Raw genomic sequence first — 57,671 nt, forward strand, 5'->3', positions numbered from 1 at the left:
CAGGCGGAGCTCAGCACCGCGCCGCCGGTGACGGTGCCGAGCCGGCGCCGAGCGTCCCCACCGGCGTCGATCTCGGCGACGGCGTGCGACAGGCCGGGTGCGATGACCGCCAGGCAGATCCCGCACGCCACCACCCACAGCACCAGCGAGCCCAGCAGCCAGGAGTCGCTGAACGACCGCACGCTGCCGAACGACCCCTGGTGCACCATCCCCGCGCCGGTCACCGCGATGAGCAGCGAGGCCAGCCCGAACCCACGCACCAGTCGGGCGGCGAGCCGCAGCATCGGCAGGGCGCTCGGCCCGGCCCGCAGCAGCCGGGGGACCGCCGCGCAGACCAGGGTCAGCGGTCCGATGACGAAGATCGCGAGAAGGACGTGCAGGGTGAGGAGGAGCCCGAAGCTGCCCGGATGCGGCATGCGCAGACGGTACCGACTGACTCCTCCCGCTTGTACACCGACCGCTTGTACACCGCCTTTGGGCCGACTGTGCTGGTCCTGTGCCCCGTGTGCCCCGTGTGCCCCATGTGCCCCATGCACCTCGCCGGGGCTCGCGGGGCTCGCGCCTCAGAGCGGGTAGGACTGGTAGTAGAGCAGTTTCACCGCCTCGCCGAAGTGCGTCCCGTACAGGCGGTCGGTGGATCCGGCGTAGGCGTAGCTGACCACCCCGTCGATCCAGCCGTGGCCGGGCCCGAGCCGGCCGAACCCGGTGATGAACGGGCCGCCGCTCGCGCCCGCCGTCATCCGGCAGTGAACTCCGATCGCCGGGCCCCCGTACGGGTCGGCCGACCCGGGCCCGGCGCAGTAGATGAGCTGGTTGCCGTCGTACGGCAACAGGCGTGGATAGCCGAAGCTGTACTGCGGGTAGGTGTTCGGCAGGCCGAACGCGATGCCCTGCCCCCCGACCACGTCCTCGATGTGCCGGCCGCCGTGGGTGTTGAACAGTGCGAAGCCGGCGTCGACGTCGAAGCTCGAGCCGCTCGCCCAACCCGGTGTCACGGTCAGCCGGCGGGCGGTCCAGATGCCGTACGGCATGGTCCCGTCGACGTAGCCCGGGACGAAGGCGACCTGCTGGGCGAACTGCGCGCCGGTGCCGCCGTGCAGGCAGTGCCCCGCGGTCACGACGAGGTCGCGGACCGGGCTGGTCACCACGCTCGCCGAACACGCGAAATCGGCGCCGCCGATCGTGGTGAACAGCCGGCCGGTGGTCGCCGTGACCAGACCGCCCCGGGTGTACGGCGTGCCGTCGCTGGGCGGCGGCGGCGTGCTCGACAGTCCGGGGCTCGGGTCGTCGGCGAACGGCGTGCCCGCCGCCGCCGCGCCGGCGTTGGCATCGGCGCGGTCGGTGGTGTGGGAGCCGAAGGCCCGGTCGCGACGTTCGGTCGTCCAGTACCGTTCGACCGCGCGCTGCTCGGCGGCGGTCACCGCCCCGGGCGCCGACAGCGGCGCCGGCCGACCTTGGGTGATCTCGGCGGCGGGGTCGGCCGGCCGGACCGGCCCGGCGTCGGGACCAGCGATCGGCGGGCCGCCGGCCGCCGGCCGCACATCCGCGCCCGGTAGGCCGCCCAGTGCGTCTGGGCCGGGCAGGCCGTCCGCGAGGATCGCGCCGCCCGGCGCGGCCTGGGCGGGGTTGGCCGGCATGGCCGTGGGGGCGAGCCCCACGCCCGCGGCCAGCAGCACGGCGGCGACCAGCCGCGAACGGGCCGGTGGCCGGGGCCGCTGCTCGCGCTGCCGCAGGCTCGCCCGGTGCCTCGCGCCCGTCGCGCCCTCCCCTGCCCTCCGTGACTTCACGATCGCGCAGAGTAGCAGAATTCGAGATCTGGATGGTCGGGGCGCGACGGCCGCCTGCCGGGTGCCGGTCAGATCCCCCGCGGCGGGTGAGGGTCACGGGCCCCGGCCGGCCCGGGCGGTCGGCGGCGGGCCTTTCGGGTGCTGTGGGTGCGGCCGACCGTGACCCCGGCGGAGCGTGGCCGGTTGTGGGCCCTGTGGGTGTGGTCAGTCGGCGGGCGCGGCGAGGTGCTCGTGGGCCTGTGCCCAGGTGGGGGCGCCGGCGCCGGCCGGCGGGTGCCAGAAGACGAACCGGGACTGGGCCATGGCGGGTCCGAGGCGGCGCATCGCCTCCCGGTGGTGGGGGTCGCCGACGAACGCGTCCAGCGCGGCCCGGTCCGTCCACGCGGACAGGGTCAGGTATTCACGCCGCAGCGGCCGGGCGACGAGCGAGACGCCGAGGGCGCCGGGCGCGGCGAGCAGGGCTCGCCGGACGGCGAGTGCCGAGCGCAGCATCGTGACCGAGTGTCGGGCCGAGGTGAGGACGAAGCGCGAGGCCATGACCTCGATGGCACCGTCTTCGATGGCACCGTCTTCGATGGCGCCGACCTCGATGGCGCCGACCTCGATGGCGCCGACCTCGATGGCGCCGACCTCGGCGCCGGTGCCCGCGGGCTCGGCCGCGCCGGCCTTGCGGCCGGGCGGGGTGGTCCAGGAAATCGTCGGCACGGTGACCCACCTCCACAATAGTCTGACTCGGACCGTTGCTGGGGTCAGGATAGTCTCAAAGAGACGGTATGAGTCAAGCCGTATGATGGAGACCATGGCGGAGATCGTGCTGACACCGGTGTCGTATCTGGTCCTCGGGGAGGTGGCCCGCCGCGGCAGTGCCACGCCCTACGACCTCAAGGTGTCGGTCGCCGAATCGGTCGGGAACTACTGGTCGTTCCCGCACGCGCAGCTCTACAAGGAGCCGCCGCGCCTCGCCGAGGCCGGGCTGCTGGCCGAGGAACGGGAGGCCGGGGGGCGCCGCCGGCGCATCTTCCGGATCACCGACGCCGGTCGGCGCAGTCTGCAGGACTGGCTCTCCTCGGCCGATTCCGGGCGCACCGAACTGCGCGACCTCGGCCTGCTCAAACTCGCGTTCGCCGACCTCGGCCGTCCCGGCGACGTCGCCCGGCTCGCCCGTGCCCAGGCTGCCGCGCACCGGGCGCACCTGGAGGTCTACCGCACGCTGGCCGCGCTGCCGCCGGACGCCATGGTCTGGACGTTGCGGCGCACGCTGGACCTCGGGCTCGCCTACGAGCGGCTCGTGGCGGAGTTCTGGGAGCGGCTCGCCGCCGACCCCGTCGTCACTCGTATCCCCCCGCCCCCCGCCGAGCCCGCGCGGCCGGCGGGGGACACCCCGGGCGGGTCAGCGGGCGACGCGGTGGCGTCCCCGGGAACGCAGGTAGTCCCGGATGACGTAGCTGCCGAGGGCGGTGGGGTCGGGTGACAGGACCCGCCCGCCGTTGCGGCGGGCCATCTCCTCGACGAACTGCACGAGCCGCGGCTCGTCGTCGAGCATGAACACGTTGATGGTCACCCCGCGGCGGGTCAGCCGGTCCACCTCGGCCAGGGTCAGCTCCAGGGTCTCGGGCATCGGCGGCCAGGAGAACGACGGAGTGCCGTCGCGCAGCAGGTGCGCGGTGGGCTCCCCGTCGGTGACGACCATGACGACCGGCTCGGCCTGCGGGTACCGGCTGAGCAGCCGGCCGGCGATGAGCAGGGCGTGCTGCAGGTTGGTGCCCTGGACCATCTCGGAGTCCAGGCCGGCGAGCTCCACCGGCCGCAGTTCGCGGGCGTAGTCCGAGAAGCCGATGATGTGGATCTTGTCCTGTGGGAACGACGTGCTGACGAGGGTGTGCAGCGCCAACGCCGTCGACTTCGCGATCCCCCACGTCCCGCGCAGGGCCATCGAGTAGGACAGGTCGACGAGCAGACAGACCGCGGCGGTGGTGCGCCGCTCGGTCTCGGCGACCTCGAAGTCGCCGACCTCCAGCCGCACCGGCCGGCCCTTGCCGGTCGGCCCGGCGCGCAGCACGGCGTTACGCACCGTGCGGACGACGTCGATCGGTTGGGTGTCGCCGAACTGCCAGGCCCGCGAGGTGCCGAGCAGGTCGCCGGCGGAGCCGGCGTCGGTGAGGTTGTGGTCGCCGCGGCCGCGGGCGGAGACCTGGCGAAAGATCCGGGCCAGCGCCGCCTGCCCGATCCGGCGGACCGCGCGGGGGGTGAGCTCCAGGCTGCCGGCCCGGCGGGTGATGAACCCCTGCTGCTCCAGCTCCCGCTCGATCTGCTGCAGGCTGCGCAGGTCGTCGACGGCGGAACGGCCCAGCGCCCGAGCGACCGCATCCGGGTCGATGTCCTCCAGCGAGGCCCCGGCGTAGTCCTGCCCGAGCGCGGCGGCGAGCTCGTCGAGTTCCGCGAGTTCCTCCAGCGCCGAGGTGGCGTCGCCGAGGCCCAGCGGCTCGTCTCCGGTGAGGCCCTCGCCGAGCCGGCCGCCGCGCCCACGGGCCCGGCCGCCCCAGTTCAGGTCCGGGCGGGAGGCGCGCAGCGCCTGGGCGAGCCGGGACATCTCGGCGGCCAGGCCCAGGTCCTCCATGGCGGTGGACATCAGATCGGCGAGCTCGGAGCGCTGCTGCGGGGTGAGCCCGGCGAGCAGCCGGGCGGCCGCCGCCGCACGGCGCGCCAGCGCGTCGACCAGCTCCTCGAGCGACTGCGGGTTCTCCGGGAAGAAGTCGCCGTACTGGGACATGAACTCGGCGAACGCGGCGTCGGTGTCCTCGCCGCGGGCGTCGGCCTCCAGCAGGGTGTTCAGCGACCCGATCATGTCCCGGATGCGGGCGAAATCCTCCGGCGTCGCCCCTTCCAGGGCCTGCTTCATGCCCCTGAACTGGCTGTCGAGGACCTCTCGGCGCAGCAGCTCGGAGATCTTCTCGTAGGTCTCGCGGGCCTGCGGGGAACGCCAGTCGTACTCGGCCAGCGACCGCACCGCGCGCGCCGGGTCGGCGGGCAGCGCGTCGAGCTCGGCCTCCCGCAGGCGGGCCTCATCCGACGGGTCGGGGAACAGCGCCGCCCGCTCCTGCCCGACGGCCGTGTCGAGCAGTCGGCGGACCTCCTCCAGGGTGCCGTCCATCCGGCCGCGGGACCGGGCCTCGCGCCGGCGCCGCTCGATGGCGCGGCGCATGTCGTCCAGCCCGCGACGGCCCGGCATGCCGCGGCGCAGCAGAGCCTCCAGCGCCTCCCGGGGGGTGCGCCCCTCCAGGATCTGGCGGGACATCTCGTCGAGCGCGCCGGCCGCGGTGAAGGGGGAGGCGAGCGGGTCGGGCCCCCCGTCCCAGGGGCCGTAACGGAATGCGCCGGAGCTCACCGGGGTCCTCCCACGGGGGTCATGTCAGGAGCCGTAGACCGTCCGGCCCGGCAGCTCTTCCTTCGCCAGCCGGCGGTTGAGGTGCAGTCCCTCCATCGCCAGCTCCAGCGCCGCCGCGGCGAGGCCGGGCGACTCCGCGCCATCCACGCCGAGTCGGTTCAGGATCGCCGCGAGACCGGGCACCGGACCGACCCGGCGCAGCAGCTCGGCGGCGGGCACCATGTCGCCCGTCTCGACCGGGCCGTCGGCGTCGAACCGGTTCTGCAGCCCGGTGAGGTCGGCCCCGGCGAGGCGGGCCCGGAACGTCTCGGCGATCGCGCGGCGCAGCAGCAGCGCGAGCACCTCGTCCTCGCGCCCCTCCTCGAGCTGGTCGAACTCGACCTTGCCGCGCACCGCCGGCACGATCGCGGCGAGGTCGACCACCCGGGCGGTGGGCGTCTCCTCCCCGGTCAGCGCCGCGCGGCGGACCGCGGAGGCGGCCACCGTCTCGGCCGCGGCCACCGCCAGCCGGGCCGACACCCCCGAACGCTGGTCGACCTGTGGGGCGTCGCGGACGAGCCGGGTGAACCGGGCCACGATCTCCAGCAGGTGATCGGCGAGCTCGGGAGTGCCCAGCGGCGAGCCCGCCCAGGAGATCACGGACTCCTGGCGGATCAGCGCGAGCTCGTCGGCGAGCTGCAGCGGGTAGTGGGTGCGCACCTCGGCGCCGAAGCGGTCCTTGAGCGGGGTGATGATCCGGCCGCGGTTGGTGTAGTCCTCGGGGTTCGCCGAGGCCACCAGCAGCAGGTCGAGCGGCAGGCGCAGCAGGTAGCCGCGGACCTGGATGTCGCGCTCCTCCAGCACGTTGAGCAGCGACACCTGGATGCGCTCGGCGAGGTCGGGCAGCTCGTTGACGCTGAAGATGCCGCGGTTCGTGCGCGGCACCAGGCCGTAATGCACCGTCTCCGGGTCGCCGAGGGTGCGGCCCTCGGCGACCTTCACCGGGTCGACGTCGCCGATCAGGTCGCCCACGCTGGTGTCCGGCGTGGCGAGCTTCTCGCCGAACCGGTCGGAGCGGTGGCGCCAGCCGATCGGAAGCTCGTCGCCGAGCTGGGCCGCCAGCGCCCGGCAGCGGCCGCAGACCGGCGCGTACGGGTGGTCGTTGATCTCGCAGCCGGCGACGGCGGGCGACCACTCGTCGAGCAGGCTCACCAGGGTGCGGATGAGCCGGGTCTTGCCCTGGCCCCGCTCGCCCAGGAAGACGATGTCGTGACCGGCCAGGATGGCGCGCTCGACCTGCGGCAGGACGGTCTCGTCGAACCCGACGATGCCCGGGAAGCGGGGCGTGTCGCCCTTCATCAGGGCGACGAGGTTGTCGCGCAGCTCCGTGCGGACGGTTCGGTGAACGTGCCCGCTGCGGCGAAGCTCACCCACCGTGGCATAGGGCGGAGCGGTATCCGCCGGCGCGGTGGCCGGGGATGTCGCGGTCGGTGGCATGGAATGACGGGGCGGTGCCGGCAGATCCTCCACGCGTCGACGGTACGTCGACACCGCCCGCGACGCAGCCAAGTCGGCTGCCGTCCGCTGCAGGCGTAGTCGGGGGTACGCCGCCCGCCCCCGCCCGAAGGAGCCCGCCCCCGCCCGAAGGAGCCCGCCCCCGCCCGAAGGAGCCCTCTTCCCGCCGACCGGCCCAGCCGGGCGGGCCGGCTCCTAGGTGCCGGCGCGCCAGCCACGATGGGTGACCCCCGGTCCGGCCGAAGTGGCATGGCCGAACCAGGCTCCGGTGCCGTCAGGAGCCGTAAGGTGCGACCGAGACGATCTCGACCTTCGCGGAGCGGCCGTTGGGAAGCGTGTAGCTGACGGTCTCGCCTGCCTTGTGGCCGTTCACGGCACCGCCGAGCGGGGAGGCGGGGGAGAACACGTCGATGGGAGTGCTGTGGTCCTCGCGGGAGCCGATGAGGAACTTCTCGGTCGCCTGCTCGCCGGGGAAGCGCACCTCGACGACCGTGCCCGGACCGGCCTCACCGGTGGTGTTGGGCGCCTCGCCCACCTGCGCGTCGCGCAGCAGGTCGGCGAGCTGGCGGATCCGGGCCTCCTGCTTGCCCTGCTCCTCCTTGGCGGCGTGGTAGCCACCGTTTTCCTTGAGGTCGCCCTCCTCACGGGCCGCCTCGATCTTGGTCGCGATCTCCGTGCGCCAGGGGCCGGTGAGGTAGTCGAGCTCGGAGCGGAGCCGGTCGTATGCCTCCTGAGTGAGCCAAGTCTGCTGCGTCACGCGGGTCACGCTCCTCGGTGAACATCAAAAGGGTCACGATATCAAGGTGAATCAAGGAATCCAGGGTCGAGCCCGCTGACTCCTCACGGCGGCTGCTCCACCACCGGGAGACCCCAGACCAGCGGTTCTACCCTCCTGGGTGAACCGTCAGTCCGTGGTTTCGACCATGACCGCACGCCTGGCGGAGCGGGAGCGTGGCGAACGGGTGCCGCACTCCATCGGTCCCCCGGGGCCGGACCGACACCGATGTCGGTACGCCGGCCGGCGACGTCGCACCCGTCACTGCATGCGCGGACGGTGCATTGTGCCACGTCGTTGGGTGACTTTTCCAGATCAAACGTGGAGGCGGGCTCCATGGTTCCGCACAGTGGTGTAGCACGGCGGTCACGTCACGGCCACCCGGGTCGATGGCCGCGGTCTGGCCCGGCCGTCAGCGACAATGGTGGCATGCCTTCGGTCGACGAGCGGCATGGCCTGCGTCTCATGGCCATCCATGCCCACCCCGATGACGAGTCCAGCAAGGGCGCGGCCACGATGGCGCGTTACGCGAGCGAAGGCGTGGACGTGCTGGTCGTGACGTGTACCGGTGGTGAGGAGGGCAGCATCCTCAACCCGGCGATGGACTCACCCGGCGTCGCCGAGCGCATCACCGAGATNCGCCGTGAGGAGATGGAGAACGCCCGGCGCATCCTCGGCGTGCGCCAGGAGTGGCTCGGCTTCGTCGACTCCGGCCTGCCCGAGGGCGACCCGCTGCCGCCCGTGCCACCGGGGCGCTTCGCCACCACGCCACTGACCGCGGCGGCCCAGCCCCTGGTCAGGCTGATCCGCACCTTCCGGCCGCAGGTCATCACGACCTACGACGAGTCCGGCGGTTACCCGCACCCCGACCACATCATGACGCACAAGATCAGCATCGAGGCGTTCGAGGCGGCCGGCGACCCCGAGCGCTATCCCGAGGTGGGGGTGGAAGCCGGGTTCGCCCCCTGGCAGCCGCTCAAGCTGTACTACCACCTCACCTTCCACAAGGAGCGCATCCTGGCGCTGCACGAGGCGCTGCTGGCCCGCGGACTGGAGTCCCCCTACACGGAACGCCTGGACGAGTGGGCCGACCGGGCGGCGGACGCGGGCCGGCTCACCACCCGGGTGCCGTGCGCGGACTGGTTCTCGACCCGCGATCGAGCCCTGATCGCGCATGCCACCCAGGTCGACCCCACCGGATGGTGGTTCCGGGTTCCGCTCGACGTGCAGCGGGAGGCCTGGCCCACCGAGGACTACCAGCTCGCCCGCTCGCTGATCGAGGTCGGCACGCTGCCCGAGGACGACCTGTTCAACGGCGTGTGATCGTGCGCACGGCGGGTGGCCGGCCGGCCGGCGGGGGCCGATCGGCGCCCACCTCGGGCGGTCCAGCGCGGCGTAATGTCGGGGGTGGGTACCGCCGGGAGCCCACGGCGCACCGCCCGCTGGGGCGGAGCCGGCCGCGCGCTCGCGCGGCGCAGCGGCGGGCTGACCGCAGAGTTTGGACCCGGGTGTGAGGACGTCACCGTGAACGAGATCTTCGCCGGTTCGGTGCTGGCCGAGCAGGAGCACAGCGCGGGCGGTCTTGGGTTGCTCATCGTCGTGGGGCTGATCGTGGTCTCCACCGGGCTGTTCTTCATGCTCTCGAGGAGCCTGCGCCGAATGCGCGCGAACGTGGCGAACGGTGATTTCCTCGGGGTCGAGTCCGACCGGCTCAGCGGCCCGGTCGATCCCCGCCAGGCGATCCGCCGCCGGTCGGTGCTGGCCGGCCGGCGGGGCCCGGTGATCGACGGCGAGGTCGGCGGCGATGCCGCGGCCACGGGTGGCGCGGGCGAGCATCTTGACCTGCCCGTCCAGCCCGGCCCCCCGTCCTCCGGCGGCTGAGCCGGGAGCCCCACCACACCATCGCTGCTTCCCTGCCCTTCCAGAGGGTTCTGTGCCCGATTGATCCCTCTGGAAGGGCAGGGTAAGGCCGGAGCGGTCAGCCCAGGGCGATGTTGACGATGCGGCCGGGGACGATGATGACCTTCTTGATGGAGCGGCCCTCGGTCTGGCGCGCGTAGTCGGGGTGCGCGGTGAGCAGCTCGCGGATCACGGGCTCCGCGGCACCGTCGGGCACCTGGAGGGTGAACCGCACCTTCCCGTTCACCTGGACCGGGATGGTCCGCTCGGACTCGGCGGCCAGCGCCGGGTCGCCCACGGGGAAGGCCGCGCGGCTCACCGACTCGCTGTGCCCGAGCCGGGTCCACAGCTCCTCCGCGATGTGCGGAGCCAGCGGCGCGGCCATCAGCACCAGCGGCTCGGCCAGCGCCCGGGGGGTCGCGGACTGGCCGTACCGCTTCGAGACGAAGTTCGTCAGCTCGATGAGCCGGGCGACGGCCGTGTTGAACCGCAGGCCCGCGTACTCCGCCGCCAACGTGATGATCGTCCGATGCAGGACGCGGGTGGCCTCGGCGTCCAGTTGCTCGTCGGAGACGGCGACCGTCCCGCTGCCCTCGTCGACGACCGCGCGCCACAGGCGCTGCAGGAACCGGTGCGAGCCGACGATGTCGTCGGTGTGCCAGGGCCGGTCGGCGTCGAGCGGACCCATCGCCATCTCGTAGACCCGCAGGGTGTCGGCGCCGAACCGGTCGTACATCTCGTCCGGGCTGACGCTGTTCTTCAGGCTCTTGCCCATTTTCCCGGAGCGGCGGTCGACCGGCGCCCCCTGGTGGGTGAACCGGCCGTCGCCGCTCGCCTCCACCTCGGCCGCCGGGACGTACATCCCGCGGGCGTCGGTGAACGCATCGGCCTGGATGTAGCCCTGGTTGAACAGCCGCTTGAACGGCTCCTTGGACGAGACGTGCCCCAGGTCGTAGAGGACCTTCTGCCAGAACCGGGCGTAGAGCAGGTGCAGCACCGCGTGCTCGACGCCGCCGACGTAGAGGTCGACGCCGCCGTCGCCGGCCGCCGCGCCCGGCTTGGCCATCCAGTACCGCTCGACGGTCTCGTCGACGAACCGCTCGGTGTTGGTCGGGTCCAGGTAGCGCAGGTGGTACCAGCAGGACCCGGCCCACTGCGGCATCGTGTTCGTCTCGCGCCGGTAGCGCTTCGGGCCGTCACCGAGGTCGAGGGTGACGCTCGCCCAGTCGGCCACGCGGGCCAGCGGCGGTACCGGATCGCTCTCGTCGTCCTCGGCCATCGCCGTCGGCCGGAAATCGGTCATCTCGGGCAGCTCGACGGGCAGCAGCTCGTCCGGGACGGCATGCGGCAGGCCGTCGTCGTCGAAGACGATCGGGAACGGCTCGCCCCAGTAGCGCTGCCGGGAGAACAGCCAGTCCCGCAGCCGGTAGGACCGGGCCGACCGGCCCGCGCCGAGCTCCTCCAGCCAGGCGACGGTCGTCTTGATCGCGTCGGTCTTGCCCAGGCCGGTGAGCACCGGGGCTCCCGCCGGGCCGGGCAGGTAGGCGCCCTCGCCGCTGAACGCGTCCGGCCACGCCGACGGCGGCGCGCCGGGTGTCACGTCGCGCTCGGCGTACCACGGCTCGTCGGGCGCCAGCACCGCCGGGATCGGCAGGTCGAAGGCGCGCGCGAAGCTGAAGTCCCGGCTGTCGTGCGCCGGCACGGCCATGATCGCGCCGGTGCCGTAGCCGACGAGGACGTAGTCGGCGAGGAAGACCGGGATCTCCGCGCCGCCCACCGGGTTGCGGACATAGGCGCCGGTGAACACGCCGGTACGGTCGATCTCCTCGCCGCGTTGGCGGTCGCTGCGCTGCGCCGCGAAGGCCCGGTAGGCCTCGACCGCGGCGCGCGGCGTCCAGGTCGGGTCGGCGGCAGCGGTCTCAGTAGCGGTCTCAGTAGCGGCCTCGGGGGCGCCGTGGCCGGCCGGGAAGCGCCAGCCGGCCGGGGTGCCCGCCGGCCAGGCGTCGGCGACCAGCGCGTCGACCTGCGGATGCTCGGGCGCCAGCACCAGGAAGGTCGCCCCGGCGAGGGTGTCCGGGCGGGTGGTGTAGACCTCGATGCGCGGCGCGGGGGAGGACCCGGCGGTGCCGGTGACCGCGTCCGTCGTGCCGGCTGGGCGGGTCGTGCCGCCTGCGCCGGTAGCACCGGGGGTGACGAGGGCGAATTCGACGCTCGCGCCGTCGCTCGGGCTGATCCAGTTGCGCTGCATCTGCTTGATCGAATCCGACCAGTCGACCAGGTCCAGGTCGGCGACCAGCCGTTCGGCGTAGGCGGTGATCCGCAGCACCCACTGCCGCAGCGGCCGGCGGAACACCGGGTAGTTCCCGATGTCGCTGCGGCCCTCGGCGGTGACCTCCTCGTTCGCCAGCACGGTGCCGAGCCCGGGGCACCAGTTGACGAGCTGTTCGGAGATGTAGGCCAGGCGGTGGGCGTCGACGACCCGGCGGCGGGCGACCCGGTCCAGCTCGGCCCAGGGCAGGCCCGCCGGGTTCGCGGCGCGCACGGCGTCGACCGACACGGCGGTGGTGCCGGCGGCGGGGCCGGCCACCGGCGAGCGGGTGCCGGCCTCGAACTCGGCGATCAGCTCCGCGATCGGCCGCGCCCGGCCGGCCTGCGGGTCGTACCAGGCGTCGAAGATCTGCTCGAAGATCCACTGCGTCCAGCGGTAGTACCCGACGTCGGTCGTGGCGATCTCGCGGCGGGTGTCGTGGCCGAGCCCCAGTCGGGAGAGCTGCCGACGCATGTTGGCGATGTTGGCGTCGGTGGTCGTGCGCGGGTGCTGGCCGGTGTTGATGGCGTACTGCTCGGCGGGCAGGCCGAAGGCGTCGTAGCCGAACGGGTGCAGCACATGGCGGCCGGACATCCGCAGGTAGCGGGCGAACACGTCGGTGCCGATGTACCCGAGCGGATGCCCGACGTGCAGGCCGGTGCCGCTGGGGTAGGGGAACATGTCCATGATGTAGAACGGCTCGCGCCCGGCGACCTCGTCGAAGCCCGCGGCCAGCGGCCCGACCGGGTTCGGCGAGTTGAACGTCCCCTCGTCGGCCCACCGACGCTGCCAGCGGCGCTCGATGTCCGCGGCGAGCCGGGCGTCGTAGCGGAACCCCGGCTCGTCGCCGGTCCTGGCGGTGGGCGTGGCGCCGGATGAAGATGCGGCGCCGGACGGGGCTGCCGTGGCGTTCGCGGCGCCGGCGTCGGTGCCGTGCTCGGCCGTCTCACTCATTCGCTCGTGCCACCCCAACTCGTTGGTACTCCGACCCTGCGACAACCCTTCCGAGCGCCCGCGACGACCCTTCGACCGCTCTCGCGGCGCAACGGCGGCCTGGCGGACGGCGATCGAGCGAGTGGACGGCGGACGGGCGAGCGAGCGGAGGAGCCGGGATCGTGCCTTTCTCCGAGCGTATCCGGTCCCGTGCACCCCGGTTCCGACCGCACGCCACCACGAGCGGACCGGGCCGGTCGACCCGCCCCGGTTGCGGCGGTGGTCTGGCCTGAGCTCGGTTGGGTACCGAGAGTGCACCAGCCGACACGCCAGAAGCTGGCCGGGCAGGGTCCGGTCGGGGGTGCCGATGGCCACAGTCGGCGCGCCGGGGCACGGGTGGGGGCATAGCCGCTCGCCGCTTTGGTTGCATAGCCAGTGACCCGGGGTTCCACAGACCCGGGCGACGCCAGACCCTGAGGAGTTGCCCGGTGCCGAACAAGCTGGCGGAGCAGACGTCTCCGTACCTGCTCCAGCATGCGGACAACCCCGTCGACTGGTGGCCGTGGTGCCCGGAGGCGTTCGCGGAGGCGGCCCGCCGCGGGGTGCCCGTGCTGCTCTCGGTGGGCTATGCCTCCTGCCACTGGTGCCACGTCATGGCGCACGAGTCGTTCGAGGACGTGGTCACCGCCGCCTACATGAACGACCACTTCGTCAACATCAAGGTGGACCGGGAGGAGCGGCCGGACGTCGATTCCGTCTACATGGACGTCACGGTCGCCCTGACCGGTCACGGGGGTTGGCCGATGACGGTCTTCCTCACCCCGACCGCCGAGCCGTTCTTCGCCGGCACCTACTTCCCGCCCCGACCCCGGCCGGGCATGGGGTCGTTCCGCCAGGTCATGGAGGCCGTGGTCGCCGCCTGGCAGACCAGGCGGGCGGAGATCGAGGAGTCGGGCGCCGACATCGCCCGCCGGCTGGCGGAGGCGGCGGCGCGCGGCCCGGTGGCCGGGCTCGCCGCGAGCCCGACGTCCGGCGTCGCCGACGAGCTGAGCCCGCCGCTGCTGGACACGGCCGTCGCGGGCCTGTCCGCCCGGTTCGACGCTCGGCACGGCGGATTCGGCGGGGCGCCGAAGTTCCCGCCGTCCATGGTCGCGGAGATGCTGTTGCGCCACGCCGCCCGCACCGGCGACGAGCACAGCCTGGAGATGGTGGCGCTCACCTGCGAGCGGATGGCCCGCGGCGGCATGTACGACCAGCTCGCCGGCGGCTTCGCCCGCTACAGCGTCGACGCGACGTGGACCGTCCCGCACTTCGAGAAGATGCTCTACGACAACGCCCAGCTGCTGCGGGTGTACCTGCACCTGTGGCGGGCCACCGGCTCGCCGCTGGCCCGGCGGGTGGTCCGGGAGACCGCGGCGTTCCTGCTCGCCGACCTGCGCACCCCGCAGGGCGGGTTCGCCTCGGCGCTCGACGCGGACGCGGTGCCGGCGGGCGTCCCGGCGGCCCACGCGCAGCCCGAGGAGGGCGCGAGCTACTCGTGGACACCCGCCGGCCTGCGCGCCGCCCTCGGCGCGGACGACGGCGCCTGGGCGGCGGAGATCTTCGGTGTCACCCCGGAGGGCACGTTCGAGCACGGGACGTCCGTGTTGCAGTTGCCGGCGGACCCGCCCGACGCGGCGCGCTTCGCGGCGGTGCGCGCGACCCTCGCCGCCGCCCGGGCCGGCCGTCCGCAGCCCGCCCGGGACGACAAGGTGGTCGCCGCCTGGAACGGGCTGGCGATCGCCGCCCTCGCCGAGGCCGGCGTGCTGCTCGATGAGCCGGCCTGGATCCGCGCCGCCGAGGACGCGGCCGTGCTGCTGCGCGACGTCCATCTCGTGGCGGGCCGGTTGCGGCGCACCAGCCGGGACGGCCGGGTCGGGACGAACGCCGGTGTGCTGGAGGACTACGGCGACGTCGCCGAGGGGCTGCTGACCCTGCACCAGGTCACCGGGGATCCGGAGTGGCTGACCCTGGCCGGCGAGCTGCTCGACGTGGTCCGGGCCCGGTTCGCCGCACCGGACGGCGGCTTCTTCGACACCGCGGACGACGCGGAGGCACTGCTGCGCCGCCCCCGCGACGACTCGGACTCGGCGACCCCGTCGGGCCAGGCGGCGGTGGCGGGTGCCCTGCTCACCTACGCGGCCCTGACCGGCTCGGCCGAGCACCGGCGCACCGCCGAGGCGACCGTCGCCCGGTTCGCGCCGCTGCTGTCCCGCGACGCCCGGTTCGCCGGCTGGGCCGGGGCGGTCGCCGAGGCGCTGCTCGCCGGGCCGGCCGAGGTTGCCGTCGTGGACAGTCCGGCCCTGGAACGGCTCGCCCGGCTGGGCACCGCGCCGGGGGCCGTCGTGGTGACCAGCGGGCCGTTGGTCGCCGGGCGGGGGGCCCCAGGGGTGTACGTCTGCCGGGACTTCGTCTGCGAGCTACCCGTGCATACCGCGGAGGAGGTCCGCAGTCAGCTCGGCGTGAAGGTCGCCACCTGAGGCCCCAGGCACTTTCACTCGTGACCCGGTAAGCGTGTAATCGTCGGCGGGGTGTGTCGGCGCGCACCCCGGCGGGGCCACGGCTCCGGACCAGTTCGGCAGGCCGGGCCCGTCCGCGGGCCCGGCCCGGGGGACCTGAGGAGACTCGTCATGTCCGGTCCGCGTGGGCGCGGTTATGGCAGGCCGGGGGACCGGGCGGAGTCGGTGCCGGCGCAGGACGCGCCGGACTGGTTCGCGGCCCACATCCCCGCCGGGTGGTTCACCGGCCCGCCGGCCGTGGTCGTCGACCGGGACGAGATCACCGTCGTCGGGGAGCTCCCCGTCGAGGAACCCCTCCTTCACTCCGGAGGGGTGGAGCTGCCGGCTGGGCGTGATCCGGAGGCCGCCGCCCTGATCCGCCGCTTCCGCGAGCGCACCCGGGACGAGCGGATCGCCATCGCCGCCGAGGCCGAGCGGCGCTACGGGCGCAAGGTCGCGTGGGGGGCGACCGCCGGCACGGCCAGCGAGCTGTTCACCGTGCTGTCCGTGCCGGTGATGACGCGGCTGCGCCAGCCGGAGCGTCAGGTGCTGGACACGCTCGTCGAATCCGGCGTGGCACGCAGCCGCAGCGAGGCGCTGGCCTGGTGCGTCCGGCTGGTCGGGGACAACTCCGACACCTGGCTGCGCCAGCTTCGCGAGGCCCTCGAACAGGTCGAGAAGATCCGCTCCGAGGGCCCCGGCCGCTGACCTCTCCTCCTGCGCTCCTCCTGCGCCGCCGTGTGTCGGGCGGGTTGGGCGGGTCGGGCGGGTTGGGCAGCGGGTCGGGCGGGTCAGTAGATCGCGAACATCAGGGCGATGTAGTGGCAGGCCGCGGCGACGAGGGTGAAGGCGTGGAACACCTCGTGGTAGCCGAAGGTCGCCGGGGCCGGGTCCGGTCGCCGCGCGGCGTAGACGACGGCACCAAGGCTGTAGCAGACGCCGCCGACCAGCAACAGGACCATCGAGGCGATCCCGGCCCGGTGGGCGAGCTCCGGGATGACGAAGATGGCGACCCAGCCGAGGGCGATGTACAGCGGCACGGTCAGGTACCGCGGGGAGTGCAGCCACAGCATCCGGATGGTCACGCCGAGTGCCGCTCCGCCCCACACCACGGCCAGGACCACGCGAGCCGTGCTCGCCGGCATCGCAAGGAGGGCAAAAGGGGTATAAGTCCCGGCGATGAAAATAAAGATCATTGAATGGTCGAGGCGTTTCATGCGCGCTCGAGCACGTGACGTCGACCACATCGTGCGATGGTAGAGCGCGCTCGTTCCGAACAGCGCCGCAATACTCAGTGCGTATATCGCGATCCCCAGTCGGGCACGGAGCGTGGTGGCCAGCGCCACGGCAAGGAGACCCAGTGCAAGGCTTACGGGGAATGCCCCGGCATGTAGCCATCCCCGCATACGTGGTCGCACCAGGTCACGGGGGTGGGCGGGGCCGTCCGCCTGCGGAGGCCCGGCGGGCTGCTGCGTGAGGGAAGCCACGCCGAGNACGATAACCCGAGGCTTCCGCCAGCCACGAGACGGAGTCACCCGGCGGCGGTCCGTCCGTACCGGTGCGTGATGGATCCGACGCTTCTGTCCACTCGCTATCGCGCGACTGCGGGGGGAACGCGCGGTACAGTCTAATGATCCTGAACGCGGCCTCGAACTGCCCCTGTACCGCGGGTTTTGTCAGCGCGTGAACGAATACGTTCGAGTACTGAAGTCGGCACCTGCGCACGGGGCAAGAACGCGGCGGGTTCGACTCGACCGGAGGTGTGAGCTGTGACGACCGCGGCACAGATTCCGGGGCTGGAAGCGGCCCCGACGAAGCACGCCAGGCTGGTCGCCTGGGTGCGTGAGATCGCCGAACTCACCCAGCCGGAACGGGTTGAGTGGTGCGACGGATCGGAGGCCGAGTTCGACCGGTTGACCAGTCTCCTGATCGAGAAGGGGACCCTGGTCCGGCTGGACGACGAAAAGCGTCCCAACAGCTTTTACGCCGCCTCGGACCCCAGCGACGTGGCCCGGGTCGAGGATCGCACCTACATCTGCTCCGAGAAGGCCGAGGACGCCGGCCCCACGAACAACTGGATGGACCCGGCGGAGATGCGGGTCAAGCTCCAGGGCCTGTTCGAGGGCTCCATGCGCGGTCGCACGATGTATGTCGTGCCATTCTGCATGGGTCCGCTCGGATCGCATATCTCGGCCCTCGGGGTCGAAATCACCGACTCGCCTTACGTTGTCATTTCAATGCGCACCATGACCCGTATGGGAGCGCCCGCACTCGAACAGCTCGGTGAAGACGGCTTCTTTGTGCCGGCGGTGCATTCGCTTGGCGCTCCGTTGGAGTCCGGTGCGGCCGACGTCGCTTGGCCGTGCAACACGACGAAGTACATCACCCATTTCCCGGAGACCCGCGAGATCTGGTCTTATGGATCGGGTTACGGCGGTAACGCACTGCTCGGCAAGAAATGCTACGCACTGCGCATCGCGTCCGTCATGGCGCGCGACGAGGGCTGGCTCGCCGAGCACATGCTCATCCTCAAGCTGACGTCGCCCGCGGGCAAGGTTCACTACATTGCCGCGGCTTTCCCGTCGGCCTGCGGAAAGACCAACCTCGCGATGCTCATTCCCACCCTTCCCGGGTGGAAGGCGGAGACTGTCGGTGACGACATCGCATGGATGCGGTTCGGTGAGGACGGCCGGCTCTACGCTGTCAACCCCGAGGCCGGCTTCTTCGGTGTCGCCCCCGGCACGGGTGAGCAGACCAACCCGAACGCGATCAAGACGCTGTGGGGCAACACGGTCTTCACGAACGTGGCCCGCACCGACGACGGCGACGTCTGGTGGGAGGGGCTGACCAAGCAGGCCCCGGGGCACCTCACCGACTGGAAGGGCCACGACTGGACCCCCGAGTCCACCGAGCCCGCCGCGCACCCCAACGCCCGCTTCACCGTCCCCGCCGGGCAGTGCCCGACCATCGCCTCCGAGTGGGAGGACCCGAAGGGCGTGCCGATCTCGGCGATCCTGTTCGGTGGGCGCCGGGCGACCGCGGTTCCGCTGGTCACCGAGGCGCNCGACTGGCGGCGCGGGGTCTTCTTCGGCTCGATCGTCGCCTCCGAGACGACCGCGGCCCAGGCCGGCGCGATCGGCAAGCTGCGCCGCGACCCGTTCGCGATGCTCCCGTTCTGCGGCTACAACATGGCCGACTACTTCGCCCACTGGCTCGAGGTCGGCCAGAAGGCCGACCAGGCGAAGCTGCCCCGGATCTACTACGTGAACTGGTTCCGCAAGAGCCCGGAGGGCAAGTTCCTCTGGCCCGGCTTCGGCGAGAACAGCCGCGTCCTGGCCTGGATCGTCGGCCGCCTCGAGGGCCAAGCCGACGGTGTGGAGACCCCGCTCGGTGTCCTGCCGACCAGGGACGCCCTGCCGACCGAAGGCCTCCAGATCGACGAAGCCGACCTGGACGCCCTGCTCACAGTCGACATCGACGTCTGGAAGCAGGAGGCCGACCTGATCCCCGAGCACTACCAGACGTTCGGCGACCGGCTCCCCGCCGCTCTCTGGGCCGAGCACGAGGCCCTGGTCAGCCGTCTCGACGGCTGACCCGCGACACCAGCGTCACCCCGGCCCGCGCCGGGCGGTTCCCCCGCCCGCGCGGGCCGTCGCATGTCCGCCCCCAGCCGGTTCCCGCCGGATGCCCGCCCCGACCGGCTTCCCCGACTGGTTGCGCTCTGTCACGATTCCCGTGTACAGCGCACGCACTTGTGTGCCCGCTATGCCGTGGCCGGCGGCCCCGCATTCACCGGAAAACGGGCCCGCTCTCCGCTCCCTGGGCCCGGCGGCCCGCATGTTCCACGGGCACCTGCGCGTGTCGTCGCGGGGATTTCCTGCAACGTCCGTGACTGATCGGCGGATTTCCGTCAAGGGGGCGTGAGGGTCGGTCGGCAGGAGAATCGGACCCCGCCGGGCCGCCCGCTCCTCGGAAATTGTGGTCCGTCCAGCCCCGTGCCGCCCGATCCATCCGGCCCGAGTCGTTCCATCCACATTTCCCGGTGTTGCCGGGCCACCTCGCCATGTTTCCGAAAGACTTCCGGCCACCCCGTACGCGCCCGGAAGGGCACTCGCGTTACCTGGGTCCCAGGCCGGAGCCGCCCGATTCCTTGCTCCTGGTCCGGAGCTGATCCCGGCGGCCGGCAGATTCCCGATCACCGTCCCGTGGCACCCGCCCCGAGGATCCGGGTCGGTTAGGTACTCCTAACCTTTCCTGGTCTTCTCGGGACCATGGCATCCTCGACCCCACCGGCAGACCGCACCGCCCGCCCTTGTCGCCCTGGCGTGTTCTCCGCTTCGCCGCATCCGGTACCCTCCGCTCCCTTTCCGTGATTTCCTCACCTCTCCGTGACGCCTTTCCGCCTTCGCGGCCGGGAGGACGCGCCCCCTGCTTCCGGCTGCCCGCTCCGCCCGCCGGCCCCCGTGGCCCTGCCGTGCGGGTCTCCATCCCCTGCCGGGCCCCGACCCCACCGGTCCTACGCCGCGCAGCCGAAGATCACAGTGTTCCGCGGAACCGCGCCCGGCTGCCTGACCTCGACGGGAACGATGAGCCCCACCTCCACACCTCGACAATCTGGAGGGGAGCGGAACTGCTGGAGGTTGATGGCGGGCCGAGGGCCTGGGGTGGTGATCAACCTCCAGCGATTGCTGCCGTGCGGGGAGGTTGATCACTTCTGATGGGTTCCGGGGGATGGTGCTCCGGGCTTGGGGCGGGGATCGACCGCGTGACGGGGTTGTTGCTCGGGTGCGACTCTATTGATCTTGTGGTCTGGATGTGGTGCGGCTTGCGGGAAGGTCGGTGAGTGCTGGCCGGCGCCCTGGGGAGGAGGGCTGCTGCGGGGCGTCACGATCGGGGCGCTATGTCACCGAAAGGGACACAGTAGGCACCCGAGGAGGCAAAACGTTTCCCGTTCTTAACGCAACGTGTTGCTCGAAGTGGGTCGCCATCCTGGGAGGTGGCAGCTACCGTGAGAGCCCTAGCGTCTCAAGCCGTGGTCCGGCGTGGTGCCGGACCTCTCGGGAGGCCCCTCGGTGCCGCAAGCGCGACTACACCAGGAGGCCGGTGCCCGGCTCCTGGAGGGGTCGGTCCCGGACTACCTCCGAGTAAGCGGGTGGGCGTGTGCCACGAACGCATGTCGTCGACACAAGCGTGCTGCTTTCTGATCCTGGCGCGCTGCTGCGGTTCGCGGAGCACAATGTCGTGCTCCCCCTCGTCGTCATAGGGGAGCTGGAGGGCAAGAGGAACCACCCGGAGCTGGGCTGGTTCGCCCGGGAGGCCCTGCGCCTGCTGGACGACCTGCGCATTCGGCACGGTCGCCTCGACCAGCCCATCCCGCTGGCGGGTGGGGGAACGCTTCGGGTGGAACTTAATCACACCGACGCGGCGGTGCTTCCACCGGGGTTCCGGGTGGACACGAACGACTCGCGGATCCTGTGTGTCGCGATGAACCTCGCCCGCGAGGGCGCGGACGTCGTGCTGGTCACCAAGGACCTTCCGCTGCGGGTCAAGGCCTCGGTGCTGGGGCTGCCGGCGGAGGAGTACCAGGCGTTGTCGCCGGTGGACACCGGCTTCTCCGGCATGGCGGAGCTCACCGTCGCCCAGGAGGACCTCGACCGGCTCTACTCCCGTGAGTACACGGAGATCCTGGAGGCCGCCGATCTGCCCTGCCACACGGGTCTGGTGCTCACCACGGCAGGCGGCAGCGCCTCGGCGCTCGGCCGGGTCACGGCGGACAAGCAGGTCCGGCTGGTGCGCGGGGACCGGGACGCGTTCGGGCTGCACGGGCGGTCCGCGGAGCAGCGGGTGGCGCTCGACCTACTGCTCGACCCGGACGTCGGCATCGTCTCGCTCGGCGGTCGGGCCGGCACCGGCAAGTCGGCGCTGGCCCTGTGCGCGGGTCTGGAGGCGGTGATGGAGCGCCGGGCCCACCGGCGGGTCGTCGTCTTCCGGCCGCTCTACGCCGTCGGCGGTCAGGAGCTCGGTTACCTGCCGGGCAGCGAGAACGAGAAGATGGCGCCCTGGGCGCAGGCCGTGTTCGACACCCTCGGTGCCCTGGTCTCCCAGGAGGTGATCGAGGAAGTCGTCGACCGGGGGATGCTGGAGGTGCTCCCGCTCACCCACATCCGCGGGCGGTCCCTGCACGACGCCTTCGTGATCGTCGACGAGGCGCAGTCGCTGGAGCGTGGAGTCCTGCTCACCGTGCTGTCCCGGCTGGGGCAGGGCTCTCGGGTGGTGCTCACGCACGACGTGGCGCAGCGCGACAACCTGCGGGTCGGTCGGCATGACGGGGTCGCGTCGGTCATCGAGACGCTCAAGGGTCACCCGCTGTTCGCGCACGTCACGCTCACCCGCTCGGAGCGTTCGCCGATCGCGGCGCTCGTGACCACGATGCTGGAGGACCTGGTTCTCTGACGCGCCGCACCCGGACCGGGCCCGCGTGGTGGCCCGGTCCGGGGTCCAGTCCGCGGATCCGGCCGGGCGCCGGCGGGCCGCGGGAACGCCCGGCCGCCCTGGATGGTTGTCAGAGGAGACACTCACCGGAGGTGGCACAGATGTTCTTCGGTCGCCATAAGACCACGCTGCCCACGCCCGAGGAGGCGCTCCCCGGCCGGGATCGCCCGGTTTTCGTGGGCGACTCCCGGCACACCGTCCTCGGCACCTCGTTCACCGGGCCGTTCCCGGACGGGCTGGACACGGCCGTGTTCGGCCTTGGCTGCTTCTGGGGCGCGGAGCGCGCGTTCTGGCAGGTGCCCGGCGTGTACACGACCGCGGTCGGCTACGCCGGCGGATCCACCCCCAACCCGACGTACGAAGAGGTGTGTTCCGGGCAGACCGGGCACACCGAGGCCGTGCTGGTCGTGTTCGACCCGGCGAAGGTCTCCTACGCCGAGTTGCTGAAGGTGTTCTGGGAGGGGCACGACCCGACCCAGGGCATGCGCCAGGGCAACGACGTGGGCACCCAGTACCGCTCGGCGATCTACACGACGTCCGAGGCGCAGGCGGTGGCGGCCGGCGCGAGCCGGGACGGGTTCGAGAAGGTCCTGCAGGGCGCGGGCTTCGGCCCGATCACCACCGAGATCGCCCCGGCGGGCCCGTTCTACCTTGCGGAGGAGTACCACCAGCAGTACCTGTCGGACGCCAAGAATCCCTACGGCTACTGCGGCCTCGGCGGCACCGGGCTGTCCTGCCCGGTGGGCGTCGCAACCGCGGACGGCTGACCGCGGACGGCTGACAGCGGCCGGTGGTCTGGGCCACCGGCCGGTCATCGCCTTCGCCGAGCGCGGCGGATCAGCCTGAGGCCGTGGGATCAGCTCTGGGTGGCGTGGCGTGGTTCCGCGTCGTCGGGGGCGGCTGCCGGGGCCGGGCGGCGGGCCGGCGCGGTGGGCGCCCCGTCGATGGTGTGGACGTCCCGCCCGACCGGGATCCGGGCGATGCTGTCCACGACCGCGGTCGGGCGGTAGGGGAACCGCTCGATGTCGGCGTGCGTCGTGATGCCGGAGAGCACGAGCACGGTGTCCATCCCGGCCTCCAGGCCGGCGACCACGTCGGTGTCCATCCGGTCGCCGATCACCACCGTCGTCTCGCTGTGCGCGGACAGGGTGTTCAGGGCGCTGCGCATCATCAACGGGTTCGGCTTGCCGACGAAGTACGGGGTGACCCCGGTCGCCTTGGTGATCATGGCGGCGACGGCGCCGGTCGCCGGAAGGAGCCCCTCGACCGACGGTCCGGTCGGATCGGGGTTCGTCGCGATGAAGCGGGCGCCGTCGCGCACCAGCCGGATCGCCCGCGTGATCGCCTCGAAGCTGTAGGTCCGGGTTTCCCCGAGCACCACATAATCCGGCGAGCTGTCGCTGAGCACATATCCGATGTCGTGCAGCGCCGTGGTGAGCCCCGCCTCGCCGACGACATACGCCGAGCCGCCCGGCCGCTGCGTGTGCAGGAACAGCGCGGTGGCGAGCGCGGAGGTCCAGATTCGCTCAGGCGGGATCTCCAGGCCCGAGCGGGACAGTCGCGCCGACAGATCGCGGGCCGTGTAGATCGAGTTGTTCGTCAGTACCAGAAAGCCGAGGCCCGAGGCGATGACGCCGGCGATAAACGCGTCCGCCCCGGCAATCGGGTGTTCCTCGTGGACGAGAACGCCGTCCATGTCGATGAGATAGTTCTCGATGATCCGTTCCGACATGGCCACTGATTCTGCCCGCCGGCCGGCCCGACGGCGGGCAGGGGCGGTTACTGGGAGGGGCGTCTCACAGCACCGCGACGCCGGCGGCCTGCTGGCTGGCCGGCAGCGTCAGACACAGGGCGGGGACGACGAGCCACTCCCGCAATCCCTCGTCGTGCGCGTACTTGTGCGCGTAGCCCGGGCTGCGGAACGGGCCGACCACCCCGCGCACCCGCCCGCCCGGGCCCCCGAGCACGACCACGGCCCAGGCGGCGGCGTCGTCGTCGTCCGCCGCCCGGTCCGGCAAGGATGTGGATTCCCACCAGTACGGCCCACCCTCGACCATTCACGCCCCCTTATGCATGTTTTCCAGCGGCCACCCGTGATGGCGACACATGGTTCGGCAGGTCATCGCGCCGGGCGCGCACATTCGCGTCGCTGGATGTCGTTGCCGAAATGATCGTCGCCTGGTCCCTCCGGCCGGGCCGGCGATGCGCCACGATGCACGCCGACGCCGTGGATGGCCCCTCCGATATCGTGCGCCTTCCCGTCGTCTTGTCCATCGAAACAGCCGAATTTTTTCTCGGCGGTGTCCGACGGACAGCCCACGGAACGCGCATCTGCATTGGCTGGTGCACGGCCGTTCTCACTCGGCATACGTTCGCGGCGGTCCGGGCACGGCCGAATCGAAAATGTGACAAACATCGTCGAGTGCTCCGGCGACCCACCGCGGGGTGGCGCGAGGGTGGCGCCCGGCGTGGGCTCGGCGGGGTGCGATCGCGGTCCGGCGGGGATGCGATCGCGGTCCGGCGAGGGGTGGATCTGGCCGGGAGCGGCGGGGCGGTCGGAGAGGTCTCGGGGCCGGCCGGCGGCGACCCGGGCGCAACGTCCGGGTTGATTCGGGCGTCTGTTCTGTCGGTTACTTCTCGCGATGTGGGGGATCCGTGCGCCGGCGCCGTAACGATTACCGCAACTGGGAGGAACTGTCCCGCCAGGAGCGCCGCCGGGGCCTCGCGATCCTGGGCGTGGCCGGCGCCGGTGCGGTGACCGCGGTGTACCTGATCGTCGGCGGCGGCGGAACACAGGCCGAGGCCGGCGCGGTGGTCCCGCCGACCATCGACGTGAAGACCCAGCTCGCCACCTGGTACGCCACCACTGCCGGGATCCGCGACGAGATCGTGGCGTCCGTCAACGTGGTGCGCACGGACATCCAGGCGTCCGACGGCACGGCGCTGAGGCCGGCGTGCGTCCAGCTCGGCCAGGCCGTGGACCGGATCGGTGCGCTCGGCGTGCCGCCCGTCGCCACCGCCAGCCAGACCTGGACCGACGGCGCCACCGCCTACGCCCAGGCCGTCACCGCCTGCGGGAACCTCTTCGACGGCACCGCCCTGCCCCCGCCGGTCCTGCTCCAGCGCACGACCGATGCCCTGAACACCGCCGACGGCCACTGGACGAGGCTGGCCGCCCAGATCGGCGCGCCGGCGCAGATCGTTGCGACGAACTAGCACGTCGCCCGTGGGCGTCTGCCCTGCCAGACTCGGGCAGGTGGACCATCTCGCGCTCATCGAGGCCGAGGGCGTCGCGTTGCTGGCGACGACCAGCGAGCATCTCGACAGTCCCGTGCCGACCTGCCCGGGTTGGAGTTCGCGCCGCCTTCTGCGGCACGTCGGACGCCTGCTGCACAGCGTCAGCGCCGTCGTGGCGCGGGGCACGACCGAGCCGCCGCCGCCGAATCCGCCCGCGCCCACCGACGACGAGGGACTGATCGCCTACTACCGGCGCTCCCTCGACGACCTGCTGCGCGTGCTGCGCGAGACCGATCCCGCCCGGCCGGCGTGGAACCACACCGGGGTGGCGCCGCCGGTCGCCGGGTTCTGGCACCGCCGCCTCGCCCAGGAGCTCACCGTGCATCGCTGGGACGCCGACAACGCCGTCGGCGCCGCTCGCCCACCCGCGGCGGAGGTGGCCGCGGACGGCGTGGACGAGCTGCTGACCATCCTGCTGCCCGGCGAGCGCGCCCGCGCGACGACCACCGGACTGGCTCACGGTGGCGTGCACGTCCACCTCACCGACGTCGAGGGGGAGTGGCTGGTCGCGCTGGCCGGCAACGACGTCACCGTGACCCGGGAGCATGCCAAGGGGGACGCCGCCCTACGTGGCCCCGCCGCCGCCGTGCTGCTCGCCCTGTGGGGCCGGCTGCCGTTCGACGATCCCGATCTCGCCGCCTTCGGTGACGTCGCTCTGCTCCCGGCGCTGCATCCCGGCGTCTGACCCGCCCGGGCACACCCGAGCGGCGGCCCCCGAGCGGCCGGGGCAGCACCACGGTGGTGCCACCCGGGTGTGCCGCCGGACGGCGCTACCGGGGGTGGCGGCCCGCCACCGGGATGGCATCGCGGTGCCGGCACTCACGTGCGGCCCGCGGGTGTCAGGAACCACCCTGGCGGGCGTCAGGAACCACCCTGCGGGCGTCAGGAACCACCCTGCGGGCGTCAGGAACCACCCTGCGGGCGTCAGGAACCACCCTGCGGGCGCCGGAACAGGGTCGCGGTGGGCGCGGCCTGGCTCAGGGTCGCCTTCGCCGGGGTGAACAGGAACGACTGCTGCGGCACGCCGTCCGGCCCGAGCAGGAACGCCCGCTCGATCGAGTCGACCGTGATGCGGGCCCCGCGGTCGATGCCCGCCCCGACGACGCGGGTGGCCTCGATCGTCGAGATGTCCTCGGCGACCGTGCCGGGGGGAAGCTCGACGGCGGTCGCGGCGGGGGTGTCCTGTTCGATCGCCCAGAGGGGATAGATCTTGTTCGACCGGTAGGTCTCGCCGTTGCCGGACAACCGCACGCCGACCGACAGACCGACCCAGTTGTTCTCCGTGTTCGGCGTCCCCACCGTGTTCTTACGGATGATCAGATAGAGGTAGTTGCGCGGGTCGCTGATCTTCGTGGTGGAGTTCGGCGCCTTGTTCTCGTCGACCTTGCCCTCGCGGGCGACCTCCTGCGCCATCACCCAGTAGGTCCACGGGTTGCGGTCCATCTGCCGCTCGCGGGCGTCGGCGTTCGGGTCGAGGGTGTCGGCGGCGGACAGGGCGAACCGCATCGGGCCGTCCGGGTTCTGGCACATGCCGTTGTTCAGCGTGCACGTCCCGAGCAGCGGGTGACCGCCCTCGGAGCGGCCGGTGAAGGGCTGCGTCGTGTGGTCGGGGCCCTGGATGACCGCGCTGCCGGGGATCGCGTTGCCGGCGGCGTCGATCTCCACCTGGTAGGTCCACTCGATGTCGGTGGTGCGGCCCCACTGCGCCATCAGCGCCGGGGCGGACGTGCCGCCGTCCTCGTTGCTCCAGACCATCGAGTAGGTCAGCAGCCGGTGTCCCGAGATCGCCGTCGGCGCCTCGGAGTGGAAGGCCAGCAGCGGCGTGTCCGTGATCGCGTTCTGGAACGGTCCGCCGGCCAGCGGGTCCGCCGCGGTCGCCGACGACGGCGCGCCCGCGTCGGGAGAACCGGCGGTGGGCAGCGGCACCGTCCGGCCGTACACCACCGGGGCGTGCGCCAATGCCTGGTAGCCGTTGTCCTGGGGCGTGACCGTCCGGAAGGTGAAGCCGGTCAGCCGGGCCGACGCGGCCGCCTGCGGCGAGCGGTCGGCGGCGAACTGCGCCCGCAGGGTGTGGTCCCCGGCGGCGAGGTGGCCCAGCGCCAGGCTCCGCTTGATCGGGAACGAGGCGGGGATGACGACGTCGGTGGCGTAGGTGTTGTCGACGAACAGGGACACCACGGCCGACTCGCTGCCCGGCGAACCCCACGACACGCCGGGCGCGGCGGTGGTGACGTCGAGCAGGACCTCGCCCTCGGCGCCGGTCCGGAACGGCATCGAGGTGTCCTGCCCCCGGTTCAGCACGACCTCCGCCGGCGGTGCCGGCGCCTTGTCACCGGAGCCGCACGCCCCGAGCCCGACCGTCAGTGCGGCTGCGGCCAGAGCCGCACCCACCGCCCGCCGCAGTCCCCTCGACACCCGCGTTCCTCCCCGAAATCGGGGAGGTCGCCACCCGCGCGGCCGTTCCCCACGTCCCCGATTCCCGTACACATCCTGCTCTGTAGTGAATTGTCGTCCTGCACCGGTACGGCCGGCGCCGAGCGGGTGGCCACGCGTCCGGTGGCGGCGATGATGGGCTGATGGCAATCCCGAGGCGGGCGAGTTGCTCGTGTCGGGCGAGTTGCTCAGGGCAGGGAGAGTGGGGACATGGCGCAGGGACGACACGGCGGGCCGGCGGGGGACGGGGCCGGCGAGGGCGGCGGGGTCACGGCCGGCACCGGTGGGTCGCCGCAGGCCGCCGGACCCGCCGGACCCGCGGGGATCGCCGCGGCCGATCCCTCGACCGCGGCGGCCCTCGCGGTGGGAATCACTCCGTGCCGGGTCTCCAGGAAGGAGTATGAGAGGGAACTCGACCGCCTGCAGACCGAGCTGGTTCGGATGCAGGAATGGATCCGGCATACCGGATTCCGGCTGGTGGTGGTCTTCGAGGGGCGGGACACCGCGGGCAAGGGCGGCACCGTCAAACGCATCCTCGAGCGGCTCAACCCCCGCCAGTGCCGGGTCGTCGCGCTGGGCACGCCGACCGAGCGGGAACGCACCCAGTGGTACTTCCAGCGCTACCTGGCGCACCTGCCCGCCGCCGGCGAGATCGTGCTGTTCGACCGGAGCTGGTACAACCGGGCGGGGGTCGAGCGGGTGATGGGATTCTGCACCGACGACGAGTACGACGACTTCCTGCGCACCTGCCCGCAGCTCGAGCGGGCGCTGGTCCGCTCCGGGATTGTCCTGGTGAAATACTGGCTGTCGCTCAGCGACGAGGAGCAGGAGCGTCGCTTCCAGGAACGCATCGACAATCCCGGCAAGCGGTGGAAGCTGTCGGCGATGGACCTGCAGGCACGGGCCCGTTGGGTGGATTTCGCGGCGGCCAAGGACGAGATGTTCGCCTACACCGACATTCGTGAGGCGCCCTGGTACGTGGTGGACGCCGAAGACAAGCGCACGGCCCGGCTCAACCTGATCAGCCATCTGCTGTCGGTCGTGCCGTACGGCGACGTGCCGCATGACCGCGTCGTGCTGCCCCCGCGGCAGGAGAAGGCCTACAAGCGACCCCCGATCGACAGCCAGACCTGGGTGCCGCGCCGCTACGCGCGGGGCTGAGCGGGCCGTCCGGCGGGCCAGGCGGCCCGCCGCGGGTGGCGCGCAGGTGCCACCTGATCAGGGTGAGACGGCCCTCGCACAACCGCCCTTTCGGTGCCGGTCGAGGACCTGCGCCGGCCGTCCGTCGGGTGGCGCCACCGGGTCGACGGGCCTGCCGGCGGTGGCCGTAACCTCCCGCTGCCCGCGGTTCTTCGGCACCCACCCGCGGCCCGTCACGCCGTTGACCAGGATCTGTGTCGTTGCCCACGCCGCATTCACGCGGGTGGCTGCCGGGTCGGCCCATTCGTTCAGCGGATACGGTACCCGGCAGGGAATGAACCGGACGACGGTCCGCGGCCGACCACCTGTGCGACCTGCGATTCGAGCGGGAGAGGGATTTCGTGCGCAAGTTCGTCATCATGGGAGTACAGGGCAGTGGCAAGGGAACCCAGGCGACGATGCTGGCACGGGATTTCGACCTCGTCCACATAAGCGTCGGCGACGTCTTCCGCTGGAACGTACAGAATCACACGAAGCTGGGCGCCCAGGTGAAGCGGACGGTTGCCGCCGGCCACCTGGTCGGCGACGACCTCGTCGAATCGGTGGTGCGCACCCGGCTGGCCGACCACGACTGGAACTACGGCTTCATCATCGACGGATTTCCCCGCAACGCGCGGCAGGCGGAGTTCTTTCTGGAGAGCTACGACATCGACGGGGTCATCTATCTGGATCTCCCGGACGACGAGGTCTACCGGCGGGTGCTGGCCCGCCGACTGTGCTCCCGCTGCGGCCTGGACTACAACCTGATAGCGAGCCGGCCGGTCATGCCGGACACCTGCGACGTCTGCGGAGCACGGCTGCGCAGGCGGGCCGACGACAATCCCCAGGCACTGGCCGTGCGGCTGCGTGACTATCACGAGAAGACCCAGCCGGTGATGGAGATCTTCCAGCGCAAGGAGTTCGTGGCCGTCGTCGACGCCCGCCGGGAGCCGCGGGCCGTTCAGACGGAGATCCGCGGGTACTTCAACCTGCCGGACCTGGCCCCCGCGCCGGTGTGATGCCCCGGCGGCGCCGGCCGCCTCGTCAGTTCTTCGTGAACACGATGGCGATCGCGTTGGACTGGCCGAGGCCCGCGGCGCCGAGGCTCCCGGTGACGCCGTGCCCGGTGAAGGCCAGCGCGCGGGCGACGCCGGGAAGGCCGACGTCCGAGGTGATCCGGTAGCCGGCCGGCGGCAGCGCCGTGCGGTAGAAGGCCGCCACCCGGTCGCTGGGCACCCCCGACAGCGTCACCGTCGAGGTCTTCCCGGTGGTCGTGCCGACCTTCACCCCCGCTCCGGGCGGCAGGGGGAAGTCCGCGGGGACGTTGGTGCCGTGCAGCGCGGCCGGTCCGGTCACCGTATCGATCTTCCCCACCCCGGGGATGGACGTCGACAACGAGCTGGGAAGGGCCGTCGGCAGGGCGGTCGGCAGGGCCGTGGGCAGGCCGCTCGGCAGGGCCGTGGGCAGCGCCGTCGGCAGGCTCGCGCTGGCGCTTGGGTCCGGCAGGTCGACGCCGTCCGAGCCGCAACCGGCCGTCAGACCGACGAACCCGGTCAGGGCGAGCCCCGCCATGAGCACCGTGGCCCGACGGGCACGGCGCTCCCCTGGGCGCGTCGCGTCGAGAGCCTGACTGTCGGCCACGGTGGGGTCCTCCCGTTGGTCCCGCGGTTCCCGGGCCCAACCGTCGCATCGCTCCAGGTAGCCGGTGAGGGCGTACGTGATGGCGATGTGCCTTGGTGCCGACGGATGGCGGCCCGGTGTCGGCATTCTGCCGTTGCGTCCTCGCCGACCCTAGTCGCGGCCGGACGCCGGCTGCCCGCGGTGTCGGCTGACCGTCACGATCATCGGTGCCGGGGGTACCGCAACCGCTGCGGGGCCACCCGAACGTGCTGCCTACAGGTGCCGGTTGCCCCCGCGTTCGGCGCCCGCGTGTTCCGCCGCCCCGGGCCGCCCGTATCCGGGCTGACCTGGGGTGAGGTCGACCCTCGACTGAAGATGGAGCAAAATTTCTGATTTGCGGCACGAAGGAGGTTTAGCGATGGTAGGGGCGGGGTACCCGGCAGGCGGGNACTTGCCCTGTTTGTCCGCTTCACCCGATCTCGGGAAGGATGGATCGACGTGCGGGATGCCGTAGGGGTTGCGGCCGGCGTGCCGCGAAGCTCGACCAACTGTCACACTCCGTCGCGATGCCGGGGCGGTCTGGTGAGTTGCCCACGGGGAGGGGTGCGTCGCGCCGAACGTGGCCGAGCGTCGCGCGCATCGTCTCGCGGGCCAGCGCGACTGGACGAGGAAGTCCAGGAACATGCCGAACTGGCATTCCGATTTCTTCCGATATAGCCAGGTTTATCGACACGGTGAGTGAGGGTATGTGTGCAGTACGAACTTCGGAGTGTCCCGCCCCGGTGTTCCGTGTTGAGCACCCGACACCTGTACGTTCTCTGAGCGTGGCGGTCACCAACAACGCGGTGATCGGTGTGGCCCTCGGCTACATCGAGGCGAACCCGGACGAGATGGACCTCATGCGGTCCTTGGTCGTGCTTGCCCTGCACGGGCCTGCCATCGCAGCCCGTAGCACGACGCCGGCTCACGTCACCTGCCGCGCCGCGATCGTTTCCCCCGACTGGCAGGTTCTTGAGATCACGGACTCGGCCACGTCCACCTGGCACCTGCCGGGCGGCCACGTGGACGCGGGCGACTCGTCCCTGCTCGGCGCGGCGCTCGGGCTCGCCGCCCGCCGTGCCGGAGTGGAGACGAACATGGTCATCCCCGACGGGATCATCCCCTTCGACGTCGAGGCGAGGATTGTCGAGGCCGCGCCGACGCGCGGGGAACCCGAACACGTCCACTACGAGATGACCTACCTGTTCCACGTCGAGGACCGCAGCCTCGCCGTGCCCGACTCCGTCAGCACCCGCGTCCGCTGGGTCGAGCCCGGGCAGGTCGCCGGCCAGCTCGGCGAGAAGCTCACGAAGGCGTCCCGCCAATCCCGCCTGGTGCCCTGATCCCGGCAGGCGGGGCCGGGTGCCCCGCCTACCGGGTCGGCTCCGGCCGCGCGGCGGCCGGACCTCGCAGGTACAGCGCGAACGCCGCCGCGAAACAGCAGGCCAGGGCGAGCTCCGACGCCGCGGCCGCCCGCGGGCTGCCGGCCCACAGCTCGCGGGCGAGGAATAGACCGAGCACGCCGCCGGCGACGCCGCCGGCGATGACGGTCACGGAGACGAACCAGGCGGTTATGCCGCCCGGTGGACGTGGGGCCTGCGCGCCCACCGGGGCGACCGGGGTGACCCGGCCGGTCCGGTCGCCGGTCCGGTCGCCGCTCCGGTCGCCGCTCCGGTCGCCGGTCCGGACGAAGGCCAGTACGCCCACCGCGGCGGCCACCAGGCCGGCGCCGCCCGGCCCGGTGACGTCGCCCGCGGGGTAACCCCCCGCCGCGAGCGCGAGGCCGAGCAGGCACAACGCCGCACCGATCACCGCCCCCAGCATTCCGCCGGCGCCGCGGGGACCGATCGGCGCCGGCTCGCCGTGGTTCAGGTGGTTCGGGTGGTTCAGGTGGTTCGAGTGGCCCGGGCTGCTCGGCGTCGTGACCAGGTCCGAGTCCCCGGTCCTCGACTCCTCGATCCCCAAGCCGCCGATCCCCGAGTAGGCGATCCCGCCGCGCGGGCCACTGATCCAGTCGTCCGCGGCGCGGGTGGCCGTGGCGGGGACGGCCCGGCTGATCAGCGGGAGCGCCTGTGCGGGCCAGGGCCGGACGGCTGGCCGGGTCACCGGAACGCCCAGCTCCTGGAGCTCGGCGGCCAGCCGGGACGCGGTCGGCCGGTCCGCCGGCCTCTTCGCCAGCGCCCAGCCGACCAGGTCGGCGAGGTCGCCGGGCAGGTTCGTCAGGACTGGTGGGGAGTCCGCGACGGCGGCGTAGGCGTCGTGAGGCGTCGCAGTGGGGAACGGTGGCGTCCCGGCGGCGGCGTAGGCCACGCAGCATCCCCAGGCGAAGACGTCGCAGGCCCGGGTGACGACGCCCGTGAAGCGTTCCGGCGCCATGAACGCCGGGACGCCGATGGGCGGGCCCTGGGTGGTGAGGCTTTCGTCGTCGGCCTGGACGCGAGCCAGGCCGAAGTCGATGACCTTGATGCCGTTCGGCAGACAGATGACGTTCGCGGGGTGCAGATCGCGGTGGACGATGCCGTGCGCGTGGATGTCGGCCACCGCCTCGGCGAGCTCGGCGGCGAGGGCCAGCAGGAAGCGGTCGCGGAAGACGCCGGCCTGGGCCACGACCTGGCCCAGGTTGGCGCCCTGGACGTATTCGAGCGCCACCCAGGGCGGGCGGCCGGTCACGTCGGCGTCGAGGAAGCGGACCACCCGTTCGCTCGTCAGCGTCCGGTGGGTCGCGACCTCCGCGACGAAGCGCTCGTAGGCCTGGGGGATCGGGTGGTCGCGGCCGAGGCTGCCCGGGATCTTCAGCGCGACCCGCCGACCGACGGAGTCGCGTGCCAGGTAGACGACGCCCATGCCGCCGGCACCGATGCGTTCCAGCAGCGTGTACGGCCCGATCTGGCGGGGGTCGTCCTCGCGGAGAGGGTCGTGCTGCGCCATCGAGACCTCCGGGAGCCGCGCCGGTCCAGCCGTCGGGCCAGAAGTCTCGCAGGCGGCGCCGAACCGGCCCACCCCCCTCGCCTGTCCGGAGGCTTCGGCGTCCGATTTGTCCCGCCGGCTGGGCGGGCGTGGGGACAAGCCGGCGCACAGGATGGCGGCTACGGGGTGTCGGTGGCGAAGCGGAGGTAGCGGTCGGCGGAGCGGCGCACGGCGGCCCGGCCGTCGGCGCGGACCACGGTCTGCCAGAACGCGCCGTAGACGGCGTCGAAGTCGAACGGTTCGAGCAGGGCCAGCGCGCGGCGGACGACGCTGGGCCGTTCCGGAATGTAGTTCGGGTAGCTGTACATGAAGCTCACCCACCGGCGGTCGAGGACCACCTGCAGGATGTCGCCGGAGAACAGCGCCCCCCGCCCGCCCTCGCCCTGCGCCCAGTGCAGGACCGTGCCGCCGGCGAAGTGCACCCCGCCGTTGATCAGGGTCAGCCCGGTGCCGATCGTCAGCGCGTCGCCGGACCACAGCTCGACGGCGCCGTCCGGCCGGCCGAGCCAGTCGGCATCCGCGGCGTGGACGTAGATCGGAGCGCCCCCGAACGCCCGGCTCCAGTCGACCATCGCCCCGTAGAAGTGCGGATGGCTGACCGCGATGGCGGTGACGCCGCCGAGCGCGGCGACCCGGCCGGCGAGCTCGTCGTCGAGGAAGGGCACGCAGTCCCACAGGATGTTGCCGGCGTCCGTCTGGACGAGCAGCGCCCGCTGCCCGATGGAGATCTTCGGTTCGACGCCGACGCCGGTCACCCGCTCGCCCTCCGGACGCAGCACGCCGCGGTAGCCCCCGGCGCGCAGCCGGGCCAGCGACGTCCACCGCTGCCCCTCCCACCCGACGTACTGCCGCTCGTCCTCGCAGACCGGGCAGTCGACCCGCACGGCGCCGTACTGCACCCCGCAGGTCAGGCAGATCGGCAGGTCGAGATTGAGGTCGGGAAGACGGAACGGCGGCACGGGCACCCCCGGGGACGGGTCGGCGGCTGGGGTTCGTGGATTCGGATTCGCGGCCTGGTCAGTGGGCCACGAGCTGGCGGAACCGGCTGCGGTGGAACACCAACGGTGTCACGTTCGGGTCCGAGCCGGGCGCCTGGACGCACAGCAGCGCAATGACCGTGATGGGAAAGTTGCTGCGGCGTAGGGAGAAACGTCTGGTTACGACGTTGCGGGAATGCTCGGGCGGCAGTCCGGATGATCCGCACGCGCACGCCCGGCAGGTGCCGTGGCCTGCGTGGGAGGCCGTCTGCGAGCGGAGCGGGGCGCCGGCTGAATCCTTTAGCTTTGCTACATTTTGTGTTTTCGACCGTGCTGATGGCGCTTTGTGGGGGTTGCTGGCCCGGGTACGCGCCGACAATGGAGTGTCGGCTCCGAGTCACGAGGTACCCATGAACCCACCCAGCAGGAACGTCGAACGGGGTGCCGCGACCCGGGAGCACCTGCTCGGCGTCGCCACCCGGCTGTTCGCCGAGCGGGGCTACGAGGGCACCTCGATCGACGCCGTCCTCACCGAGACCGGGGTGAGCCGCGGTTCGCTCTACCACCACTTCAAGGGCAAGGACGCGCTGTTCGACGCGGTGCTGGAGGCGGTCGAGCTGGACGTGGGCCGCCGGCTGGTGGCCGCCGTCGGCACCGACAGCTCGCGCGACCCCGCCACGGCGCTGCGCCTGGGCTGCATGGCCTGGATCGGCATCGCGGGCGACCCCGTCGTCCAGCGCATCCTGCTCATCGACGCGCCGGGGGTCCTCGGCTGGGCACGCTGGCGGGAACTCGACGAGCGGCACGCCTTCGGCAAGATCAAGCAGACGGTCGCGGAACTCGCCCGGGACGGCGTGTTCGACGCCTCGATGGCCGACCTGTTCGCGCACGTGCTGCTCGCCTCGATGAACGAGATCGCCCTGCTCGTCGCCCGGGCCGACAACCAGCGCGCCGCGATCCGCCACGCCCGTGCCGCCGTCGACGAACTCCTGCGCCGCCTGCTGCGCCCGACCTGACCCCATCGCCCCCGCCGCGAGCCGGTGACACCATCACCGGGTGGATCCCCGTCCGCCGGCCCGGCCCGGCGCGCTGATCGGTCGGGCGGCCGTGCTGGCGAGGGCGCAGACGCTCCTGGCGGCGGGCGGGCGCGTCCTGCTCGGGATCGCCGGGCCGCCGGGCGCCGGGAAGAGCACCCTCGCCGACTGGCTCGTCACGCAGCTCGACGCCCGCCACGGCACGAGCCCGAGGCTCGTCGCGCAGGCGCCGATGGACGGCTTCCACCTGCCGAACGGCACGCTCGCCCGGCTCGGCCTCGCCGACCGCAAGGGCGCCCCCGAGACGTTCGACGCCGCCGGTTACGCGTCCCTGCTGGCCCGACTGCGCGCCGGCGGACCGCAGGAGGTGGACGCGCCGTCGTTCAGCCGCCTCCACGACGCGCCGGTCCCGGGAGCGCACCGGATTCCGCCCACCGTGCGGCTGGTGATCTGCGAGGGGAACTATCTGCTGCTGGGTACCGGAGCCTGGGCGCAGGTGCGCGCATGCTGCGACGAGACCTGGTTTCTCCAGGTCGACGAGGAGGTCGCCCGGACCCGTCTGATCGCCCGGCACACCTCCGGCGGGCGCTGCGGACCGGCCGCGCGACAATGGGTCGAACAGAACGATCTTAACAATCTGCACCTGGTGGATGCGACGGCCCCGCGCGCCGATTACCTGGTCCGGCTCCCCCCGGACGAACCGCCGCCCGATCGGATCCGCCTGGCCGCTGACCGCTGAGGACTCACCCGCAACGCGGCGCCTCGCCTCGGGTCAGCCAGGAGCGCGTGCCGAAGCTCGTCACCGACCGGGCCGCGACCCGCGACGCCGCCCCCAGCGCGTCCACCAGCGCGTCGGTGGTGAGCTCGGGCGAACCCGCGATCGACCAGGCGAACGCCCCGTGAAACACGTCGCCGGCGCCGAGCGTGTCCACCGCGTGGACAGCCGGGGGCCGGACCTCCCCGCCGGCCTGGGCGGTCGCCCACCGGACCGGACCGGGACCGCGAGTCACCGCGGCGAACGAAGGCCCGTGCGCCAGCAGGTAACGCAGCACCTCGTCCGGGTCGCCGCCGACGCCCGGCGGCCGGAAGGCGGACCCGCACAGCGCCACGTCGACGTGGGGGAGCAGCCGCTCGGTCCCCGGCTTCCAGGAACCGCCGTCCAGCACCACGGGCGGCCACCCGGCCGGGCTCGCCGTCCCGGCCGGGCTCGTCGAGGCCGTGCGGGCCACCGATGCGGGCGCGGCCGTCGCTGTCGTCGGCCGCGCCCGGCGGGCCGCCAGGACGCCGACGGCGACGTCGGGCTGATGGCCGTCGACGAGGACGACGTCCGCCCCGGTGAGCAGGGCCCGCGTGGCGTCCGCGGCGCCCGGTGCGGCGCCCGGCAGCGCGCCGTGCGCCGACACCACCGCCCGCTCCCCGGCCGCGTTGACCATGATCGCCGAAACCGGCAGGACCTGCTCTCCCGGCCGCAGGTCGTGATGCCGGATTCCGAGCGCGGCGAGATCCGCCCGCGCCGCGGCGGCCAGCGGCCCGGAGCCGACCGCGCTGACGAGCGTGGCCCGACCCCCGAGATGGGCGAAGGCCACGGCCGCGCCCGTCGCCGGGCCGCCCGCGGCGACCACCAGATCGTCGGCGACGATCTTCTCGTCGGGCCCGGGTGGGTGTCGGACCAGGTAGATCGTGTCGAGGGTGGTGAGGCCGACGAACAGCCCCGCCGGCCGTCCGGCCACCTCCCCGACCGGCCGCGCCCCGCCCCCGTCTTCCTGCCTCGCCACGCGCTCTCCCGTCATCGGCCCGGAAACCGGTCTGGTCTGGTCTGCGCCGGGCAGGAATCGGTGCCTCCGTCCGAGTATTCGGGTAACTGCGTTTCGGCGCAAAGATGTCACCCTGCCGAGCTGGGATCTAATATGGTGCTATAACGCCTTAGCGTTCATCAAGTGTGAAACATCATTGTCGCCCTGCGGGTTCTGTTTGTCGTAGCGGTAAAAGATTGATGTCGTTTTCTTCCGTACTCTTCTTAAATTGGTCCGCCTTGGTTAGACAGGCGGCGTGCTTGAACGAGTGGCGCGCCGATGGGGCGCGAGTGTGGTGTTGCTGACTGTCACCGGTGTGGCCGGTGGCGTGATGTACTGGCCGGCGGGCGAGGCGCCCGGGTCGGCGGGGCTCGGCGGTCCGCTGGCTGTCGGTGCACCCGCCGCGGTGTCCGCACCGGCGTCGGCCGCGCGGGCGGGGGGCCTCGGGATCATCAGCCCGGCGCTGGTGCGACGTCGCGTGGAGGCCGTGGGGACGGGCGGTGCGGCCGCGCCGGCGACGGACGGCGCGCTCGCGACCAGGCAGGCCGGCGGTCTCGCCACGGTCGAACCGATCGCGGCGGTGCGCGGTGCCGCGTCGAGCGGCCTGGCGGCGCGGTTCCGCGGCTACCTCGCGGGCCGGCCGGGGCACGTCAGCGTCGCCATGTACGACGCGGTTGCCGGCACCACGGCCGTCTACACCGACCCGGCGGTCGCCGGCTACGAGACGGCGAGTTCGGTCAAGCTCGACATCCTCACGGCGCTCGTGCAGCGGGCGGGCGCATCGGGGCGGCTCACGGCCCGCGAGCAGGCGCTCGCCCGGCGGATGATCTCGGTCAGCGACAACGCGGCGGCGAGCGCCCTGTGGGCCGATGTCGGCGGCGCCCCTGCGATGAACGCCTTCTTCGCCCGGCTCGGCATGCACGCGACGACGGCGGGCCCGGGCGGGAAGTGGGGACTGACCCGGACCACCGGGGCCGACCAGCTCGCGGTGCTGCGCGCGATCGCCTACCCGGGCACCTTGTCGGCCGCCGGGCGCGCCACGGTGAGCAGCCTGCTGCGGACCGTGATCCCGGCGCAGCGGTGGGGCCTGACCGGCGGCGTTGCGGCGGGGGTCGCGGTGGAGCTGAAGAACGGCTGGCTGCCCCGCACCAGCGGCTGGGTGATCACCAGCCTGGCGCATGTCCATGGCGCCGGACGCGACTACATCATGGCCGTCTACACGAAGAACGGGCCGAGCATGCAGTCGGGCATCACCACGGTGCAGGGTCTGTCCACGCTGGCCTGGAAGGCGGCGAGAAGCTCGACGTCCGCCGGGTAGGGCGGCGGCCTCGGGGCCGTCGGGCTCGGGGCGTCGTGCTCGGGCCGTCGGGCTCGGGGCGGCGGGCTCGGGGCGGCGGGCTCGGGGCGCCGGACTCGAGTCCGGCGCGGCCGTCGTCCCCCGTCGCGTGCTTTGGACCGGGAGCTGTACCTCGGCCCGCGACGGGGGTGCGTGGGTGCTGCTGATACTGCTGATGCTGGGGTCGCCGTAGCGGAGGGATCAGCCGCTGAAGCGGGCGACGGCTCGCATCTTGTTCATCGCGTCGAGCGCCGCGACCTTGTAGGACTCGGCCAGCGTCGGGTAGTTGAAGACGCTGTCGACAAGGTAGTCGATAGTGCCGTTGCACCCCATCACCGTCTGCCCGATGTGGATCAGTTCGGTGGCGCCGGTGCCGAACACGTGCACCCCGAGCAGGCTCCGGTCCTCGGGGCTGACCAGCAGTTTCAGCATCCCGTACGAGTCGCCCAGGATCGCGCCGCGGGCCAGCTCCCGGTACCGGGCGATGCCCACCTCGAACGGGATCGCGAGCTCGGTGAGCTCGTCCTCGGTCCGCCCGACGTAGGAGATCTCCGGGATCGTGTAGATCCCGATCGGCATGAGCTCCGCCCGCATCGCGTTGACGTTCTCGCCGCACGCGGCATACGCCGCCAACCGGCCCTGCTCCATCGAGGTCGCGGCGAGCGCCGGGAAACCGATGACGTCGCCGACGGCGTAGATGTGCTCGACCTCGGTGCGGAAGTCGGAGCCGACCTTGATCCGGCCGCGGTTGTCCGCGGACAGCCCCGCCGCCGGCAGGTTGAGGATGTCGGTGAGCCCCTGCCGTCCCGCCGAGTACATCACCGTGTCCGCGGGCAGCTTCTTGCCGCTCTCCAGCAGGGTGAGCGTCCCGCCGTTGTGCCGCTCGACCGACACCACCGACTCGCGGAAGCGGAACGTCACCGCCAGGTCCCGCAACTGGTACTTCAGGGCCTCGACGATCTCGACGTCGCAGAAGTCCAGCATGCGGTCCCGCCGCTCGACGACCGTCACCTTGGTGCCGAGCGCGGCGAACATCGAGGCGTACTCGATGCCGATCACTCCGGCGCCGACGACGACCATCGACCGCGGCAGCCGTTCGAGGGCCAGGATCTGGTCGCTGTCGACCACCGTCCGGCCGTCGAAGTCGACCGTGTCCGGCCGCGCGGGCCGGGTGCCGGTGGCGATGATGATTCGTTCGGCCTGGACCCGCCGGTCCTCGATGTCCCCGGCCGCCCGCACGCTCACCGTGTGCGGGTCGATGAAGCTCGCCAGGCCCGTCAGCAGCGTGACGTGGTTGCGGCTGAGCTGGTTGCGGATGACATCGATTTCGCGGCTGATCACATGCCTGGTCCGGGCGGACAGATCACCCACGGTGATGTCGTCCTTGACCCGGTAGCTCGACCCGTACAGCTCGCGCTGCGACATGCCGGTCAGATAGAGAACGGCCTCCCGAAGCGTCTTGGACGGGATCGTGCCAGTGTTGATGCTGACACCGCCGATCATCTCCCGCTTGTCCACGATCGCGACCCGCCGGCCGAGCTTGGCTGCCGCGATCGCAGCCTTCTGCCCGCCGGGTCCGGACCCGATGACGAGGACGTCATAGTCGAACACCGTCACCTCCCCGCATTCTTTCCGGCTCCCGGTGAAGCAGAGGCTATCTGGCCGGAGCGGGCGGATCGGCAAGTTGCACGGGCTTGTTACGTTTATTTCTTCTCCGCGCTTTCCCCCGGGGGTTTCAGCCACGCGATATCACGGAAAGTGTTCTCCCGTAAACCTTCTGTGATGACCGAGACGTGCCGGCGGTGGGTGGCACACCCGAGCCAAGCCGGTCCGCCGGCCGTACGCCGCTGGGGCGGATCGACCGCGCGACGGCGTCGAATGATCTTCGCGGGACCGCTCGAAATTCGTGTCGCCTTCACCCGTAACGAACGCGCCGCCGTCTCGTTAGACCTGGGGCGGGGGTCGTGGAGGCTGTCTGGGGGGTCTNCCACGNCCCCCGCCGCGCCGCCGCCGCGTCGCCGTTGTCGGGACGGACGCCCACCCGTTGGCGGGAAGGTGCGCTGGGAGCGGTGACGGGCGAGGGGAACGGCGCCGGACGCCGGCTCCGGAGCGATCCTCCGGAGCCGGCCCGTCCGGCCGCTCGTCGCCGGGTGAGCCACCGACGAGCGGATCATCGGCGGATGGACCGCCTACGGGTGGGTCATCGAGAGCACGTCGAGGGCGGCGTCGAGCTGGTCCTCGGTGAGCTTGCCGGCCTCGATGTAGCCGCGCTCGATCACCACCTCGCGGATCGTCTTCTCCTCGGCGAGGGACAGCTTCGCGACCTTGGCCGCCTCCTCGTAGCCGATGTACTTGTTCAGCGGCGTCACGATGGACGGTGAGGACTCGGCGTAGCGGCGGCAGCGCTCGACGTTGGCGACGATCCCGTCGACGCAGCGGTCCGCGAGCAGCCGGCTGATCGTGGACAGGATGTGGATCGACTCCAGCAGGTTGCGCGCGATCACCGGCAGCATCACGTTGAGCTCGAAGTTCCCGGCCGAGCCGCCGAAGGCGACCGCCGCGTCGTTCCCGACGACCTGCGCGACGACCTGGCAGACCGCCTCCGGGATGACCGGGTTCACCTTGCCGGGCATGATCGACGAGCCGGGCTGCAGGTCCGGCAGGTGGATCTCCCCGAGGCCGGCCCGCGGCCCCGACGAGGCCCAGCGCAGGTCATTGGCGATCTTGTACAGCGAGATGGCGATGACCCGCAGCACCCCGGACGCCTCGACCAGGCCGTCCCGCGACGCCTGTGCCTCGAAATGGTTGCGCGCCTCGGTCAGCGGCAGACTCGTGCTGGCCGCCAGTTCCTCGATCACCGCAGCGGAGAAGCCGGGCGGGGTGTTGATGCCGGTGCCGACGGCCGTGCCGCCCAGCGGCAGCTCGCCCACCCGCGGCAGGGCCACGGTCAGCCGCTCGACGCCGAGGCGGACCGCCGCGGCGTAGCCGCCGAACTCCTGACCGAGCGTCACCGGCGTCGCGTCCATCAGGTGCGTCCGCCCGGACTTCACCACGTCCGCGAACTCGGTCTCCTTACGGCCGAGCGAGGCGGCGAGGTGCTCCAGCGCCGGGATCAGCTCCTGCACGATCCCCTGGGTCGCGGCCACGTGGATCGACGACGGGAAGACGTCGTTCGACGACTGCGACGCGTTCACGTGGTCGTTCGGATGCACCGCCCGGCCGAGCCGCTCGGACGCCAGCGACGCCAGCACCTCGTTGGTGTTCATGTTCGACGAGGTGCCGCTGCCGGTCTGGAACACGTCCAGCGGGAACTGGTCGTCCCAGTCGCCGCGCGCGACCTCGGCCGCCGCGTCCGCGATCGCCTCGGCGATGTCGGCGTCGAGCACCCCGAGCTTGGCGTTCACCGTCGCCGCCGCCGCCTTGATCCGCGCGAGCGCCTGGATGTGCGCGCGGGAGATCCGCTGGCCGGAGACGGGAAAGTTCTCCACCGCCCGCTGCGTCTGGGCTCGCCACCGGGCCGAGGCCGGCACCCGGACGTCGCCCATGCTGTCGTGCTCGATGCGGTATTCCTGCTCGCTCATGCGCCCGTTCTCCCGATGTTCCGTCGCCGTTGACCTGCATCTGACCAGCACCACACGCCGGTGCCCACCACCCGGCGAGAGGCCGTCTGGACAGCGGCCCCATCGCCCGACCCTAGGACATGTCGGGCGACTGGTGCCCGCGCCGCACGGGCGCATGGGAGCTCTCACACCGTCCCCCGCAAAGCGCCTCCGGCGCTTTGCGGGGACCCCTGGTATTGGGCGCCGTGCGGGTTTCGGTCAGATCGCCTTCGGCGAGCTTCCCTGGATGTGGGTGTCGGCGTGATCGGGCGAGTCTGGTGCGCTCATGGTTCGGCGGGTGGCGCGCGCCAGGCCCGGCACCCGTCCGCAACATCTCGGAACGGCCGACGGGATCGCAACCAGCCTGTCCCGCCCCGGCCGCGGCGACCGCCTCGAGGGTCGCTGATCATCCCTAGAGGGATCGCAACTAGTTGCCGGGTGCCGCGCCGGCGTAGTCGCCGGGTCGCTGATCATCCCTAGAGGGATCGCAACCAACACCGCGACGAGGCACGTACGGGTCGCTGATCATCCCGAGTGCAGCCGTTCGCTAGTTCTTCTCCGGTGTTCGGTGACGGGGTGTGATGTCAGCCGACGCCCGCCTCGCCGCCGGGTGGCCCACCGGCACCGCCAGGCCGCCCCGCGAGGTAGGGGTGTGCATGGGAGCGGGGCTACCTGTTCCTTCTGGGGGGACGAATCGGGCGCCGAACCCCCCCAGAAGGAACAGGCAGGCGCTTTCCCACGCATCCGCTGCCAACGCACGAGCCGTCGCCCGGTCTGCGACCCGACTTAGCCACACCGCCTGCTGTCACGGAACGTGATAGGAGGACGGGAAGCGGGCTGCTGAGGCGCTGCACTATGTGGGGAACCCGGGGGAGTGGCAGGTCGGGCCGGCTGGCACGGACGGGGAGCGGGGCGCCAATGAGAGACGCCCACTACCCTGCCGCGTGGCGTCGGTGCCACGGGGCGGGGCAGTGGGCGTCGTTGTTTGGGTGGTGCCGCTAGGAGACGGCGGTCTCGCGCTCGCGGGCGCGGATGTCGCGGCGCAGCTCGGGCGGAAGAGCGAACAGGAGGTGCTCGTCGGCGGAGGTGACCTCCTCGACGTCGTTGAACCCACGCTCGGCGAGCCAGGCCATGACGCCGGTGACGAGCTCCTCGGGGACCGAGGCGCCGCTGGTCACGCCGACGGTCTCGACGCCGTCGAGCCAGCTCGCGTCGACTTCGGTGGAGTCGTCGACGAGGTGGGCGGCGGGGGCGCCGGCGTCGAGCGCGACCTCGACCAGGCGCACCGAGTTGGAGGAGTTCGGCGAGCCGACGACGATGACCAGGTCGACCGCGCTGGAGATCTCCTTGACGGCGACCTGACGGTTCTGCGTCGCGTAGCAGATGTCGTCGCTCGGCGGACCCTGCAGGTGCGGGAAGCGCTCGCGCAGAGCCTTGACGGTTGTCTGTGTCTCGTCGACGGAGAGGGTGGTCTGGGAGAGGAAGGCGACGTGCTCCGGGTCGCGTACCTTCACCTTGGCGGCGTCCTCGGGACCGTCCACCAGGTGAATGCGGTCGGGCGCCTGCCCGGTGGTGCCGACGACCTCCTCGTGGCCTTCGTGGCCGATGAGCAGGATGTCGTAATCCTCGCGGGCAAACCGACGCGCCTCGGAATGCACCTTGCTGACGAGCGGACAGGTTGCGTCAATGGTGCGCAGTTGACGCGACGCCGCCTCCTCGTGCACGGTCGGCGCTACGCCGTGCGCTGAGAAGACCACAGTGGCGCCTGGTGGTACCTCGTCGGTCTCGTCCACGAAGATCGCGCCCTTGGCCTCCAGCGTCCTGACGACGTGGAGGTTGTGCACGATCTGCTTGCGTACGTAGACCGGCGAGCCGTAGAGCTCCAGCGCCTTCTCCACGGTCACGACAGCTCGATCGACACCGGCGCAGTAGCCGCGCGGCTTGGCAAGAAGGACCCGGCCCATGCTGGGCAGTCTACGCGGTGGGGGGCCTGCTGGAAGAGCCGCGGGCGATGCATCACGTGTCGGCGACATCGTCCGCTCCGCCTCCGGCCACGGTCGCGCGGACTCTTCCCGACCTGTCGGACGCACCGGCTACGGTGCCCGAATGGCCCTGACCTCGACTCCCGAACAGCCCTTGCCGGTTCGCACGGTCTCGCGAGCCGTCGGCGACTGGGTCCACCGGCTCGGCCGGGTGTGGGTTGAGGGACAGGTCACGCAGCTCGTCCGCCGGCCCGGAATGGGCACTGTTTTCCTCACCCTCAGGGACCCCGTTGCGGACGTGTCACTGCGGGTCACGTGTCCGCGGGCGGTCTGTGACGCCGTCGGTCCCGCGCTCGTGGACGGCGCGCGGGTCGTCGTGTGGGGCAAGCCGTCCTTCCACCCCGGGCGCGGCACCCTCGCCCTCGCGGTGGTGGAGATCCGCCCCCTCGGCGCCGGCGCCCTGTTGGCCCGGCTGGAGCAGCTCAAGGCCACGCTGGCCGCGGAGGGCCTGTTCGCGGCGTCCCGCAAGCGGCGCCCGCCGTTCCTGCCGGCGGCCGTCGGGTTGATCACCGGGCGGGCCAGCGCCGCGGAGCGCGATGTCGTCGAGAACGCTCGGCGACGCTGGCCGGCGGTGCGCATCGTGCTGCGGGAGGTGGCCGTCCAGGGCCCACTGGCGGTGTCCCAGGTCATCGACGCGCTGCGCGAGCTCGACGGCCAGCCCGAGGTCGAGGTGATCGTGATCGCCCGCGGCGGCGGGTCGCTGGAGGATCTGCTGCCGTTCTCCGACGAGGCGCTGCTGCGCGCCGTGGTGGCCGCGCGCACGCCGGTCGTGTCGGCGATCGGACACGAGCAGGACGCGCCGCTGCTCGACTTCGTCGCCGACGTGCGCGCCTCGACCCCGACGGACGCCGCCAAGCGGGTGGTGCCCGACGTCGGCGAGCAGACCGCCGCGGTCGCCCAGCTGCGGGGCCGCGCGCGGCGGGTCGTCGAGCACCGCCTCGACCGGGAGGAGCGCCGGCTCGCCGACATGCGCGGCCGCCCGGTCCTCGCGGCGCCCGCCCGCGATCTCGCCCGGCGCTCGGACGACGTCGCCGCCCTGCTGGCCCGTTCCCGCCGCTGCGTGCACCACGCCCTGGACGTCACGGCGCGCGATCTGGTCGCCACCCGCGCCCGGGTGCGGGCGCTGTCCCCGGCGGCGACCCTCGATCGCGGGTACGCCGTCGCGCAGCGCTCGGCCGACGGCGCGGTCGTGCGCGACCCCGCGGAGGTCGGGCCGGGCGAGCTGCTCACCATCCGGGTGGCGGGCGGCGCGTTCCCGGCCGTGGTCACCGAGGACTGAACCGGCCGCCGTCCGGCGGGAGAACGCCGCGCACCGGCATCCGGCGTGTCGGCGTCCGGCCCACCGTTCGGCGCGTGGGTGCTCGGCGGCCCACCGTTCGGCGGCCCACTGTTCGGCGGATCGGGGTTCGGTGGCCCACTGTTCGGCGGATCGGGGTTCGGTGGCCCACCGTTCGGCGGGTCGGGGTTCGGCGGGTCGGGGTCAGGCGGGGCGGGTGGGGTCGGCGGCGGCGAGCCGGGCGCGGGCGCCGTCGAGTAGCGCCTGGCAGGTCCGGGCCAGCTCCTCGCCGCGCTCCCACAGCGCCAGCGACTGCTCCAGCGTCACCCCGCCGGCCTCGAGTTGACGGACGACCTCCTCCAGCTCGGCGCGGGCGGTCTCGTAGCTGATCGCCGGCGCCGCCGGGGTGCCGGGAGAGTCGCCGACCGTCGTGGATCCAGGACTTTCGGACATCGCCACCTCCGCGCCCTCGCCTACCCAATTCCCGGCCAATGCGCCGCCATGGCCCGATCGTGACGCCTCGTGCCTCCGCGCGGCTCGGCCGCAATTCGACGTGGCGTGTCACGAGTATTCCTGACCGGCGCGGACGCCACGCCGGGTGCCACTCGAGCCTGAAATGTCGCACTCCGTCGGCGCAACGTGGTATCAATCAGGCGACAATCATGGTCGTAGCGGGTTGGCTCGGCGGAGATCCATAGTACAAGGTCACTGCAGGACGTTTCAGATTGGTGGCGGTCCGCGAATCTGCGGGCCCCACTCGGCTGACCGCCCGTCCGCTTCGGGCGGTCCGGAGGTACACCACATGCCCGGCGCACGTCCGTCGCTCCGACGTCAGGCCGTCGGTGGTCGCTCCCGGGGGCAGGTTCCACCCGCCTCTCCGGGAGGTCCGGTCCTGCTGCGGCACGACCTCGCCGGCACGGCGTCTCGCGACGCCAGTTCCATCGATCAGGGCGGCCGGGGTGCCCGGTCCAACCGGCGCACCCCGGCCGGCGGGCCGCTGCTGCGGCGCGCGGCCGGTCTCATCCTCGGGCTGGCGGTACTCATCCCGGCGGCTACCGCCTGGGACGGCTCACACGGATCCCACGGGAATCCCGCGCCGTCCGGGCGGCCTCCCGTCGCCGCCGGGGCCAGCCAGCACTGAGGTAGTCGAGGCCGGCCTCGCCACCGCAGCGATCATCCGGTGATACTGGATACCCGGGCCCGCAGGTCCGGGTATCCAGCCCGCGGAGCCTTCCCGGCAGCGCCGACTCCGGCGGCGGAGCAGTGTCCGACGATCGGCCTTTTATCGCTGCGCGCCGAACAATTGGTCTGAATGCCCACGAACTAACGATTCGTCATATCGGCCGCAGGACGGCGAGCCGAAATCCGGCCAGATAGCGGCCGGATCGTGCCGAGGCTTCGGTACGGTTCTGCGGCCGAAAACCGCGCCTGCCCCTCGGCACGATTCCGTGCGCAATGAGCCACGGAGAGACACGAAGGTTGCGGCCGCCCGCGGCCCACCGAGCGCCTGAGCACCCGAGCGCCTGAGCACCCGAGTGCCTGAGCGCCTGAGCGCCTGAGCGCCTGAGCACCCGAGCACCCTAGCGCTGCAGTGGCCCACCGTCGTCGCCCCATCGGTCCCCACGGCGACCGACCTGCGGGGCTCGTCCGAGGCCGCCGTCCGGGCCGGGGCTGGTCAGGTGCCGCTGGGCTGGATCGCCTGGACCGGCTGGAGCGACTCGGCGAGGACGACCAGATCCGCCTGGGACGCGCCGCCCTTCCCATCGCCGTCGTCGACGACCACCGTGAGGCCCCCGTCGGTCCGGCTGATGGCCAGCTGACCGTTGTTGCCCGGGCGCTGCTCCCAGGGGACCCCGTCGACGTCCACCGTCCCGCGCGCCGGGCGGTTGCCGAGCAGCTTCTGCACCGCGTTCGGCGCGTTGCTCTCCCGCAGCCGGGCGTACGTCCGGTGGCCGGAGCGGTCGACGACGTAGCCGACCGTCGCCTCGGCGACGTTGCCGCCGTCGGAGCTGCCGGTGGGGCCGGTCAGCCGCAGCGAGGTCGCCTTCCAGTAGCCGGGCAGCCCGGCGGGAGCGAGCGGGGTATAGGGCGTCTGCCGGGCGAAGGCCGCCAGCGGCTCGGCCGTCTCGACGACCTTGACCGCCGTCTCGTCGCCGCCGCGCGGCATCACGAAGATGACGAAGACCAGGACGCCCGCCATGACCGCGGCGAGGGAGAGGACCATGTCCCTGATCGTTTCCTGGCCGCGTCGCTGTCGTTGTGCCACGCCCCCATCTTCCAGGTCTCGGCGGGTCGATGGTGGCCCGGGACCGGTTTGGGCGGCCCCTTGCGGCGCCGGTGTGGTCGGAATCTCGCCCACGGCCTGCCGCGGACGGGGCGGAACGTCGACGGGCGGCCGTCACGCCCCCTCCGCGTGACGGCCGCCCGATCGAAGCGTTTGACGCCTGCATGCACCGGAAGGTTGCGCGCAGGTTTTCGGCTTCTGGTCTGTCACGCGCACGACAGTCCGGGTCCCCCGGTTCTCCTGACCGCGGTCGATGCTCCGGGTTACGGTGATCGGGGTGTAGATCCTCGTGTGGCTGCGTATCTCGGGCGCCTGCGGGGTGGCGGAACTAGGCTCACGGCCGTGCCTTCCGCTCCCGATGCCTTCGCCGCCAGGTCCTCCGACTCCTCGGCTGTGCCCGACACGCTGGCCGTGCAGGGGCAGGCCCCGGACCGCAACCTCGCCCTCGAACTCGTCCGCGTGACCGAGGCCGCGGCGCTCGCCGCCGCGCGCTGGGTCGGTCGTGGCGACAAGAACGGCGCCGACGGGGCCGCCGTCGACGCGATGCGCCGGCTCGTCGGCACCGTGTCGATGCGCGGCGTCGTCGTCATCGGCGAGGGGGAGAAGGACGAGGCCCCGATGCTGTTCAACGGCGAGCAGGTCGGCTCGGGTGAGGGGCCGGAGTGCGACGTCGCCGTCGACCCGGTCGACGGCACCACGCTCACCGCGAAGGGCATGAACAACGCCGTGTCCGTCATGGCGGTCAGCGAGCGCGGCTCGATGTACGACGCGAGCGCCTGCTTCTACATGGAGAAACTGGTCACCGGGCCGGAGGCGGCGGACGTCGTCGACATCACCGCCTCCGTCGAGGACAACATCCGGGCCGTGGCGAAGGCGAAGGCGATCCACCCGCGCGACGTCACCGTGGTCGTCCTGGACCGCCCGCGGCACGTCGAGCTCGTCGAGCAGATCCGCGCCGCCGGCGCTCGGGTGAAGCTCATCTCCGACGGCGACGTCGCCGGCGCCGTGATGGCCGCCTCCGCCGACACCGGCGTCGACCTGCTTCTCGGCATCGGTGGCACGCCGGAGGGGATCATCACCGCCTGCGCCGTGACGTGTCTCGGCGGGGTGATCCAGGGCCGGCTGTGGCCCAAGGACGAGGCCGAGCGCAGCAAGGTCGTCGCCCTCGGGCACGACCCGGAGCGGGTGTTGTCCACACGGGACCTGGTGGCCAGCGACAACGTCTTCTTCGTCGCGACGGGGATCACGGATGGTGAGCTGCTCGCCGGGGTACGGTACCGCCCGGGCGGCGCGAACACGTCGTCGCTGGTGATGCGCTCCCGCTCGGGCACGATTCGCCGGGTCGACAGCCAGCATCAGCTCACCAAGCTGCAGGCGTACTCCACCGTTCCGTTCTGATCTCACTTCGGGGAGGCGATCGCGTGGCGCGGCTGTCTCCCGCGGAGTTGTTCGTCCGGCTCGACCGGCCGGGGCCGCACGGCAGCGCGGCGGAGGTCCGCACGCTGGCCGCCGCCGCCCGCCGGTTCCTCGCCCACCCCAGGCCGCCCGTCCTGCTCGGCTGCGTGGGGACGCTCGCCGCCGTGCGCGCGGGCCGCGGGCCGTGGCGGGCGCGTGACACCCGCGTCGCCGTGGCCGCCGCCCTCGCCCAGCCGTTCGTGGAGTGGGGCGTGCACCGGCTGCTGCTGCACGCCCGCCCGGCCAGCCGGCTGGGCGCCATCGGCTACCAACTTGCCGGCTACGGCCACGAGCAGCATCATCGCGACCCGACCGACCTCGACACCATGTTCCTGCGCCCCCGCGAGGTCATCACCGGAACGGCCGTGGCGGCCCTGCCGGCGCTGCTCGGACCGCCCTGGGCGGCGACGGGGGCGCTGTGCGCGGGCGTCGGCGTCCTCGCCTACGACTGGACGCACTTCCTCATCCACACCCGGGTCCCGCCGCGCACGGCGTACTACCGGCGGCTCTGGCGCGGCCATCGGCTGCACCACTATCGCAACGAGCGCTACTGGCTCGGCGTGACCAGCCCCCTCGGGGATCTGGCCCTGCGCACGAACCCGCCGCGGGACGCCGTGGAGCTCTCCCCGACCGCTCGCGGCCTCGATTCCGCGGCGAACCCATGAGCGAAACCATGAGCGAACCCACGACCACTGGTCCGGTGTCTGGTGGGCGCGCAAACCGGTCGCCGGTCGTCGGCGGCCGACTCACGGGTTCAACGGGAACGCCGTCTCCGCTGTCCGGGCTGCTGCAGGGCTGACCCGGCCGTCAGTGCCCTGGTGGGCGGTGCGCTCGGTGTCGTGCGCGCAATGCTGGGCGAGGTCGGTCGGCACCTGTCGCCCTCCCGCATCGGGGCCGGCGCCGACGGCGGGGCTGGGCACGGCGGGGCTGGGCACGGCGGGACCGGGCAGCCGGGGCTCGGAGCGGCCGAGGCGGGGGCGAAACGGGCCGGACGACCGGGCCACGCGCGGAAAGCGAAAGGCCCGGTCCCGCGGCAACACCGGATGCGGCTCCGTCCGGCCGACTCCCTCCAGCCAGGCCAGCAGCCGGCTGTCCGGCGTCGTCGCGTCGACCGTCAGGCGGGCCAGAGCGAAGCGGTCGTCGGCGGGATGGGACAGCACATCGCGCACCGCGCAGGCCGAGCTGTAGCCGGCGGAGATCACCAACTGGCGGACGGACAGGTCATAGCCGCCGCCTGGGTAGGCGAACGTGCGCGGCTCGTCCCCCGTCGCCACGGCGAGGCGGCGCCGGGAAAGGGTCAGCTCCGCGATCACGTCCGCGCGCGCCAGCTCGTTGAGCGGTCGACCGGTGTGTCCGGACCCTCCTATCTCGATTCCCAGTCCGCGGATGCGATGTAGGTCGGCCCGATGGAAATAGCCCGGATCACCGACCCGAGAACTGGTCACGAAGACCGTCGCCGTCAGTCCCCACTCGGCCAGGCGGCGCAGCGCGTTCATTGTTTCCGCGCCGCCGTCGTCAAAGGTGATGACGATCGGATTCTTCGGGGCGGAGGCGACACCGAGGGAGGCGACATACCCGGACACCGTCATCGGCTGGCGGCCGGATGCGGCGATCAGGCCGCAGTGCCGGGCGAAGGTCGAGAGCGGCATGGGCCGACGCGGTGCGCCCCGGGTGGTGTGTGGGTCGAGCGAGCGGTAGCGCAGGACCGGGATCATCTGTCCGCGCCGGGCCGTCCGTAGACCGAGCGTCATCGCGGTCCGAGCGCGGCGCCATGCGCGTCTCGCTTGGCGCGCGGTTCGGGCGGAGCGAACGTCAAGCGGGCCTCCCTGTGAACGCCGCGGGCATGGACGCGGCATCGGGTAATGGCGCCGAAGTGCGTCCGAGGAGTGAGTCCGTGATGCGGCATGAAATGTAGCACGAGTGGCCCCAATAGCCGGTGAACCGGGAAGGCGAGTACCTTGCCGGCCGCCCGTCGGCGCCCACCATCATTGTGCTGATTAAGAAAACAGGACTTTTCCGAGAGGTGTCGCCGCGCAATCAGTGGATCGCCGGGGGCGCGGACGTGGTGCTGGAGTTGCGACTAGGGCATCCGGTGACCACCTGGCGCGGCCCGCTCGAGGCCTGGTGCGCGTCGTCGGCGCGGCCGGCACGCGCTGGGCTCCGACTGGCGCGCCCGGTCGTGCGCTCGTGCACCGTGGGCCCAACTGCCACATTGTGGCTCTCGGTGCCCGCGGGCGTTCCATTCCGGTCGGGGGCCGGGCCGAGGTTGCGGCCCGTCGGCTTCGGCCTGCCGATGTGTCCCGGCGCCGGCCGTGGAGCAGGGAAGGTCAGGGCGTGGGGGCGCCGCCGGAGCGGCGAGGCCGGATCCGGGTGAACGCCTGGCAGGCGCAGCGCGCGCAGTCATTGCCCTTGCGGTAATGCCGGTGCAGATCGCGGCTATGGCCGCAGCGACACCGATCCCACCACGAAGAGATCGCTCCCATGGAGCCCCCCCTCCTCGGCGCTACCACTCGGTGACATTACTCGGGCGCGATTATGTGTGGTCGCCGTGGTCGCCGTGGTCGGGGACCCCTCCGGGGGAGGGTCGGTGCGGCCGCTGGGGGCTCTTCGGCGCGGGTCGATGGTGCGGGGATCCCGCTTGGTGGGCCTGCTGGCTCACAGCGGCCAGGAAGGCCTAGTGGCCGGGGCGCCGGCGGCGTTCGGCGGCTGACTGGGCGGCGAGGGCGCGTTGCCGCTCGCGCCGGGCGATCTGCGCGCGCCGGCCGCGAAAAACCGCGATGAGGGCGACCAGCAGGAAGGCCGCCAGCAGGATCGGCGCGTGCAGGATCATCTCCGAGCCGATGTCGATCGTCTTGTTCCGCAGTCCGGAACTGCCGTCACCGGTGGAAGGATCAAGATAGCCGACGCCGATCGTGATGAGCGCGTACACCAGCGGCGGCATGATCACGACGCCGATCAGATCGTCGGTGTGGACCCGCACCGCGACGAGCACGCAGGCGCCGATGAACAGCGTGCCGAACGCGTACTTCAGCGAGCCGAAGGCGACCGAGTCGATGAGGGCACCGACCCCGCCGACAACGAGCACGATGATCCCGGTGCCGAGCGCGGTCAGCCCCCGCCTGCTGCCGGTGAACAGCGTGGGCGGCGGCGCGCTCGCGCGGCCTCGCGAGCCGCGGACATACGGATCGTCGAACCTGTCGGCGCGCACGGATCTACCCGGCGGCCCGGCTGACTGCCGATGCGGCGGCACACTCACGAACGCAAGGTACCGCCCGGGGATTTCGAATGCGTCAGGACGATGCATCAGACCGCGGCATCGGCCCCGTGTCGGAACCTTCGGTGGTCGAACCACTGCTTTGCGTCGTGTCGTCATTGTCTTTCTGGTTGTTTGNCCCCGATGTCCTCCCCGCCGCTTCTGCCCAGGTCCGATATCCGACATCCCCGGTCCCGTCGGCGGTCGGCGCCGCCTGTTCCGGCAGGCCGGGGTCCTGCAGTAGTTCCGCCGCGGACAGCGCGCGCACGCCGGACTCCACGGGCGCGGGGCTCGGCAGCGCCGCCTCGACCACTTCCATGGCGGCGAGCCGGCGGGCGGGGGTGAGCACCCGGCTCTCCAGCGAACCGACGGTCGCGTTGAAGTCCCCGACCGCCCGGCCCAGCGAGCGGCCGAGCCGGTCGACATGTTCGCCGAGCGTGCCCAGACGAGTGTAGAGATCCCGGCCGAGCTCGAAGATCTCCCGGGTCCGCGTGGTCAACGCCTCCTGGGTCCAGGCGTGGGCGATGGTCCGCAGCATCGCGATCAGCGTGGTCGGGGTGGCGATGATGACCCTCTTGGCGGCGGCGTGCTCCAGCAGGCCCGGATCGTGGTCGAGCGCCGGGGCGAGGAACGCCTCGGCGGGCACGAACAGCACCACGAACTCCGGCGAGGCCGGCAGCCGCCGCCAGTACGACTTCGCGGCGAGCCCGTCGACGTGGGCGCGCAGGTGGCGGGCGTGGGCGGCCATCCGCCCGGCGCGGTAGGCCTCGTCGGTGCTCTCGGCGGCGTCGAGGAAGGCCGCCAGCGGGACCTTCGCGTCGACGACGACGTTGCGCCCACCGGCGAGGTGAACCACCATGTCGGGCCGCAGCGGGCCGTCGTCGCCCTGGACGGTCATCTGCTCGGTGAAGTCACAGCGGTTGAGCATGCCGGCCACCTCGGCGACCCGGCGTAGCTGCATCTCCCCCCACGCCCCGCGGGCCTGCGGGCGGCGCAGGACCGTGACCAGCGCCGCCGTCTCGGTTCGCAGGCTCTCCGACGCCTCGCGGGCGAAGCGCACCTGCTCCACGAGCGCCGCATACGCCTCCGTGCGGGCCGTCTCCAGCTCGTGCAGGCGACTCTCCATCCGCCCCAGGGCGTCGCGCAGCGGGGTGACCATGCCCTCCACCGCCGCGCGGCGGGCGTCGAGATCGCCGCGGGCGCGGGCGCCGGCCTCGTCGAGCCGGGCGGCGGCCAGCTCCACGAGCTGGCGGCTCGCCCCCTCCAGCGCCTGCGCGGACAGCGCCCGGAAGCTCTCGGCGAGCCGATCCTGGCTCTGCTCGACCAGGGCGACCCGCTCGACCGCGGCGCGCCGCTCGTACTCCAGCGCCGTGCGCAGGCCGGCGACGTCCGACTCGGCGAGCTGGGCGCGCTCGGCGCTCGCCGCGGCGGCCGCGCGGGCGGAGTCCCGCTCCTGCAGGAGCGTCGCCTGCGCGGCGGCGAGCGCCGCGTAGCGCGGATCGGCCAGCCGGCGGGCGGCGAACAGGCCGCCCACGGCCCCGACGGCCAGCCCGAGGAGGGTCAGCAACGCGCTGGTGGTGTTCACAATGGGAAGGCAATCACGACCCTCCGGCAGTTTCGCGGCAAGTCGGTCAGCGGCGTGGCGACCGCCGCCGGGTCGGCCGCGTTCCCGGCGGCACGGGCCCGCGAGAGCCCGCCCGCCTCCCGCCCGCCTCCCGCCCGCCTCCCGCCCGCCTCCCGCTCGCCGGACCCCGCCGGCGCGCTGTCCGCCGGCCCGTAGACTGATCCGCCATGGGCTTGTCGATCGGTATCGTCGGGCTGCCCAACGTCGGCAAGTCCACGTTGTTCAACGCCCTGACGCGCAATGATGTGCTCGCCGCGAACTACCCGTTCGCGACGATCGAGCCGAACGTCGGCGTCGTCGGCGTCCCCGACCCGCGGCTCGACGAGCTGGCGAAGCTGTACGACAGCGCCCGCGTCGTGCCGGCGACGGTCAGCTTCGTCGACATCGCCGGGCTCGTCCGCGGCGCGTCCGAGGGCCAGGGGCTGGGCAACCGCTTCCTCGCGAACATCCGCGAGTCCGACGCGGTCTGCCAGGTCGTCCGGGTGTTCTCCGACCCCGACGTCGTGCACGTCGAGGGCAAGGTCGACCCGGCCGACGACATCGAGACGATCAACACCGAGCTCATCCTCGCCGACCTGCAGACCCTCGACGCCCGGCTGCCCAAGCTGGAGAAGGAGGCCCGCGCGGACAAGGCGAAGCAGCCGCTGCTCGCCGCCGTGAAGGCCGCCCGCGAGGTCCTCGACGCCGGCCGCACCCTCTCCTCCGATCCGAAGATCGATCGGGACGCGCTGCGCGAGCTGTTCCTGCTCACCGCGAAGCCGTTCCTGTACGTGTTCAACGTCGACGAGGACGTCCTCGCCGACCCCGGCCGCCACAAGGAGCTCGTCGAGTCGGTCGCGCCCGCCGACGCGATCGTGCTGTGCGCCAAGGTCGAGGCCGAGCTCGCCGAGCTGGACGACGCCGACGCCGCCGAGCTGCTCGCCTCCCTCGGCCAGGAGGTCAGTGGCCTGGCCCAGCTCGCCCGGATCGGCTTTCACACCCTCGGCCTGCAGACCTTCCTCACCGCCGGCCCGAAGGAATCGCGCGCCTGGACGATCAAGGCCGGCGCGACCGCCCCCGAGGCTGCCGGCGCCATCCACACCGACTTCCAGCGCGGCTTCATCAAGGCCGAGATCGTCTCCTTCGACGAGCTCATCGCCGCCGGCTCCATGGTCGCCGCCCGCGCCGCCGGCAAGGTCCGCATGGAGGGCAAGGACTACGTCATGGCCGACGGCGACGTCGTCGAGTTCCGCTTCAACGTCTGACCGGTCGGTGCTTCCGCCGGTCCGTGGCGCAACCAGGCCGCCTGGCGCAACTGCCTACCTGCGCCGTCGCGTGGACTGCGGCGGCGTGAGCCTGCGCCGACCCTGATCGCTACGATCTGTCGGTGACCGGTACCACCAGCAGTGACGGGAGGCGGCCGACCGGAGCCGGCACTCCGCCGGGCCCTCGTCGAGCGGACGCCCGAATCCGGCGACAAAGCTCTATGACCTCGACCGGTCCGACATCCAGGAGATCATCGACGGTTCGGACGACGAGTTTCCCTACTGCCGGGGCTTCATCGTCGCCCTCGGCCGCGAGTTCCACGAGGCCGTGAGCGCCAACCCCGCCGCGGCGATACCCGATGCCGAATGCGAACGGATGTGCTACTTCTTCGCCCATCTGCACCGGGAGCGGTTCGGAGGCTGGCCGAATACCGGTTCGGGCATTTCCTGGGAGTCCGCCAGCAATGCGGCCGGCGCACAACTCCGCCCTCCGTCCCGACCCCAGTCGGCGATCGTGGTGTTCCGCGGAACCACGTCGTGTCCGGTCTCCAGCTCTCACGATCGTGGTGTTCCGCGGAACCGCGACAGGCGTCCAACCACGACCTCAACTCGGCGATCTTGGTGTTCCGCGGAACCGGAGACGGGCGGGATCCGCTCCAGTCCGACCCGGCGAATCAAAGATCAGTAGTCCATGATTGCCGGGATGGGGATGGCGTCGCTGCACCCGAGCCGGTGATGAAGGTGGACGAGGCACGCGGGCGGCTCAATGCGGCCGGCTCGGACGGGCGGTTGAGGCGGGCGACCCGTGCGAGGCGGCCGCTCCCGCGGGTACAAAGCTGCCGCGGGATGTCGACCGGGCTGGTCGGTCCGGGCCGAGCGGGCCGGGCCGGGGCGGGGCCGCCGGATTCCGGTTATGGCTGAATGCGGGAAAGGACGGACGGACGTGGCGGGCGACGACGAGCAGGCGCGGGACGACCGGGTGATCTGCCATCTGGTCGGGCGGATCGCGTGGTCGGTCGGGGCGGCCGGGTACCGGCCGGCGAGCCTCGGCACCGAGGGGTTCATCCACTTCTCCACCCCGGCGCAGGTCGTCGCCACCGCCAACCGGTTCTACGCCGGCCGCGACGATCTGCTGCTCGTCGTGGTCGACCCGGAGCGGCTCACCGCCCCGCTGCGCTGGGAGCCCCCCGCCGCTCCCGCCGCTCCCGCCGCTCCCGCCGTTCCCGCCGCTGCGGCCGCTGCGGCCGGGGGTGCCGCGCAGCCACCGGACGGCACGCCGTCGGCGGGGACTCTGCCGTCGTCGGGGGCCGTGCCTGTCGGCGCGAGCGAACCGGCGGCCGGGGAGCTGTTCCCGCATCTGTACGGGCCGATCGATGCCGGGGCGGTCGCGGCGGTCGTGCCGTTCCCGCCGGAGCCGGACGGCACGTTCAACGTCCCGTCCACCCTCTGGTGATCTCCAGCCGGCACACCGTGCCGGCCCAGCGGCCGAAACGGGCGTAGCGGGCGCGGACCTCCCGCTCCCCGGCCGGGCCGGGCAGGCCCGCGAGCTCGCCGACGCGGGCCTTGGCCCAGGCGTCGAGGGCGAGCCCGCGGGGGCGGCCGAGCAGGCCGAGCAGCCCGTCGGCGCTGACCGGGCCGAAGCCGGGCAGGGCGCGGATCTCGGTGGCGACCTCGTCGTCGCTCGGGCCGCGCGGACCGCGGTCCCACCAGCGTTCGACGTCGAGGGTGCCCGCGTCGATCCGCTGGGCGAGGATGGCCAGCGATCCGGCACGGTAGCCCCAGCCCGCCCGATCGCGCAGGAACTGCGGACCGCGGTCGGCAACGGCCCGCGCCACCGCCGCCGCGTCCGGGAACGCTCGTTCCCCGGCCGGGCCGCGCGCGCCGAACAGCTCCACCAGCGCGTCGAGCATCGACCGGGTCCGGGTCAGCGCGGCGTTCGTCGCGGCGAGCGCGCGGACCAGATCCTCCCAGACGCTCGGGCTCCGCAGCAGCCGGCCGTGGCCGCCGGCCGCCACCCAGGCGAGGTCCGGCTCGCCGGCCAGCGTGGCATACAGATCGGCGAGGTCCTCGTCGAGCGCGAGCGCGTGCCGCACCTGGCGGCGGATGGCCTCCCGGTCGGCGTCGCCGCCGGTCGCGCGGCCCCAACTGACGATGAGAGGTGGACCGGCACCGCCGGGGGCGGCGGACTCGCGGACGGTGATCGCCAGTGGGCCGGCCTGCGGGGTGACCAGGACGCGGTGCCACTCGCCGCGGTCGAGGTCGAAACAGGACGGCCCGAGGCCGCTCGCCGCGTGGCTGAGCGCGACCGCGGCCAGCCGGAAGCCGGGCGGCAGTGGGCCCAGGCGCAGCGTCCCGACACGGGGGAGGTCGGCGCCGGGCGGCAGCCGGCCGAACCGGCCGCCGGCCCGGATCTCCGCCGCCGCCTGCGCGCCCACCGCCCGCGATCACCTCCGTCGTACGCCTGAGGTGATCATGCCGCATGCCGGCTCGGCCGGGCGGGCAAGCCGGATCGGTCAGTAGGAAACGCCCGCCGAGTAGAGGATCTGGGAGATCCTGCGGGCCAGGGCGACGTCGAGTTCGGTGACGCCGCCGACGGAGTGCGTCCAGAC

At 72.4% G+C, this 57,671-nt stretch carries 45 protein-coding genes and 4 pseudogenes (2 of these 49 running past the window's edge); 24 read left to right on the plus strand and 25 right to left on the minus strand.

Going from position 1 to position 57,671, the window contains the following annotated elements:
- From FF36_RS02990 to FF36_RS03000, 3 genes are all read right to left on the minus strand, one after another.
- Nucleotides 1–416: the 5' portion of a membrane protein gene (locus FF36_RS02990; RefSeq protein WP_044883407.1), read on the minus strand. 46 nt of this gene lie to the left of the window's left edge; 416 of the gene's 462 nt are visible here — the first part of the coding sequence; the start codon lies at nt 414–416; its stop codon lies beyond the left edge, outside the window.
- Between the two features lie 147 nt (nt 417–563).
- Nucleotides 564–1,787, minus strand: a complete 1,224-nt coding sequence (locus tag FF36_RS02995; protein WP_044883408.1) for a hypothetical protein — start codon at nt 1,785–1,787, stop codon at nt 564–566.
- Between the two features lie 204 nt (nt 1,788–1,991).
- Nucleotides 1,992–2,408 (minus strand): antibiotic biosynthesis monooxygenase, encoded by a 417-nt coding sequence (locus tag FF36_RS03000; RefSeq protein ID WP_479686773.1) that lies wholly within the window; start codon nt 2,406–2,408, stop codon nt 1,992–1,994.
- Here FF36_RS03000 and FF36_RS41400 point away from each other — a divergent pair.
- Nucleotides 2,370–2,513: pseudogene (locus tag FF36_RS41400) on the plus strand (pentapeptide repeat-containing protein); the annotation flags it as partial. The gene FF36_RS03000 and the pseudogene FF36_RS41400 sit on opposite strands and share 39 nt — an antisense overlap.
- A gap of 61 nt (nt 2,514–2,574) precedes the next feature.
- Nucleotides 2,575–3,258 (plus strand): helix-turn-helix transcriptional regulator, encoded by a 684-nt coding sequence (locus FF36_RS03005; protein ID WP_242422253.1) that lies wholly within the window; start codon nt 2,575–2,577, stop codon nt 3,256–3,258.
- On the opposite strand, the gene FF36_RS03010 is transcribed toward FF36_RS03005, so the two are convergent.
- The 3 genes from FF36_RS03010 to greA form a co-directional block, all read right to left on the minus strand.
- Complete coding sequence (locus FF36_RS03010) at nt 3,178–5,172, minus strand: vWA domain-containing protein (protein WP_044883409.1); 1,995 nt, start codon at nt 5,170–5,172, stop codon at nt 3,178–3,180. The two genes, FF36_RS03005 and FF36_RS03010, sit on opposite strands and share 81 nt — an antisense overlap.
- A 24-nt stretch (nt 5,173–5,196) precedes the next feature.
- Nucleotides 5,197–6,648, minus strand: coding sequence for a magnesium chelatase ATPase subunit I (locus FF36_RS03015; protein ID WP_044883410.1), 1,452 nt, complete (start codon nt 6,646–6,648; stop codon nt 5,197–5,199).
- 292 nt (nt 6,649–6,940) lie between these two features.
- The gene (greA, locus tag FF36_RS03020; RefSeq protein WP_044883506.1) at nt 6,941–7,423 is read right to left on the minus strand and encodes a transcription elongation factor GreA; all 483 of its coding nucleotides are present in this window, start codon (nt 7,421–7,423) and stop codon (nt 6,941–6,943) included.
- A 447-nt stretch (nt 7,424–7,870) separates the two neighbouring features.
- Here greA and FF36_RS36895 point away from each other — a divergent pair.
- The 3 genes and pseudogenes from FF36_RS36895 to FF36_RS03030 all read left to right on the plus strand — a co-directional run.
- Nucleotides 7,871–8,079: PIG-L family deacetylase (locus tag FF36_RS36895; protein ID WP_242422254.1), on the plus strand; the 209-nt coding region annotated here is incomplete at its 3' end.
- Nucleotide 8,080: 1 nt separating this feature from the next.
- A pseudogene (mca, locus tag FF36_RS03025) lies at nt 8,081–8,764 on the plus strand (mycothiol conjugate amidase Mca); the annotation flags it as partial.
- Nucleotides 8,765–8,965: 201 nt separating this feature from the next.
- The gene (locus FF36_RS03030) at nt 8,966–9,322 is read left to right on the plus strand and encodes a hypothetical protein (protein WP_044883507.1); all 357 of its coding nucleotides are present in this window, start codon (nt 8,966–8,968) and stop codon (nt 9,320–9,322) included.
- A gap of 97 nt (nt 9,323–9,419) precedes the next feature.
- Here FF36_RS03030 and FF36_RS03035 read toward each other — a convergent pair whose 3' ends face one another.
- Entirely contained in the window at nt 9,420–12,602 is a 3,183-nt protein-coding gene (locus tag FF36_RS03035) for a leucine--tRNA ligase (RefSeq protein ID WP_044883412.1), read from the minus strand.
- Nucleotides 12,603–13,069: 467 nt separating this feature from the next.
- Between FF36_RS03035 and FF36_RS03040 the strand changes: the two genes are divergently transcribed.
- Together FF36_RS03040 and FF36_RS03045 are read left to right on the plus strand one after the other, a co-directional pair.
- A complete protein-coding gene (locus tag FF36_RS03040) occupies nt 13,070–15,100 on the plus strand; it encodes a thioredoxin domain-containing protein (protein WP_044883413.1) in 2,031 nt (676 codons plus the stop codon).
- Between the two features lie 150 nt (nt 15,101–15,250).
- Nucleotides 15,251–15,826, plus strand: a complete 576-nt coding sequence (locus tag FF36_RS03045) for a hypothetical protein (RefSeq protein ID WP_044883414.1) — start codon at nt 15,251–15,253, stop codon at nt 15,824–15,826.
- Nucleotides 15,827–15,909: 83 nt separating this feature from the next.
- Here the strand turns inward: FF36_RS03045 and trhA are convergent, their stop codons facing one another.
- Complete coding sequence (trhA, locus tag FF36_RS03050) at nt 15,910–16,524, minus strand: PAQR family membrane homeostasis protein TrhA (protein WP_044883415.1); 615 nt, start codon at nt 16,522–16,524, stop codon at nt 15,910–15,912.
- 363 nt (nt 16,525–16,887) lie between these two features.
- On the opposite strand from trhA, the gene FF36_RS03055 reads away from it, so the two are divergent.
- The 4 genes and pseudogenes from FF36_RS03055 to msrA all read left to right on the plus strand — a co-directional run.
- Nucleotides 16,888–18,181 (plus strand): phosphoenolpyruvate carboxykinase (GTP) (locus tag FF36_RS03055; RefSeq protein WP_242422255.1); only part of this gene is annotated, 1,294 nt, incomplete at its 3' end.
- 1 nt (nt 18,182) lies between these two features.
- Nucleotides 18,183–18,711 (plus strand): annotated as a pseudogene (locus FF36_RS36900) (phosphoenolpyruvate carboxykinase domain-containing protein); the annotation flags it as partial.
- A 1,567-nt stretch (nt 18,712–20,278) separates the two neighbouring features.
- The gene (locus FF36_RS03060; protein WP_011607252.1) at nt 20,279–21,571 is read left to right on the plus strand and encodes an RNA 5'-3' helicase PhoH2; all 1,293 of its coding nucleotides are present in this window, start codon (nt 20,279–20,281) and stop codon (nt 21,569–21,571) included.
- Nucleotides 21,572–21,711: 140 nt separating this feature from the next.
- The gene (msrA, locus tag FF36_RS03065) at nt 21,712–22,377 is read left to right on the plus strand and encodes a peptide-methionine (S)-S-oxide reductase MsrA (RefSeq protein ID WP_044883417.1); all 666 of its coding nucleotides are present in this window, start codon (nt 21,712–21,714) and stop codon (nt 22,375–22,377) included.
- Between the two features lie 89 nt (nt 22,378–22,466).
- Here msrA and FF36_RS03070 read toward each other — a convergent pair whose 3' ends face one another.
- Both FF36_RS03070 and FF36_RS03075 read right to left on the minus strand, forming a co-directional pair.
- Nucleotides 22,467–23,342 carry an HAD-IIA family hydrolase gene (locus FF36_RS03070; RefSeq protein ID WP_044883418.1) on the minus strand — a complete coding sequence of 292 codons (876 nt, stop codon included), beginning with the start codon at nt 23,340–23,342 and terminating at the stop codon, nt 22,467–22,469.
- A 64-nt stretch (nt 23,343–23,406) separates the two neighbouring features.
- Nucleotides 23,407–23,667 (minus strand): hypothetical protein, encoded by a 261-nt coding sequence (locus FF36_RS03075; protein ID WP_128423252.1) that lies wholly within the window; start codon nt 23,665–23,667, stop codon nt 23,407–23,409.
- Between the two features lie 598 nt (nt 23,668–24,265).
- Between FF36_RS03075 and FF36_RS03080 the strand changes: the two genes are divergently transcribed.
- Both FF36_RS03080 and FF36_RS03085 read left to right on the plus strand, forming a co-directional pair.
- A complete protein-coding gene (locus FF36_RS03080; protein ID WP_044883420.1) occupies nt 24,266–24,826 on the plus strand; it encodes a hypothetical protein in 561 nt (186 codons plus the stop codon).
- 10 nt (nt 24,827–24,836) lie between these two features.
- On the plus strand, nt 24,837–25,592 hold the full coding sequence (locus FF36_RS03085; protein ID WP_236705471.1) for a maleylpyruvate isomerase family mycothiol-dependent enzyme: 756 nt from the start codon (nt 24,837–24,839) through the stop codon (nt 25,590–25,592).
- A 239-nt stretch (nt 25,593–25,831) separates the two neighbouring features.
- On the opposite strand, the gene FF36_RS03090 is transcribed toward FF36_RS03085, so the two are convergent.
- Entirely contained in the window at nt 25,832–27,322 is a 1,491-nt protein-coding gene (locus FF36_RS03090) for a hypothetical protein (RefSeq protein ID WP_044883422.1), read from the minus strand.
- 228 nt (nt 27,323–27,550) lie between these two features.
- On the opposite strand from FF36_RS03090, the gene ppk2 reads away from it, so the two are divergent.
- A complete protein-coding gene (gene ppk2 / locus FF36_RS03095) occupies nt 27,551–28,501 on the plus strand; it encodes a polyphosphate kinase 2 (protein ID WP_236705472.1) in 951 nt (316 codons plus the stop codon).
- Between the two features lie 380 nt (nt 28,502–28,881).
- Nucleotides 28,882–29,538 (plus strand): adenylate kinase family protein, encoded by a 657-nt coding sequence (locus FF36_RS03100; protein WP_044883423.1) that lies wholly within the window; start codon nt 28,882–28,884, stop codon nt 29,536–29,538.
- A gap of 25 nt (nt 29,539–29,563) precedes the next feature.
- Here the strand turns inward: FF36_RS03100 and FF36_RS03105 are convergent, their stop codons facing one another.
- Nucleotides 29,564–30,160, minus strand: coding sequence for a hypothetical protein (locus FF36_RS03105; protein WP_044883509.1), 597 nt, complete (start codon nt 30,158–30,160; stop codon nt 29,564–29,566).
- An 803-nt stretch (nt 30,161–30,963) separates the two neighbouring features.
- Here FF36_RS03105 and FF36_RS03110 point away from each other — a divergent pair.
- Nucleotides 30,964–31,521, plus strand: a complete 558-nt coding sequence (locus tag FF36_RS03110; protein ID WP_236705473.1) for an NUDIX hydrolase — start codon at nt 30,964–30,966, stop codon at nt 31,519–31,521.
- Between the two features lie 28 nt (nt 31,522–31,549).
- Here FF36_RS03110 and FF36_RS03115 read toward each other — a convergent pair whose 3' ends face one another.
- Together FF36_RS03115 and FF36_RS03120 are read right to left on the minus strand one after the other, a co-directional pair.
- Nucleotides 31,550–33,106, minus strand: coding sequence for a serine/threonine-protein kinase (locus tag FF36_RS03115; RefSeq protein ID WP_044883511.1), 1,557 nt, complete (start codon nt 33,104–33,106; stop codon nt 31,550–31,552).
- A 158-nt stretch (nt 33,107–33,264) separates the two neighbouring features.
- Complete coding sequence (locus FF36_RS03120; protein WP_242422256.1) at nt 33,265–34,104, minus strand: MBL fold metallo-hydrolase; 840 nt, start codon at nt 34,102–34,104, stop codon at nt 33,265–33,267.
- A gap of 428 nt (nt 34,105–34,532) precedes the next feature.
- Between FF36_RS03120 and FF36_RS03130 the strand changes: the two genes are divergently transcribed.
- Nucleotides 34,533–35,138 (plus strand): TetR/AcrR family transcriptional regulator, encoded by a 606-nt coding sequence (locus FF36_RS03130; protein WP_041939841.1) that lies wholly within the window; start codon nt 34,533–34,535, stop codon nt 35,136–35,138.
- Nucleotides 35,139–35,178: 40 nt separating this feature from the next.
- Complete coding sequence (locus FF36_RS03135; protein WP_044883426.1) at nt 35,179–35,895, plus strand: nucleoside/nucleotide kinase family protein; 717 nt, start codon at nt 35,179–35,181, stop codon at nt 35,893–35,895.
- A 4-nt stretch (nt 35,896–35,899) separates the two neighbouring features.
- On the opposite strand, the gene FF36_RS03140 is transcribed toward FF36_RS03135, so the two are convergent.
- Nucleotides 35,900–36,931: a PfkB family carbohydrate kinase gene (locus tag FF36_RS03140; protein WP_044883427.1), complete on the minus strand. Its 1,032-nt coding sequence runs from the start codon at nt 36,929–36,931 to the stop codon at nt 35,900–35,902.
- A gap of 310 nt (nt 36,932–37,241) precedes the next feature.
- Here FF36_RS03140 and FF36_RS03145 point away from each other — a divergent pair, with 310 nt between their 5' ends.
- Complete coding sequence (locus tag FF36_RS03145) at nt 37,242–38,267, plus strand: serine hydrolase (protein ID WP_236705475.1); 1,026 nt, start codon at nt 37,242–37,244, stop codon at nt 38,265–38,267.
- 219 nt (nt 38,268–38,486) lie between these two features.
- Here FF36_RS03145 and sthA read toward each other — a convergent pair whose 3' ends face one another.
- The 3 genes from sthA to FF36_RS03160 all read right to left on the minus strand — a co-directional run bounded on the left by sthA (nt 38,487) and on the right by FF36_RS03160 (nt 43,848).
- Nucleotides 38,487–39,896 (minus strand): Si-specific NAD(P)(+) transhydrogenase, encoded by a 1,410-nt coding sequence (gene sthA / locus FF36_RS03150; RefSeq protein WP_041941053.1) that lies wholly within the window; start codon nt 39,894–39,896, stop codon nt 38,487–38,489.
- Between the two features lie 578 nt (nt 39,897–40,474).
- The gene (locus FF36_RS03155) at nt 40,475–41,866 is read right to left on the minus strand and encodes a class II fumarate hydratase (protein ID WP_044883429.1); all 1,392 of its coding nucleotides are present in this window, start codon (nt 41,864–41,866) and stop codon (nt 40,475–40,477) included.
- 1,016 nt (nt 41,867–42,882) lie between these two features.
- Nucleotides 42,883–43,848, minus strand: a complete 966-nt coding sequence (locus tag FF36_RS03160) for a 4-hydroxy-3-methylbut-2-enyl diphosphate reductase (protein WP_044883430.1) — start codon at nt 43,846–43,848, stop codon at nt 42,883–42,885.
- A 142-nt stretch (nt 43,849–43,990) separates the two neighbouring features.
- On the opposite strand from FF36_RS03160, the gene xseA reads away from it, so the two are divergent.
- Nucleotides 43,991–45,205, plus strand: a complete 1,215-nt coding sequence (gene xseA / locus FF36_RS03165) for an exodeoxyribonuclease VII large subunit (protein ID WP_044883431.1) — start codon at nt 43,991–43,993, stop codon at nt 45,203–45,205.
- A gap of 201 nt (nt 45,206–45,406) precedes the next feature.
- On the opposite strand, the gene FF36_RS03175 is transcribed toward xseA, so the two are convergent.
- Complete coding sequence (locus FF36_RS03175; RefSeq protein ID WP_044883433.1) at nt 45,407–45,655, minus strand: exodeoxyribonuclease VII small subunit; 249 nt, start codon at nt 45,653–45,655, stop codon at nt 45,407–45,409.
- Nucleotides 45,656–46,877: 1,222 nt separating this feature from the next.
- On the minus strand, nt 46,878–47,468 hold the full coding sequence (locus FF36_RS03185) for a DUF4245 domain-containing protein (protein ID WP_082121628.1): 591 nt from the start codon (nt 47,466–47,468) through the stop codon (nt 46,878–46,880).
- Between the two features lie 360 nt (nt 47,469–47,828).
- Here FF36_RS03185 and glpX point away from each other — a divergent pair, with 360 nt between their 5' ends.
- The gene (glpX, locus tag FF36_RS03190; protein ID WP_236705476.1) at nt 47,829–48,884 is read left to right on the plus strand and encodes a class II fructose-bisphosphatase; all 1,056 of its coding nucleotides are present in this window, start codon (nt 47,829–47,831) and stop codon (nt 48,882–48,884) included.
- A 23-nt stretch (nt 48,885–48,907) separates the two neighbouring features.
- A complete protein-coding gene (locus tag FF36_RS03195) occupies nt 48,908–49,606 on the plus strand; it encodes a sterol desaturase family protein (protein ID WP_044883436.1) in 699 nt (232 codons plus the stop codon).
- An 81-nt stretch (nt 49,607–49,687) separates the two neighbouring features.
- On the opposite strand, the gene FF36_RS03200 is transcribed toward FF36_RS03195, so the two are convergent.
- The 3 genes and pseudogenes from FF36_RS03200 to FF36_RS36905 all read right to left on the minus strand — a co-directional run.
- Entirely contained in the window at nt 49,688–50,590 is a 903-nt protein-coding gene (locus FF36_RS03200) for a polysaccharide deacetylase family protein (protein ID WP_242422258.1), read from the minus strand.
- Between the two features lie 1,025 nt (nt 50,591–51,615).
- Nucleotides 51,616–52,245 (minus strand): DUF6542 domain-containing protein, encoded by a 630-nt coding sequence (locus tag FF36_RS03205; protein WP_173667228.1) that lies wholly within the window; start codon nt 52,243–52,245, stop codon nt 51,616–51,618.
- Nucleotides 52,246–52,333: 88 nt separating this feature from the next.
- Nucleotides 52,334–53,353: pseudogene (locus FF36_RS36905) on the minus strand (DNA recombination protein RmuC); the annotation flags it as partial.
- 632 nt (nt 53,354–53,985) lie between these two features.
- On the opposite strand from FF36_RS36905, the gene ychF reads away from it, so the two are divergent.
- Both ychF and FF36_RS03220 read left to right on the plus strand, forming a co-directional pair.
- On the plus strand, nt 53,986–55,062 hold the full coding sequence (gene ychF, locus FF36_RS03215; RefSeq protein WP_044883439.1) for a redox-regulated ATPase YchF: 1,077 nt from the start codon (nt 53,986–53,988) through the stop codon (nt 55,060–55,062).
- Nucleotides 55,063–56,005: 943 nt separating this feature from the next.
- The gene (locus tag FF36_RS03220; RefSeq protein ID WP_242422260.1) at nt 56,006–56,515 is read left to right on the plus strand and encodes a DUF952 domain-containing protein; all 510 of its coding nucleotides are present in this window, start codon (nt 56,006–56,008) and stop codon (nt 56,513–56,515) included.
- Here FF36_RS03220 and FF36_RS03225 read toward each other — a convergent pair.
- Both FF36_RS03225 and FF36_RS03230 read right to left on the minus strand, forming a co-directional pair.
- The gene (locus tag FF36_RS03225; RefSeq protein ID WP_044883440.1) at nt 56,490–57,497 is read right to left on the minus strand and encodes a DNA glycosylase family protein; all 1,008 of its coding nucleotides are present in this window, start codon (nt 57,495–57,497) and stop codon (nt 56,490–56,492) included. The genes FF36_RS03220 and FF36_RS03225 overlap by 26 nt on opposite strands.
- 78 nt (nt 57,498–57,575) lie before the next feature.
- Nucleotides 57,576–57,671, minus strand: the final stretch of a protein-coding gene (locus FF36_RS03230) for a 4a-hydroxytetrahydrobiopterin dehydratase (protein ID WP_044883441.1). 204 nt of this gene lie beyond the right edge of the window; only the last 96 of its 300 coding nucleotides appear in the window; its start codon lies beyond the right edge, outside the window — the gene reads right to left on this strand; it ends in the stop codon at nt 57,576–57,578.

Origin of the sequence: Frankia torreyi, assembly GCF_000948395.1 — a bacterium.
Classification (GTDB): domain Bacteria; phylum Actinomycetota; class Actinomycetes; order Frankiales; family Frankiaceae; genus Frankia; species Frankia torreyi.

Coding starts and splice junctions, on each gene's coding strand:
- FF36_RS03075 (WP_128423252.1), bottom strand. CDS start 23,667: ATGGTCGAGGGTGGGCCGTACTGGTGGGAATCCACATCCTTGCCGGAC.
- FF36_RS03160 (WP_044883430.1), bottom strand. CDS start 43,848: ATGGGCCGGGTCCTTCTTGCCAAGCCGCGCGGCTACTGCGCCGGTGTC.
- FF36_RS03130 (WP_041939841.1), top strand. CDS start 34,533: ATGAACCCACCCAGCAGGAACGTCGAACGGGGTGCCGCGACCCGGGAG.
- FF36_RS03015 (WP_044883410.1), bottom strand. CDS start 6,648: ATGCCACCGACCGCGACATCCCCGGCCACCGCGCCGGCGGATACCGCT.
- FF36_RS03035 (WP_044883412.1), bottom strand. CDS start 12,602: ATGAGTGAGACGGCCGAGCACGGCACCGACGCCGGCGCCGCGAACGCC.
- FF36_RS03175 (WP_044883433.1), bottom strand. CDS start 45,655: ATGTCCGAAAGTCCTGGATCCACGACGGTCGGCGACTCTCCCGGCACC.
- FF36_RS03115 (WP_044883511.1), bottom strand. CDS start 33,106: ATGGCGCAGCACGACCCTCTCCGCGAGGACGACCCCCGCCAGATCGGG.
- FF36_RS03155 (WP_044883429.1), bottom strand. CDS start 41,866: ATGAGCGAGCAGGAATACCGCATCGAGCACGACAGCATGGGCGACGTC.
- FF36_RS03205 (WP_173667228.1), bottom strand. CDS start 52,245: ATGCATCGTCCTGACGCATTCGAAATCCCCGGGCGGTACCTTGCGTTC.
- ychF (WP_044883439.1), top strand. CDS start 53,986: ATGGGCTTGTCGATCGGTATCGTCGGGCTGCCCAACGTCGGCAAGTCC.
- msrA (WP_044883417.1), top strand. CDS start 21,712: ATGTTCTTCGGTCGCCATAAGACCACGCTGCCCACGCCCGAGGAGGCG.
- ppk2 (WP_236705472.1), top strand. CDS start 27,551: ATGGCGCAGGGACGACACGGCGGGCCGGCGGGGGACGGGGCCGGCGAG.
- FF36_RS03070 (WP_044883418.1), bottom strand. CDS start 23,342: ATGTCGGAACGGATCATCGAGAACTATCTCATCGACATGGACGGCGTT.
- FF36_RS03005 (WP_242422253.1), top strand. CDS start 2,575: ATGATGGAGACCATGGCGGAGATCGTGCTGACACCGGTGTCGTATCTG.
- FF36_RS03045 (WP_044883414.1), top strand. CDS start 15,251: ATGTCCGGTCCGCGTGGGCGCGGTTATGGCAGGCCGGGGGACCGGGCG.
- trhA (WP_044883415.1), bottom strand. CDS start 16,524: ATGCGGGGATGGCTACATGCCGGGGCATTCCCCGTAAGCCTTGCACTG.
- FF36_RS03200 (WP_242422258.1), bottom strand. CDS start 50,590: ATGCCGCTCTCGACCTTCGCCCGGCACTGCGGCCTGATCGCCGCATCC.
- xseA (WP_044883431.1), top strand. CDS start 43,991: ATGGCCCTGACCTCGACTCCCGAACAGCCCTTGCCGGTTCGCACGGTC.